Below are 55,617 nucleotides of genomic sequence, written 5' to 3' on the forward strand. Positions count from 1 at the left end.
GAAGGCCGACTTGATGACGTCGGAGGCGGCGAGATCGAGGTCGGCACTCGGCGTGACGATGATCGCGTTCTTGCCGCTGGTCTCGGCGAGCAGCGGCAGGTCCTCGCGCCATGAGCGGAAGAGCTCGGCGGTCTCGAAGGCGCCGGTGAGGATCACGCGGTCGACGGCGGGGTGCGAGACGAGCTGACGACCCAGCTCGCCCTCCTCGACGTCGACGAGTCGGAGCACCTCGCTCGGCACACCCGCCGCCCAGAGGGCTTCGGCGAGAACCGCACCACAACGCTTGGCCTGTCCGGCCGGCTTCAGGATCACGGAGGCTCCGGCGGCGAGGCCCGCGACGGTCGAACCCGTCGGGATCGCAACCGGGAAGTTCCACGGCGGAGTGACGACGACGAGGGTGGGCGCCGTGTAGACCGCGCCGTCGACGGCGTCGAGCTCCTCGGCGAGCGAGGCGTAGTAGTTCGCGAAGTCGATGGCCTCGGAGACCTCGACGTCGCCCTCGGCTATGGTCTTGCCGGTCTCGGAGGCAGCCACCTCGATGAACTGCGCCCGGCGTCGGCCCAACTCGACGGCGGCACGGCGGAGCACGGCCGCGCGCCCGGCTCCGCCGAGTGCTGCCCACGAGGGGGCGGCGGCGACCGCGGACTGCACGATGCCCTCGAGCACGGCGGAGTCGGTGACCCCGGCAGCGGTGATGGTTGCCACTCCGAGGGTGGAGTCGGGGACGGACTGCAGGATCCTGCGCCCCCAGTCTCGGTTGTCAGCCAGCGCCGGGTCGGTATCGGGTTCGTTCTCGAATCCGTCGGTGCGGGGTGCCAGCACGTCGGTCGGCCTGGACTGCACACGATGCGCCGCGGGAGTCTCGGGCGTCACCTCGGCCAGCGACGACAGGAAGCGCTGCTTCTCGCGGTCGAAGAGGGCGTCGCTGGTCGCGAGCTCGAAGACGGCCGACATGAAGTTGTCGTGCGACGCGTTCTCTTCGAGACGGCGGATGAGGTAGCTGATCGCGACGTCGAACTCGCGCGGGTGGACGACGGGTGTGTAGAGCAAAAGCCCGCCGACATCCTGCTTGATGAGCTCCGCCTGCCCCTCGGCCATTCCGAGCAGCATCTCGAACTCGACGCGGCCCTCGACCCCGCGCTGTTTCGACAGGAGGTGGGCGAAGGCGATGTCGAAGAGGTTGTGGCCGGCGACTCCGAGCCGGATGGCGCGAGTGCGCTCGGGTGTCATCGCCCAGGAGAGAACTCGTTTGTAGTTGGTGTCGCTGTCTTGCTTGGTGTCGTAGGTCGCGAGAGGCCAGTCGTGCACGGCCGAGTCGACGTGCTCCATCGCGAGGTTGGCCCCCTTGACCACGCGGACCTTGACCGTGGCGCCACCGGCGTCGACACGACGGGTGGCCCATTCGCTCAGGCGCTGCATGGCCCCGAGCGCATCGGGCAGGTAGGTCTGCAGCACGATTCCGGCCTCGAGGCTCTTCAACTGCGGCTGGTCGAGCACGCGCATGAAGACGGCGAGGGTGAGGTCGAGGTCGCGGTACTCCTCCATGTCGAGGTTGATGAATTTGGGCGTCCGCGACTTGGCCGCGATCTCGTACAGCGGAGTGAGCTTCGTGACGACGCGGTCGACGGTCTCGTCAAAGGCCCACATCGAGAGCTGACTGACGATCGAGGAGACCTTGATCGACACGTAGTCGACGTCAGGTCGCTCAAGCAGGGCGCGCGTGCCGGCCAGGCGGTGGTCTGCCTCGCCGTCGCCGAGGACGGCCTCGCCGAGGAGGTTGAGGTTGAGGCGGGTGCCGTCTTTCTTGAGAGCGGCGATCGCTCGCCCGAGCTGGACGGGCCGCGAGTCGGCGATGAGGTGGCCGACCATCGAGCGGAGGACGCGACGGGCGACTGGAACGACGATCTTCGGAAAGGTCGGAGCGAGGGCGCCGCCGACGCGCACGGCCGCACGCATGTACCAGGGCAGGAACGCCGGGACGCCCGCGGCGAGCGCCTTGAGGTTTCGCGCGGCCACCGAGAGGTCTTCGGGGCGGACGACCCGGTCGACGAAGCCGATCGTGAAGGCCAGGCCGGACTCGTCTTTGAGGACCTCGGCGAGAAGCTCGGCCGACTTGGTGCCGGGTGCGCTGCTCGACTCGTGCACCCAGCGGTGGGCCAGAGCGACGGCTTCAGCGCCGAGCTCGGGCGGAATAGCTGCGCTGACGGTAGAGGTGGGTGCGTTTGCCGGTGCGGGGCGCTCGGCCGAGTCAATGTTTGCCACGCGGCAAGAATAGGTCGCGCGATCACGGTGTCGCAAGGGTCGAAACGTGCTGTTTACAAATGCGCTGCTGGAGTGCTCGCGTGCGGGCGCGTGCAGACCGCCGGGCCGAGTCGGCGGGTGTCGTTAGGGGTGGGCGGGTACTGCAGCACCCGCCCACTCTCAAGAACACCCGCCGACCTCGGCCGGGCGCGATCTAGCCCTCGCTGAGCTCGTCCAGTTCTGCGAGCGGCACCGTCACGATCGTGGCGATCACGAGCCGCATCGCCTCGGCCACCCGGACGGCATCGCGGTCGTAGAGCCACTGCAACTGCAGGCCGTCCTGCACGGCCAGAACCACCCGGGCGGCCGTCTCGGCGGTGAATCCGGGGGCTAGGAGCCCACGGCGCTCGGCGACCGCGAGATACCGGCTCGTCGACTCGACGATCTGCTCGTAGAAGTCGGCGTAGTAGTCGTGCGCCGGATGCTCGGGGCTGGTCGACTCGGCGGAGGCCGTGTTGAAGAGCTGGATCACGCCGGGAACCTCGACGTTGTACTCCGCGAGATCGAGGAGTTCGCCGAGCCTCATACCGGACGCATCGCCGAAGTGTCTCCGCAGCCGTTCGTCGCGGCGTCGGAGCACGGCGAGGAGCAGGTCTTCCTTGGTCGCGAAATAATGCTGGAGCGACTGATGAGAGACGCCGCACTGGCGCGCGATCTCTCGAAGGGAGGCCCCGTGGAAGCCGCTCTGGCCGAACACGGGAAGAGCTGCGTCGAGAATCGCCTCGCGCTTGGCGACCCCCTTGGCGTAGCTGCCACGCCGGCCGGTCGTCGTCTCGGAGGTCACGACCCCGACGATACGGGACAGCGGCGCGCCTCGGGGGCTTGCGTGAGTAGGCTCGGCCCGTGAGCCTCGGGACCGACCCGGCGAGGTGCTTCCGGCCTCTCCGACCATGAACTGGTCGTTGCTCCGCGTCCCGGCGTTCCGGGCACTCTGGCTCGGTCGGCTGCTCTCGTGGGTGGGAGCCGGGCTGGGACCGGTCGCGCTCGTCTTCGCTGCCATCGACCTCGGTGCCGGCCCCACCGGGCTCGGGCTCGTCATCGCCAGCAGATCCGTGCCGAACGTCGCCCTGGTCCTCTTCGGCGGCGCGCTCGCCGACCGCCTTCCGAAATGGTCGGTCGCGGTGGCGGCGTCGGTTCTCTCGGCGGCGTCGCTCGCCACCGTGGCCCTGCTCCTCGCCACCGGGACGGCGACGCTGCCCCTGGTCGCGGCGGCCGCGGCACTCGGCGGCGCCGGATCGGCGTTCTTCGCCCCGGCGACGAACGCGGTGCTGAGAGACACGGTGCCCGAAGACGACGTCAGGGACGCGACCGTGCTGAACCGAGTGGGCATGAACCTCGGGCTCGTCGGAGGCACCGCACTCGGAGGGGGTGTGGTCGGAGCGTTCTCTCCGGAGATCGCGCTCGCCGTCGGATCCTTGGTGTTCACCGCCGCGATAGCGGCTTTCGCGGGCCTGCCCCGCGACACGATCGGCTCGGTGCGCGGTGGCTCGTTCGCCGCCGACCTCGGAGCGGGAATCCGGTTCGTCGCCAGGTCGCCGTGGCTCCGCGCCACGCTCGCGCTGTCGTTCGTCGCCCAGTTCGCCTTCGCCGGCGGCGTGCAGGTGATCGGTCCGTTCGCGGCCGACGACTCGTTCGGCAGGACGCTGTGGGGCTTCGCCGGGGCCGTGCAGACACTGGGGCTGATCGTCGGGGCGATTGTGGCGGGGCGCCTCCGTGGGCGGCTCCGACTGGCCACGGCGACGGTCGGGATCGCAGCGATGGCGCTGCCGCTCGGGGTGCTCGCGCTGATCCTGAGCGTGCGACCGATGGTGATCGACCCGTTGCACTGGTTCTTCTGGCTGAGCGTGGCGCTCTTCGCCGCGAGTGTCGGCCTCGAGATCTTCACGATCCCGCTCGACGTGACGATTCAGCTGCAGGTGCCGCGGAGCTACCTGGCCCGGGTCTACGCCGGCCTGACCCTTGCCTCACTCGCCGGCATGCCGCTCGGCGAACTGGCGGTGGGGCCGGCCGTCGACCGGTTCGGTGCTCCCCTGACGCTGAGCGCTCTCGGTGCGCTTGTGCTGGTCGCCGCCGGACTCGTCGCCGCGAGCCGAAGGGTCCGCGACCTCGACCGACCTACTTCTTCGTGAGCGCCGACTCTTTGTGGGCGGCCTCGGAGCCCGACTTCTCGGACTTCACGATGTAGTACGGCTCGTCGGAGGAGGCCTTGAACTTCTGGCCGTCGAACTCGAACTCTTTGACGCGCTTGTCGACCACCTCGCCGTGGGTCTCGCCCTGCGGGGTGTTCCAGGTGATCTTGTCGCCCTTGCTGAATGCCATGACTGCTCCTTCGACGGAGCTTCGACGGTACCCCTCAGACGTTGAAACCGCCGTTGCTCACGATCAGCTGGCCAGACACCCAGCCGCCCTCCGGACCCAGCAGAAATCGCACGATGTTGGCGACATCACCGGGGAGGCCGAGCCGCCCCGTCGGCTGCATGGCCGTCAGGGTCTCACGGACCTCGTCGCTCATCCAGCCGGTGTCGACCGGGCCCGGGTTCAGGGCGTTCGACGAGATGCCCAGGTGACCGAGCTCTCTCGCGGCCGCTATCACGATCCGGTCGAGGGCACCCTTGCTCGAGCCGTACGGCATGTTGTCGACGACGTGGTCGCTCGTCAGCGCGACGATACGGCCGCCACTCTCGGGAATCTGCTCGGCGAGACCCTTGATCAGCAACCAGGCGGCGCGGACGTTGACGTCGTAGTGCCGGTCGAACGCCTCGACCGTCGTGTCGAGAATGCCGGAGTCGACGCTTTCGGAGTGCGAGAGCACGAGGCCCGACACCGGGCCGAGTGCGTCGGCTGCCCTGGTGACGAGCTGGAGGGCGACGTCAGGATCCGACAGATCGGCTTCGAGTACGACCACACGCCGACCGAGGGCTTCGACGTCATCGACCAGACGCGCGAGGTCGTCCGGCCGCTCCCCCCACGTCATGCGCCGGTCGTACGGCGTCCAGGTGACGAGCGCGAGATCCCAGCCGTCCGCGGCGAGCGCCAGCGCGATGGCGGCGGCGATCCCCTCGCGACGGCCGACACCCGTGAGGAGGGCGGCCTTGGGCTGCGACGACTGGTCTTGCTGCGACGACGGTGTCATGCCGTCATCTTCCCACTGGCGATCAGGTGAGGTGATCGTCCACGATCGGCTAGTCCGACGGCCTCGACATCAGCAGATGCTGGACACTCACCGCCCGGGAGTAGAGGAAAGACCTAGTTGCGCTTGCCGCGGGTGCGGCCGGGAGCGGCACGGCGGGGCTGCCGGACGATGCCTTTGGCCCCCTTGGTCTTCGCGGCCTTCGCATCGCGCGCGGCCTTCGCGGCCTCCGCCGCTTTCGCCTTCGCCTTGGCGGTCGGGCGCTGGGCCGGCGCCTGCTCCTGGTCGCGCGAGCTGTTGGCCGTGCGGCCCCGGACGATGCCGATGAACGCCTCGACCTCGTCGGTCTGATCGCCGACCGGCCAGAGGAGAGCGATGGTGGTCTCGGGGAGGCCGACGACTCGACGGCCGACCACGCCCTTACGGGAGTAGAGACGCGCGAGCGACTGGGGCATCACGGCGACACCGGCGCCCGTCGCCACGACCTCCACCGCACCGGCGAGATCGAGGGCCGGGTCGAGGTCGAAGCGCGTTTGGCCCTCGAGCTCGTCGAGCGAGACGCTCGCGCCGTCGGCGAGCGCGTGCTCCTTCGGCAGCACGACGTAGGGGGTCTCGTCGTAGAGCGGAATCGTGTGCAGGCCGTCAGCCTCGACCGGAAGGCGAGCGAACACCATGTCGGCGGTGTCGTCACGAAGGTGAGCAGTCGGATCCTCGGTTTCTGACGGGATCAACGTCAGCGGATCGTCGGGAAAGCGCTCCTCCCAGATGCGGGTCCACTTGCCCAGGGTGACGCCGGGCACGAACGCGATACGGAGGGAGGACACAGGCCCGAGAGTAGCCGACACCCGGGGATTGATGCCGGACGGCTACCCTTACGCACATGAGCAACGAGATCAGCGATCAGCCGGACGCCCCCGACACGCGTCAGACCAAGAAGTCGCGCCCCGACCAGAACATGAAGGCCTTCACGGCCGCGAAGAAGCTCGGCATCTACCTGCCGGCCACCCCCCAGGAGTTCCAAGACAATCCGGTGACCCGGGAGCAGCTGGTCGAGCTGCAGTCGAACCCGCCCGAGTGGCTGGTCGACCTCCGCCAGAACGGCCCGCACCCCCGCCCCGAGGTGGCGCGCAAGCTCGGCATCACGATCTCGGGCCTCGCCCGTGCCGGCATCGACGACGCCCTGACCTCCGACGAGATCCAGGCCCTGCTCGTCGAGATGCCGCCGTGGCTCTCGTCCGAGCGCTACAACCTGGCCCTCGTGCGTGACGAAGAGATCCGCGTCAAGCAGCAGAACGCCGACAAGGCCGCGAAGCGGGCGGCTGCCGAGGAGGCCTGACCCGCCGCTAGCATGACGCCGTGAGTGAATTTGCGCTGGCCGTCGACATCGGCGGCACCAAGGTCGAGTCCGCGCTGGTCGATTCCGAGGGCGTCCTACTGCCCGGAAGTCGCGACCGGCGACCGACCGGCCACGGGTCGACCTCGGAAGAACTCGCGACCGCCGTTTCGGAGGTCGTCGCGCACGCCCTCGCCGCACTCCCGGCAGACGCGACAGTGCTCGGCATCGGGATCGGCAGCGCCGGCCCGGTCGACCTGCCCCACGGCACCGTCTCGCCCATCAACCTGCCCGCCTGGCGCGAGTTTCCGATTCGCGAGCTCGTCGCGGGCCTCGTCGCCTCGTCGCTGGGCGATGCCGTGCCGATCACGCTGCGGCTCGACGGGGTGAGCCTCGCCCTTGCCGAGCACTGGGTCGGCGCGACCCAGGGCGTCGACAACGCTCTCGCCATCACCGTCTCGACCGGGGTCGGCGGCGGCCTGATCGTGAACGGCCGCCTGCTGTCGGGTGGCACCGGCAACGCCGGCCACATCGGCCAGGTGCAGATCGCTACCCGCACGCCCGGCGAGACCAGCGAGTCGGTGACGCTCGAGGTGCTCGCCTCCGGGCCGCACACCGTCCGCTGGGCGCAGGAGCAGGGCTTCACCGGCGAGCGCGGCGAAGATCTCGCGGCCGGCTATGCCGCGGGCGATGCGGTCGCGGTGTCGGCGGTGCGCCGATCGGCGACAGCCCTCGGTGAGGCGATCACGGCGGTCACGACCCTGCTCGACCTCGACGTCGTCGCCATCGGCGGCGGATTCTCGCGGGTCAGCCCGGACTACCTCGACCTGGTGCGCGCGGTGATCGACGAGGCGGCGTACAACTCGTACGCGACGAGGATCCGGGTGGTCAAGTCGGGCCTCTCCGACGAAAGCCCGCTCATCGGTGCGGCGGCGCTCGTGCACCAGATGCATCTGCTCGGCTGATTCCGCTCACTGAGAACAGACGACGGGTGCGGGTCTAGGCTTAAGCAACACCAATGACGGCCGGCGGTTCTTCGTCCGGCCGTTTCGTCTGCCCGGAGGTACTTTCTTTGTCCACCACCGTTTCCGCTCTCGTCACGCCCACCGCGGGCGCCCCGTTCGAGCGCTCCACCATTCAGCTTCGCGATGTCGGCCCGAACGACGTCCAGATCGACATCGCCTTCGCCGGCATCTGCCACTCCGACATCCACCAGGCGCGCGAGGAGTGGGGCAAGGCCATCTTCCCCATGGTTCCCGGCCACGAGATCGCCGGAATCGTCACCTCCGTCGGCGACGCCGTCACCAAGCACAAGGTCGGCGACCGCGTCGGCATCGGCTGCTTCGTCGACTCCTGCCGCGAGTGCGAGAACTGCCTCGCCGGTGAAGAGCAGTTCTGCGTCAAGGGCAACGTTCCCACCTACAACGGCCGCCAGTACTCGGGCGAAGACACCTACGGCGGATACAGCAAGCAGATCGTCGCCGACGAGAACTACGTGCTCTCCATTCCCGAGGGCATCTCGCTCGACGAGGCCGCTCCCCTGCTCTGCGCCGGCATCACCACCTACTCGCCGCTGAAGCACTGGGGCGCCGGCCCCGGCAAGAAGGTCGCCGTCGTCGGAATGGGCGGGCTCGGCCACATGGCCGTCAAGATCGCTCACGCCCTGGGCGCCGAGGTCACCGTCATCAGCCAGACGCTCTCGAAGCAGGAAGACGGCCTCAAGCTCGGAGCCGACCACTACTACGCCTCGAGCGACCCGTCGACCTTCACCGACCTGCGCTCGTCGTTCGACCTGATCATCAACACGATCTCGGCCGACATGGACATCGACGCCTACGCTCGCACCCTCCGCCTCAACGGCACCATGGTGTTCGTGGGCCTGCCCGAGAACCCGCAGTCGTTCGGCGCCGGATCGCTGATCATGGGCCGTCGCAGCCTCGCCGGGTCGAACATCGGCGGCATCCGCGAGACCCAGGAGATGCTCGACTTCTGCGCCGAGCACCACATCGGCGCCGAGATCGAGGTGCTCGACGCCTCCGACACGACCACGATCGACGAGGCCTACGAGCGCGTCGTCGCCTCGAAGGTGCGCTACCGCTTCGTGATCGACACCGCGACGATCTAGTTCGCAGAACCCCGACGAAAGAACCCCCGGCCGATCGGCCGGGGGTTCTTTCGTGCTCGGTGCGAGCTACATCTTCGGTTCGAGCCGCTTCTGCCGAGCGAACTCGGCGGGCCGGTCGGGGCCGTTCCAGATCGTGACGATGCCCCAGGCGACCGCGGCGATCGGCACGGCGAGGACGGCGCCGATGATGCCGCCGACGATGGTGCCGGCGGTCAGCGCGATGAGCACGACCAGCGGGTGCAGTGACAGGGACCGCGCCATGACGACCGGCTGCAAAAAGTTGCCCTCGAGCTGGTTCACCACGATCACGATGATGACGACGATGATCGCCGGCACGAGACCGTTGGCCACGAGAGCGACCAGGGCGGCGAGGATCCCGGCGACCGTCGCGCCGACCAGAGGCACGAAGGCCGACAGGAACACGATCACCGACAGCGGGAGCGCGAGAGGCACCCCGAGGGCGAAGAGCCCGATGCCGATGCCGACGGAGTCGACGAGGGCCACGGTCGCCGTGCCGCGGATGTACCCGCCGAACGTCGACACCGTCTTCTCGCCGATGCGCTGCGCACGCTCGAACTGCTCGCCGGTGAACGGGCGCTCCATGAAGGCCCAGATCTTGGGGCCGTCTTTCATGAAGAAGAACAGCACAACCACGAAGAGGGCGAGGCCGGTGACGAAGCTGCCCGCGGCCGAGACGCCGGCGAACGCGCCGCTCGCGAACGAGGCGCTCTGCACGAAGTCGACGGCCGAGTCGAGCCCCTTCTGGATCTGGTCGTCGGTGATGTGGAAGGGGCCGTCTTTGGCGAAGTCCTGTAGCTGCCGAATACCGGCGGTGGCCTGCTTGGCGAGGTCGTCGACCTGATTCTGAACGGCGTTGACGATGAGCCACACCACAAGGCCGAGAATGACGATGATGGCGACCAGCGCGATCCAGGTCGCGAGGATCGACGGGACGCCGTGCCGCCTCATCAGCTCGAGCAACGGGTAGATCGCCGAGGCGACGATCAGGGCGAGTACGACCGGGATGACGACCAGGCTCAACTGGGTCATCGCGAAGACGAGGCCGGTGGCCACGATGATGACGAGGATGATCTGGAGGCACCGGGTCGCGAGCCGCCCGAAAGCGTCAGACCAGATGTTCCTCTGCGCCGACCAGGTGAGGGCCCGAACTTTGTCGGGAGCCTCCGTCATGGCTGGCGATGAGGTCTTGCGGCGGAAAAGGCCCACTGGTCTTCTGCTTTCGTCGTCGGTCACACCACCGTACCCGTCGGCCGTATTCTGGGCGCGTGCCAACGCGTCTCATTCTTGTTTCGGATACCCATGTGCCCCAGCGGGCGAAAGCGCTTCCCGACGAGGTCTGGGCCGAGATCGACCGCGCCGACGTCGTGGTGCACGCGGGCGACTGGAACCGCCTACCTCTACTGGACGAATTCGAGGATCGTGCGTCCACCCTGATCGCGGTCCGCGGCAACAACGACGGGCCCGAGTTCGACGACCGCCTGCCGCTCGTGGCGCGCACCGAGATCGAGGGAGTCCGCCTCGCCGTCGTGCACGAGACGGGGAGCAAAGTCGGACGCGAGACGCGACTCGACGCCCTCTTCGGAGACGCCGACCTCGTGATCTTCGGGCACAGCCACATTCCGTGGGATTCAACCTCGGACGGCGGGCTGCGGATCCTGAACCCGGGATCGCCGACCGATCGCCGCCGCCAGCCCTACCGCACCTATCTCACACTCGTGCTCGACGCCGGGGTGATCCGCGACGTGGAGCTGCGCAGACTTTCGACCGCCTGAGTGCTACTTCTTCTTCGTGGGTGTGGAGGTCTTCGTCGGAGTGGGCGAGGGTGTGGGCGACGGCGACGAGGTGGCCGTGTCGGTGTAGCTGTTGCCCGCCGCGGTCACCACGAAGTTGCTGAAGTCTTCGGGGGTGAAGGGCGAGATGTTCTGATACTGCTGCCCGTTGACGAGCACCGTCGGCGTCGACGTGATCTTTGGTACGGCGGTGCCGTCGAGCGGCCCGGCGAGCGCCCTTTGGGTGGCTGAGACAGCCCAGGAGGCGTACGTCTGATCGTTCACGCACTTCGAGATCTGGCTCGTGTTAGTGATTCCGCTGACGCCCTTGATCAACGAGATCAGCTGGGCGTTCGAGAGCCCAGTGGTCTGCTCGTCGGGTTGCCGGTCGAACATGGCCGTATTGAAGTCGAAGTAGGCGTCGGGCGAGTAGTTGGCGACGCAGGCTGCCGCAGCGGCAGCTCGCTGGGAGTACTTCGACCCCAGCGACATGTTCGTCAGGATGGCGATCGGGTGATATTCGACCGTCGCCGCGCCCGATTCGACCAGGCCCTTGATGTAGTCGTTGTTCGCCTTCTCGAACTCGCCGCACACGGGGCAGAGATAGTCGAGATAGATCGAGATGGTGACGGTATCGGCGGCAGGAGCGGTCGACGTGGGAGTCGACGTCGAGGTCGCGGACGACGACGACTGCGGAGTAGAAGAGCCGGAAGAGGACGACTGGGAAGTCGCCTCGCCGGACACGGCCTTGAAGCCCTTGCCGATCAGGATCCCGTCGCCGACCATGTTCGCCGGGGTCTTTCCGGCCTCGGGAACCGAACCGCGGATCGCGATGGTGGCACCGACCACGAGAGCGATGATGACGACGGCCACTCCGGCGATGATCGCCCACCGCCCACGACGAGCCCGCGCCTTCTGCTTGCGACGGGCGAGCTGCGCCTTCTGGCGAGCCGCCGTCCGTCGATGATTTCGGGCGGAAGAACTCTCGCCCCGGCGGTTTTCCGGCGTCTGGCCCGGTTCGTTGTCAGTCATGATCTCGGACCAGCGTAGAAGCTTTTCCGAACCAAAGTCCACGCGGGCGAATGCCCTCGAATTGTTCTACCCCCAAGCGGGGGGTGTACTGGACGGTTCGGAATGCCATAATGAGCGAGGCCGTCAGCGAGGATCGCCTCGACTGACTGTCATCCATTCACTACGGATCGTCCGGCACGTACCTGCCGGTGAAGGAGAAACATCATGGCGTCTGTGACGTTCAGCAAGGCAACCCGTCTCTACCCCGGTTCGACCCGGCCCGCGGTCGACGGCATCGACCTCGAGGTCGCCGACGGCGAATTCCTCGTGCTGGTCGGCCCTTCCGGTTGCGGCAAGTCGACCACCCTGCGCATGCTCGCCGGCCTCGAAGAGGTCAACTCGGGCGACATCCTCATCGGCGACCGCAACGTCACCGACGTTCCGCCGAAAGACCGCGACATCGCGATGGTGTTCCAGAACTACGCGCTCTACCCGCACATGACCGTCGCCGAGAACATGGGCTTCGCGCTCAAGATCGCCGGCGTCGGCAAAGAAGAGCGCGCCACCCGCGTGCTCGAAGCCGCCAAGCTGCTCGACCTCGAGCCCTACCTCAGCCGCAAGCCGAAGGCCCTCTCGGGTGGTCAGCGTCAGCGCGTCGCCATGGGCCGTGCGATCGTCCGCCAGCCCCAGGTGTTCCTCATGGACGAGCCGCTGTCGAACCTCGACGCCAAGCTCCGCGTCCAGACCCGCACGCAGATCGCCTCGCTCCAGCGCCGCCTCGGCGTCACCACGGTCTACGTCACGCACGACCAGACCGAGGCGCTCACCATGGGCGACCGCATCGCCGTGCTGAAAGACGGCGTGCTGCAGCAGGTCGGAACCCCCCGCGACCTGTACGAGAAGCCCGACAACGTGTTCGTCGCCGGTTTCATCGGCTCGCCCGCCATGAACCTCCTCCCCGCCGACGTCGTCGACGGCGGAGTGCAGTTCGGCTCGAGCGTCGCCTCGATCGAGCGCGACATCCTCTCGCAGGCCACCTCGAAGAGCGTCACCGTCGGAGTTCGCCCCGAAGACGTCGTCGTCAGCACCTCGGGCGAAGGCCTCAAGGTCGCGGTCGACGTCGTCGAAGAGCTCGGCGCCGACGGCTACCTCTACGGTCACGCCGACGTCAACGGCCAGCGCGCCGACATCGTCGCCCGCGTTGACGGCCGCACGCACGCCTCCGCCGGAGATACCGTGTTCATCACGCCGCAGGCGCACCACCTGCACGTCTTCGACACCGAGTCGGGCCTCCGCCTCGGCGACAAGGCCGTGGTGTCCGCTTAGTCACACCCCAGAGACGGCCCGCCCGTGCCACCCCGATCACGATCGAGGGGCCGGGCGGGCTGTTCTCGTGTAACGACTGCCCGGATCCTGCGCTCCCCTCCGAACGGAAACCCGTGACCTCCCTCAACATCACCTCGGCGACGGCCGACCCCGCCCTGCTCGACCTGCCGTGGAACCTGCCCCTCGACGTGTGGCCGGAAGACTCGATCGCCACGCTGCCGAAGGGGATCTCGCGGCACCTGGTGCGGTTCGCCTACCTCAGCGGATACGTGATCGCCATCAAAGAGACGTCGGGCGAGATGGCCCGGGGCGAATACGAGATGCTGCGAACACTGCAGCGCATGGACATCCCCTGCGTCGACCCGCTCGCCGTCATCACGAACCGCCACGACGACGACGGCAACGAGCTGAACCCGGTGCTGGTCACGCGCCACCTCAAGTTCTCGCTGCCGTACCGCGCCCTCTACTCGCAGCGACTGCGACCCGACACCGCCGCGCGACTCGTCGACGCGCTCGCCCTGCTGCTCGTGCGCCTGCACATCATCGGCTTCTACTGGGGTGACGTCTCGCTGTCGAACACACTGTTCCGGCGGGACGCTGGCGCCTTCGCCGCCTACCTCGTCGATGCTGAGACCGGCAAGCTCTACCCGGGCGGCCTCTCGAACGGCCAACGGGAGAACGACCTCGAAGTGGCCCGCGTCAACATCGCCGGCGAGCTCCTCGACCTCGAGGCTGGAGACCGCCTTGACGAAGACCTCGATGCCGTCGAGGTCTCGGCCGGGATCGTCGCGAAGTACCGCAGCCTCTGGAAAGAGTTGACGGGCACCGAGACCTTCTCCGATTCGGAGCGTTGGCGCATCAACGACCGCGTCGAACGCCTCAACGACCTCGGCTTCGACATCGAAGAACTCGCGATCAAGACGACCGAGGGCGGAACACAGGTCAAGATCCAGCCCAAGGTCGTCGACGCCGGCCACCACTCGCGGAGGCTCCTGCGACTCACGGGGCTCGACGCCCAAGAGAACCAGGCTCGTCGGCTGCTCAACGACCTCGACGCGTACCGGTCGAAGAACGACCGCTCGGAGCTCGACGAAGAGATGGTCGCGCACGAGTGGGCGGCCCGCGTGTTCGAGCCCGTGATCCGCTCGATCCCCCGCGACCTGCGTGGCCGACTCGAGCCCGCCGAGGTCTTTCACCAGCTGCTGGAGCACCGCTGGTATCAATCGCAGGCGGAGAACCGCGATGTGCCCATCGCCGAGGCGCTGACGTCGTACATCAACGAGGTGCTGCGGCACCGTCGCGACGAGCAGATGGTCATCGCGCCGCCGACCGGAGCGATCACTCTGCCCGTGGCCATCCAGGCCGACGAAGACGACGACGAGGACTGGCGCTCGAAGGTATGAAGCACTGCTTCACCGACGACAAGACCCGCACGGTCGGCGTAGACACCTCTCCTAGGGCGAGGGTCTGTGCCGATCGTGCGGGTCTGTGCCGATCGTGCGGGTGCAGGCGTGCGGCGGGGCTACTTCTGGTTCTTGCGCTCGGCGCGCAGCTTCGAGATCTCATACAGCGTCACGCTCGCGGCGATACCGGCGTTGAGGCTCTCGGTCGAGGCCGTGATCGGCACCGACACGATCGCGTCGCAGGTCTCGGTGACAATGCGCGAGAGACCCTTGCCCTCGCTGCCGACGACGATCACGAGCGGCTGGTCGGCGAGGTCGAGCCCCGGCAGCTGCACGTCGCCGCCACCGTCGAGGCCGAGCACGAAGACGCCACGGTCTTTGAAGGCCTTGAGCGTCTGGGTGAGGTTGGCGGCCATCGCGACCGGCACGCGCGACGCGGCACCGGCGGAGGTCTTCCACGCCGACGCGGTCACGCCGACGCTGCGACGCTGCGGGACGATGACGGCCTGGCCTCCGAACGCGGCGACGGAGCGGATGATCGCCCCGAGGTTGCGAGGGTCGGTGATGCCGTCGAGCGCGACGAAGAGCGGCTTCTGACCGCGGCGCTCGGCCTGGTCGAGGAGCTCCATCGGGTGCGCGTACTCGTACGGCGGCACCTTGAGCGCGAGCCCCTGGTGAACTGAGTCGGGGCCGGTGAGGCGGTCGAGCTCGGGGCGCATGACCTCGAGGACGGGGATCCCGCGGCGCGTGGCGAGGGTCAAGACCTCTTTGACGCGGTCGTCCATCTCGAGACGGGCGGCGATGTAGAGCGTCGTGGCGGGGATCCGGGCGCGGAGAGCCTCGAGCACCGAGTTGCGGCCGGTCACGATCTCGTTGTCGTCGGCCTGCTTCTTGCCGCGGGGCGGTGCCGTGCGATCGGGAGCCGTGCGGGCGGTGCGGATGGGGCGCTCGGCCGAGCTTCCGGCGCGACCCTTGGCGGCGACGAGTCGATCCTGGGCAGCCTTCCGCTTGCCGGCGGGGTGGTACGGACGATCCTCGGCGCGGGGCGTGGGCTTCTTGCCCTCGAGGGCCTGACGACCCTGCCCTCCCGAACCGACCTGCTTGCCCTTACCGCCCTGGCGGACCGCCCCGGGGCGACCCTTTCGTTCTCCTTGAGTGTTCTTCACTGTTCCAGGCTCCAATGCGATCCGGTCGGGCTGTCTTCGATGGTGATGCCCGCAGCGGCCAGGTCGGCTCGGATGCGGTCGGCGTTCGTGAAATCTTTGGAGGCGCGAGCGCTCTGACGCGCTTCGATCAGCTTCTCGACGAGAGTGCCGAGCGCCACCTGAGCGGCGCCGTCGCCACTGCCGCTCCACTCGGAGGCGAGCGGGTCGATGCCGAGCACGGTGACCATGGCCAGAACGTGCTGCCACTCGCGGGCGGCCGCGTCGAGGTCGTCGTCGTCGAGCGCGGCGTTGCCCCGGCGCACCGTGTCGTGCAGCACGGCGAGCGCCTGCGGCACGTTAAGGTCGTCGTCCATCGCCTCGGCGAAGGCCGTCGGCACGACGCGAGCGCCGACCCCGGCGAAGCGAGTGCCGGCAAGGCGACGACCGGCGCGGCCGAGGAACACCTCGATGCGGTCGAGAGCGGCTTCTGCCTCGTCGAGCGCACCCTCGTGGTAATCGATCGTCGAGCGGTAGTGCGCGGCACCGAGGAAGTACCGCACCACGATGGGGCGTGCCAGTGCAAGGAACTCCGAGGCGAAGATGGAGTTGCCGAGCGACTTCGACATCTTCTGACCCTCGACGTTGACGAGCCCGTTGTGCAGCCAATGCCGCGCGAAGCCGTCGCCGGCGGCCGTCGACTGGGCCAGCTCGTTCTCGTGGTGCGGAAAGCGGAGGTCGAGCCCGCCACCGTGGATGTCGAACTCGGGCCCGAGGTAGCGGCGCGACATCGCGGAGCACTCGATGTGCCACCCCGGTCGCCCGGAACCCCAGGGCGACACCCAGCTGGCCGACTCGGGCTCGCCCGCCTTGCTGCCCTTCCAGAGGGCGAAGTCTCGGGGGTCGCGCTTGCCGCGCGGGTCGGCGTCGGTGGCCGAGGCCATGTCGTCGAGCTTCTGGTTGGTCAGGGCGCCATACGTGGGCCAGGACGCCGTGTCGAAGTAGACGTCGCCCGACTCGTCGGGGGCCGGGTACGCGTGGCCCCGCTCGATGAGCCGACTGACGATCGTCTGCATCTCGGTCACACTCGCGGTGGCCCGTGGCTCGTAGGTCGGCGCAAGGATGCCGAGCGCGTTGTAGCCCGCGGTGAATTCGAGCTCGTACCGGTAGGCCCGCGCCCACCACTCCTCGGTCGCGTCGGACGCGAGGGCGAGGATCTTGTCGTCGATGTCGGTGACGTTCCGCACCAGGGTCACGTCGAGGCCGCGGTAAGCGAACCAGCGACGCCAGAGGTCGTAGACCAGCGCGGAGCGGAGGTGGCCGATGTGCGGCGACGACTGCACCGTCGGGCCACAGACGTAGAGACCGACTTTGCCGTCGACGAGCGGGACGAAGTCGACGACCGACTGCGTTCGGGAGTCGTAGAGGCGAATGGTCACCGCCACAGTTTAGGCGGGCGGTACCGCCGGGGTCTCCACAGGGGTCGACCGCACTGACACGAGAGCCGTCGCGATCACGGTGACGCCCTCGCCTCGGCCGGTGAAGCCGAGCCCGTCGGTGGTCGTGGCCGAGACCGAGACGGGAGCGCCCAGGATCCTGGTCAGTTGCGTCTCCATCTCGACCCGCCGTTTCGCGAGGCGGGGGCGATTGCCGATCACCTGCACGGCGACGTTCACGACGGTGGCGCCCACCGCGTCGAGGATCTCGCGCGTGCCCTCGAGGAAGACGACGCCCGACGCCCCGGCGTAGCGCGGATCGGCCGTGCCGAAGCGCGAGCCGATGTCGCCCTCTCCCGCGGCGGACAGCAGCGCGTCGACTATCGCGTGAGCGACCGCGTCGCCATCGCTGTGGCCGGCGAGACCGGGTTCGCCCGGCCAGTCGAGCGCACCCAGGCGAAGGGGCTGGTCGACGTCGAAGCCGTGCACGTCGATGCCGATGCCGACGCGCTGCACGTCGGCGGGGAGAGCGGGCCCGGGGGCGCTGGGCGCGACGAGGTCGGCCGCGAGCATCTCGGCCCGCTGGAGATCCCACGGCGTCGTGACCTTGAACGCCTCGGCGGCACCCGCGACAACGGTCACCTCGTGGCCCGCCGCGGCGAAGAGCGCGGCGTCGTCGGTGTATTCAATAGGCATTGCTTCAACGGGCACTGCTTCAACGGGCACTGCTTCGACGGGCGGGGCATCGACCGGCGAGGAGCCGGCCAGTGCGCCGGCATACGCGGCGTCGAGCTCGGCCCGCGGAAACCCCTGCGGCGTCTGAATCGCGACGAGCTCCGACCGGTCGACCGTGTCGACGACCGCGCCCGCCGCGTCGACCCGCTTGATCGTGTCGCTGACGGGCAGCCCAGGAACCATTCCGTGGCCGAGCGACTCGACGGCCGAGGCCACGAGATCGAACTGCGGGGAGGGCGTGAAGCAGCGAGCCGCGTCGTGCACGAGCACGGTGCGGGCGGTGTCAGCGACCCGGGCAAGCCCTCGGGCGACGGAGGATTGGCGAGTGCTGGATCCTGATGTCACTGTCACGAGGTGGGCCACGTGCCCCGCAGTCGCCTCAGCGATCGACCGCGCCTCGTCGACGAGGTCGGCGGGTACGACGAGCACGATCTGGAACGGGGCGGACGAGCCGAGGATCCCGCGCAGCGCCCACTCGAGAATCGTTCGACCGGCGACCTCCACGAAGGCCTTCGGCCGGCCCGCGCCCAGTCGCGTACCCGAACCCGCGGCGACGACGATCACCGCGCGGTTCGGCCGGTCTGCGCCCGCGCCTACGATGCGAGAACCTCGTCGAGCCGCGTCTGCGCCGCGGTCTCGTCGATGTGTTCGGCCAGAGCCAGCTCGGAGACGAGCACCTGACGCGCTTTCGCCAGCAGGCTCTTCTCGCCCGCGGAGAGACCCTTGTCGTGGTCACGGCGCCACAGGTCGCGCACGACCTCGGCCACCTTGCCAACATCGCCCGACGCGAGTTTCTCGACGTTCGCCTTGTACCGGCGCGACCAGTTGGTGGGCTCTTCGGTGAACGGCTCTCGAAGCACGTCGAAGACCTGTTCGACGCCCTCTCTGCCGATGACGTCGCGAACCCCGACGAGGTCGACGTTCTCGGCCGGCACCTCGATGACGAGGTCGCCCTGCGTGACCCGGAGCGTCAGATAGAGCTTCTCGGTGCCCTTGATCACTCGCGTCTTGACCGCCGTGATCTCGGCCGCTCCGTGGTGCGGATACACGACCGTTTCACCGACCTCGAAGTGCATGGGGGCTCCGTTTCTGGGGGCGCCAGATTACCACGGGGTCGGTCTCGGGCGAGCGGTCATGGAAACCTCGCCGACGCTCCTAGGCTAGGCTGAAAGGGCAAATCGTCACCTTTATGGAGGAACCTGTGAGAGCACGCACCACGGCAGCCGTCGTCATTGCCGGAGCCGTGATGGTCCTCACCGCGGGGTGCAACTTCATCAGCCCGCAGACGACCACCGAGATCTACGACGCGAGCGACGGAGTCAACACCACCGTCGGCGACATCGAGGTGCGTAACGCCATCGTCTTCACCGAGAACGGCGACGAGGCGAGCCTCAGCGTCGTGGTCATCAACAACGGTTCGTCCGCCGCCGACGTCAAGTTCCAGTACCAGGCGCTCGGGTCGACCGAAACCGCCGTGATTCCGGTGGCCGCGAACGGCGAGACCGACCGCGGCACGCAGGGCGGCCAGAAGCAGACGATCCTCAACGGCATCGGCAAGCAGCCGGGCTCGTTGCTCACCGTCTTCATTCAGTCGGGCACCGACACCGGCAAGAAGTTGAACGTTCCCGTGCTCGACGGCTCTCTCTCCCAGTACGCCACACTGCTTCCCTCGCCGAGCCCCTCGACCGGCACGATCGCGACGTCGGAGCCCCGCAGCACCGAGCCCACCGAGACCGAAACCACGCCGGCGGGCTAGAACAGCCCCCGCTTCGCACGAAGGCCCCGACCAGATGGTCGGGGCCTTCGTCGTTCACGTTCGGCGCAATTGCCGGGCCGGCCCGGACGATGGAGCTACGCCTCGCCGCGCGGGGCGATGGAGCTACGCCTCGATGCGATACCCAAGGCCGCGCACGGTGACGAGCGCCACCGGCTCCGACGGCACTTCCTCGATCTTCGAGCGGATGCGCTTGATGTGCACGTCGAGGGTCTTGGTGTCACCGAAGTAGTCGGAGCCCCAGACCCGGTCGATCAGCTGGCCGCGGGTGAGAACGCGACCCGCGTTCCGCATCAGCAGTTCGAGGAGCTCGAACTCCTTCAGCGGCATCGCGATGTCAGTGCCGCGAACGGTGACGACGTGCCGTTCGACGTCCATCGAGATCGCGCCGGCGGTGAGGAGCGAGTCGGAGAACTCCTCCAGGTCGACGCGGCGACGGAGAACGGCCCGAATGCGGGCGAGGAGCTCGCGGGTCGAGTACGGCTTCGTGACGTAGTCGTCGGCGCCGAGCTCGAGCCCGACCACGATGTCGACCTCGCTGTCTTTGGCGGTCAGCATCACGATCGGCACCTGCGAGCGGTTGCGCAGCTCACGGCAGACTTCCGTGCCGGAGAGACCGGGGAGCATGAGGTCGAGAAGCACGAGGTCGGCACCCTCGCGGTCGAACGCTGTGAGGGCCTTCTGCCCGTCGTCGGCCACGGTGACCTGGTAGCCCTCCCGCTCGAGGATGAAGGCGAGGGGCTCGGACAGGGACTCTTCGTCTTCGACGATAAGGATGTGGGTCATTATTCGTTCTCTCCTCGGACGGGAACCGTGGCCGTCGAGGCCTCGGGTAGAAGGATCGTGAAGGTGGAGCCGGAACCGAGCTGCGACCAGAGTCGAATGTCGCCGCCGTGATTCTGAACGATGTGCTTGACGATCGCGAGGCCGAGGCCCGTGCCGCCGGTGCGCCGTGATCGAGCCGGGTCGATCCGGTAGAAGCGCTCGAAGATGCGCTCCTTTTCACCGTCGGCGATGCCGTCGCCCTGGTCGGTGACAGCGATCTCTACGATGCCCCGGTCGGTGACGTTCGCGCCGATGCCGATGCGGGAGTCGTCGGGCGAGTAGTGCACCGCGTTCGCGACGAGATTGTGCACGGCGACGGCCAGCATCTCGCTGTCGCCGACGATGCTGGCGTGCTTGCCGCCGCGCGTGATGATCTCGATGCCGCGCGCCTCCGCCTCGACCCGGTTGCGCTCGACCGCGGCGTTGATGACGGAGCGCACGTCGACGAGCTCGGGTCCGCTCAGCGGGTCGGCCGACTGCAGGCGCGAGAGCTCGATGATGTCTTGCGTGAGGCGGCCGAGGCGAAGGGATTCGCGCATCAGGCTCTTGGCGAAGTGCCGCACCTGCTCGGGGTCGTCGGCGGCTGACTCCATGGCCTCGGCGAGCAGCCCGACCGCGCCGATGGGCGTCTTCAGCTCGTGGCTGATGTTCGCCACGAAGTCGCGCCGGACCTCTTCGAGGCGGTGCGTCTCGGTGTGATCCTCGGCGAGCACGACCACGTATCGCGTTCCGAGTCGCGAGGCGCGCACCAGCATGCGCAGGTCGGTCTCCTGCCGGAGGCTCCGAGCGAGAAGCAGCTGCCGGGTGACCGGGTGGTCTTCGTTGCGCGCCGTCTCGATGAGGTCGACGATCTCAGGGTGGACCACCTGATGCGCCTGCACCAGACCGTTGGCGATCGCCATCGCCGAGGCCTTCTGCACGTTGTTCGACGGGTCGACGACGAACCCGGCCGACTCGAGGGTGTCGAGCATCGCGCCGATCCCGTCGGGCAGAGACGCATCGCTCAGCGCCCGGGCTCGACGGCCCCGCTGCACGGAAGCCACCACGAGCAGGACGAGGCCCGCTCCGACGATGATGCCGAATGCCAGAGACAACGGCACCAGCCAGGGGGAGGACATGAACCTCAGGTTAGTGAACGTCTGGTGGACTGCTAGAACAGAGCCACATCCGTGCCGAGTACGTTGGAGAGTGTTCGCCTGGCCATCACCCGCCGTTAACCTCGACGGGAGAGGCTCGTCGAGACTGCGCGGGCGACGTTTCGCGTACCAGCACCATCACTGACACCGCGGCCGAGCCGCGACGAAAGGGTCGACCAAGACTATGCGCGAGGTATTCCAGCAGGAGCTCCAGGAGGTCCAGGAGCGGCTCGTCGAGATCTCGTCGCTCGTGGCGGTGTCGATCGACAACGCCACTCGCGCGTTCCACGACTCCAACGTCGGCCTCGCCGAGCAGGTCATCGCCGACGACGACCGCATCGACGCCCTCGCCATCAGCCTCGACGAGCTCGCGATCGACATCCTCGCTCGGCAGAACCCGGTCGCCCGAGACCTCCGCATCGTCGTGAGCGCACTCCGCATCTCGGCCTCCCTCGAGCGCATGGGCGACATGGCCGAGCACATCGCCCAGCTCGCCCGCTACCGGTTCCCCGAGAAGGTCGTGCCGAAGAGCCTCCGACCGACGTTCACTGAGCTCGGTGAACTCGACGTCGCGATCGCCCGCAAGCTCACGCAGCTGCTCACGACCGAAGACGTCAGCCTGGCCGAAGAGATCCGTAACGACGACGACCGCATCGACGAGCTACACCTGAGCGTGTTCGACAAGGTTCTCGGCGAAACCTGGAAGGGCGCTCCCGCCGACACTGTCGACGCCACGCTTGCCAGCCGCTACCACGAACGATTCGCCGACCATGCCGTGTCGATCGCCAAGAAGGTCCAGTACCTGGCGACCGGCGACTGGGTGGGCGTCGAAGCCTGATTCCGCGCGGCCACGAGGCCTGGTGAGACGCTGACGGCGTCTCTCCAGGCCTCTTTCCGTTGCGTCACGGTTTGTGTTCAACTCTTGACGACACTCGTTTGGGAGGCAATGATTCGTCCGTGTCACATCTCCAAGGTCCAACGACGGGCCCCCGCCAAACAGCCTCGAAGGGACAGCCCCCTTCGACGGGACGGGCGCCCGCGACGGGCCAGTCCGCGCCTACCGGGCAGAGCCCCGGGTCTCAAACCTCCCTTCGCAAGCGCAATCAGCAGCGCGTCGTTGAGGCGCTCGTCCGTGTCGGCGCCTCGACGCAGGCGGATCTCGCTCGCCGCACCGGCCTCTCGACGGCGACAATCTCGAACATCGTCAGCCTCATGGCCAAGAACGGCCTCGTCAGCCTGACGCCGACGACGAGTTCGGGCCGTCGCGCTGTCTCCGTGCAGCTCCTGACCCACAACGGCGCCGTCGCGGCCGGTATCGGCTTCGGTCGACGGCACCTCCGGGTCGTGCTCGTCTACCCCGACTACACGATCGCGGCGGAAGAGAACATCGTCTTGCCGCAGCAGTACGACCCCCGCGTCGGTTTCGACATGGCCCGTGACGTGCTGACCCGCCTGCTCAGCGAGAAGGGCATCCCCTGGGACGCCCTGAGCGGCGTGGGGGTCGGGATCCCCGGGTCGATCGACCGCCGCGATCTCATGCCGGTGATCGGAACGGTATGGGCCGAGTGGGCCTTCGTCGACGTCGTCGTCGAGCTCGAAGACCGCCTCGGCGTGCCGGTCGTGATCGACAACGACGCGAACCTCGGCAGCGTCTCGGAGACGATCTGGGGTCTGTACGGCGGGGCGCGAAACCTCGTCTATCTCAAGGTGGGCTCGGGCATCGGCGCCGGATTGATCCTGAACGGTCAGCCGTTCAACGGGGCGACCGGGGTGACCGGCGAGGTCGGTCACGTGCAGGTGGTGCCCGACGGCCAGGCGTGTCGCTGCGGCAACCGCGGCTGCCTCGAAGCGGAGGCCTCGATCCAGGCCATGCTCGACCGCCTGAGCACCGTCACTCCCATCCAGACGACCGAGCAGCTCGTCGCCGCCGTCCTCGCCGGCGACATGGCCGCGCTCCGCGTGATCGAGGATGCCGCGCGGCTCATCGGCCGGGTCGTCGGCGACCTCGCCAGCATCCTCAGCCCCGAGGTGATCGTGATCGGCGGGCCCCTCGCCGCCCTCGGCGACCTGCTCCTCGAACCGGTGTCTCGGTCGTTCGCACGGCATGTGCTCCCTCTCGTCAGGGACGCGACCGAAATCGTGGCGTCGACGCTGGACGATCGCGGCGAAGCGCTTGGAGCCGCCGCGCTCGTGTTCCATCAGGCGGCCGTCCGCGTGATCTGACCCCTCGGATCCTTCGTTCGACAAAAACTGAAGGATCCGCGGAAACTCAACGATCGCAGCGTGGTGACCGCGAAAGTGAGCGCTCTCATTGAGGCCGGTTCGTAAAGCCGTTACAAATTCGTTGCGTTAACCTTTTGACGCCAGCCAGCGATCGGCCTAATGTAATCCCGGGCCAGGTGCCCAACGGGCGACGAAGCTCCCCGACAACGATGTCTAGCAAATGGCGGTGCACAATGGTTGGTGAACCCACCATCCTCGAGATGCGCTCGATCACCAAGGAGTTCCCTGGTGTGAAGGCTCTCTCCGACGTGAACCTGACCGTGAAGGCCGGCGAGATCCACGCGATCTGCGGCGAAAACGGTGCAGGCAAGTCGACTCTCATGAAAGTCCTCTCGGGCGTCTACCCGTTCGGCACGTACACGGGCGATGTCGTCTTCGAGAACCAGGTCGTTCAGTTCTCGGGCATCAAGCAGTCCGAGGCCGCCGGCGTCGTGATCATCCACCAAGAGCTGGCCCTCATCCCCGAGCTCTCGATCACCGAGAACATCTTCCTCGGTAACGAGCCCGGCAAGCGCGGCGTGATCAACTGGATCGAAGCCCAGCGCATCGCCAAAGACCTGCTCGCCCGCGTCGGCCTCGCCGAAGACCCCGACACCAAGATCAAGTCGCTCGGTGTCGGCAAGCAGCAGCTCGTCGAGATCGCCAAGGCCCTGAACAAGAGCGTGAAGCTGCTCATCCTCGACGAGCCCACCGCCGCCCTGAACGAGGGTGAGTCGCAGCACCTGCTCGACCTCATCGTCGGGCTCAAGGGCAAGGGCGTCACCTCGATCATGATCAGCCACAAGCTGAACGAGATCGAGCAGGTCTCCGACACCATCACGATCCTTCGCGACGGCAAGACCATCGAAAGCCTCGACGTGAAGGCCGACGGCGTCAACGAAGACCGCATCATCCGCGGAATGGTCGGCCGCTCGCTCGAGAGCCGGTTCCCCGACCGCACGCCGAACATCGGCGAGAAGTTCTTCGAGGTGCGCAACTGGACCGTCCGCCACCCCCTCGACGCCGAACGCCTGGTCTGCAAGAACGAGAACTTCTACGTGCGCCGCGGTGAGATCGTCGGCTTCGCTGGCCTCATGGGCGCCGGTCGCACCGAGCTCGCCATGAGCGTCTTCGGCCACTCCTACGGCACCTACGTGTCGGGCGAGGTCTACAAAGAGGGTCACGAGATCCGCACCGACACGGTCAAGCGCGCCATCAAGAACGGCCTCGGCTACGTCTCGGAAGACCGCAAGGCTCTCGGACTCAACCTGCTCGACACCATCAAGCGCTCCACCGTCGCCGCCGGCCTGCCGAAGATCACTCACAACGGCGTCGTCTCGAGCGTCGAGGAGTACGAGGTCTCGGAGCGCTACCGCCGTAGCCTCCGCACCAAGGCGAACAACGTCGACCAGGGTGTGTCGAAGCTCTCCGGCGGCAACCAGCAGAAGGTCGTCCTCGCGAAGTGGATGTTCACCGACCCCGACATCCTCATCCTCGACGAGCCCACCCGCGGCATCGACGTGGGTGCGAAGTTCGAGATCTACGGGATCATCCAAGACCTGGCAGCCCAGGGCAAGGGTGTCATCCTCATCTCCTCCGAGCTCCCCGAGCTCCTCGGCCTCTCCGATCGGATCTACACGATCTTCGAGGGCTCCATCACCAACGAATTGACCGCAGCTGAGGCGAACCCCGAGTCGCTCATGGTCAGCATGACCTCGAAAAGGACCACGGTTCGATGACGAACATCAAGAAGAACATCGACAGCATCCTCGGCAACAAGGGGGGTGGAATCAGCCAGTACGGCATGATCATCGCGCTCATCGTGATCATCGTCGGGTTCCAGATCTGGACGGGCGGCACCACGCTCGATCCCGGAAACGTCATCAACGTCTTCCAGCAGTACTCCTACATCCTGATCCTCGCGATCGGCATGGTGATGGTGATCGTCGCCGGTCACATCGACCTCTCGGTCGGCTCGGTCGCCGCGTTCACCGGCATCATCGTCGCGCAGTCGATGGCCACCTGGCACTTCGCCTGGTGGGGCGCGATCCTCGTCGGCCTCGCCGTCGGCGCCCTCGTCGGCGCGTGGCAGGGCTTCTGGGTCGCCTACGTGAAGGTGCCCGCCTTCATCGTGACCCTCGCCGGTCAGCTGATCTTCCGCGGGGCGAACCAGATCATCGGCAACTCGACCGCTCTCCCCGTGCCCGAGGACTACCAGACCATCGGCGGCGGCTTCATCCCCGACTTCGGTCCGGGCACGGGCTACAGCAACGGCACTCTCCTGCTCGGTCTCGTCTCGATCATCGCGATCGTCGTCTTCGAGTTCCGCGGACGCACCAACCGCGTCAAGATGGGCGCCGAGCCGGCTCCCCTCTGGACGAGCATCGTCCGCATCGTCGTGCTCGCCGGCGTCACCGCCTTCGCCACCTACCTGTTCGCCTCCGGCCAGCCCAACACGAGCGTGCCGATCGTCGCCATCATCATGGGCGTGCTCGTGATCATCTACGGCTTCGTCACGAACACCACCACCTTCGGGCGCCACCTCTACGCGGTCGGCGGCAACTCGCACGCCGCTGTGCTCTCGGGCGTCAACTCGCGTCGCGTCAACTTCCTGGTCATGATGAACATGTCGGTTCTCGCCGCCGTCGCCGGAATGGTCTACGTCGGCTATGCGGGATCCTCGGGCCCCTCCGACGGAACGGGCTGGGAGCTCGACGCCATCGCCGCCGTCTTCGTCGGTGGTGCTGCGGTCGCCGGCGGTGTCGGAACCGTCATCGCCTCGATCATCGGTGCTCTCGTGCTCGCCTTCCTGGCGAACGGCCTCTCGCTCAAGGGCATCGACACGAACCTCGTCCAGATCATCCGCGGTCTCGTGCTGCTGCTCGCCGTCGCCTTCGACGTCTACAACAAGACGCAGGGCCGACCGTCGATCATCGGCTACCTGACCCGCGGGTTCGGTCGCAAGAAGAACGACGACGCGCAGAAGCCCGGCCCCGACGCCACGGCTCAGCCCAAGTCGATCGACGACGACTCGCCGGTTCTGCTTCCGTAACCCCTCAGCCCGCTCCATTCCCAGCCACAAATCCGGGATGCGCACCACTCATCCCACAGCACCGGGTGCATCCCGCACTCACATCCCCACAATGAAAGAAGCATTTCAATGAAGAAACAGCTCATCGCCGGCTTTGCCGTCGCAGCGCTCACCGTGGTCACGCTGACCTCCTGCTCCGGCAACACCGGCCGGAGCGACGCGGGCGCCAGCGGTTCCACCGCCACCATCCCCAAGGGCTCCACGATCGGCGTCTCGCTCCCCGCGAAGACCTCGCAGAACTGGGTCCTGGCCAAGGCCGCCTTCGAGGACTCCCTCGCCAAGGCCGGCTTCAAGGCCGACGTGCAGTACGCGGCCGCCACCAACACGGTTCCCGACCAGCAGAACCAGATCTCGGGCATGATCACCAAGGGCGACAAGGCCCTGATCATCGCCGCCCAGGACGGCGCCCAGCTCGGCACGCAGGTGAAGCAGGCCAAGGCCGCCGGAATCCCCGTCATCGCCTGGGACCGCAACATCACCGGCACCAAGAACGTCGACTACTACGTCGCGTTCAACAACTACAAGGTCGGTCAGCTTCAGGGAAAGGCTCTGCTCGACGGCCTCGAGGCCAAGGGCAGCGGTCCGTACAACATCGAGCTCTTCGCCGGTGCTTCGACCGACGCCAACGCACCCGTGTTCTTCAACGGTGCGATGAGCGTCCTGCAGCCGAAGATCGACGACGGCACCCTCAAGGTCGTCTCCGGTCAGACCTCGTTCAGCGCGGTGTCGACGGACGGCTGGCTCGCCCAGAACGCCCAGACCCGCATGAGCAACCTGCTGCAGAAGAACTACGGCTCGACCAAGCTCGACGGCGTCCTCTCGCCGAACGACACCCTGGCCCGCGCCATCATCCAGTCGGTGAAGTCGGCTGGTAAGCCCGGCATCATCGTCACCGGCCAGGACAGCGAGACCGCTTCGATCCCGCTGATCATGTCGGGCACGCAGTACTCGACCATCTACAAGAACACCGCCGAGGAGGCCCAGGCCGCTGTCGACCTGGTCACCACGCTGTCCGAGGGCAAGACCCCCAAGACGGTCATCGACAAGAAGAACAACTACAACGGCGTCATCACGGTTCCGGCCGTGGCGCTGACCCCCGTCCTCGTCACCAAGGACAACGCAGCCGAGGCATACAAAGACAACACGACCCTCGAGCCGCTCACCAAGTAGCAGCACTCGTCACCCACGAAACCCCCGCTCGAGCTTCGGCTCGGGCGGGGGTTTCGCCGTGTGCGGCTGCCCTACGGTGGTCGCTATGAAGACTCCGAAAGCGCGCGGCTGGCTGTTCCTCGTCATCGCCATCGTCTCGGAGGTGTCGGCGTCGCTCTCGTTGAAGGGCGCCCTCGACCACCCCGGGCTGTACGTCGTCGTGGCGATCGGCTACCTCGTCGCCTTCGCCGGACTCGCCCTCGTGCTCCGCACCGGCATGGCGCTCGGGGTCGCCTACGGCATCTGGGGCGCGAGCGGTGTCGCGCTGACCGCCGTGCTGTCGCTCGTGATCTTCGGCGAACCGCTGACTCTCGTCATGGGCATCGGCATCGTGGTCGTCATCGCCGGGGTGCTCTGCGTCGAGCTCGGCGCTCAGGCCGCCCACCGTGACGCGGCCGGCACCTCGACCACCACCGGACGGATCGCCCGATGATGTGGCTCTTTCTCGTCGCCGCGATCCTCTTCGAGGTCGCCGGCACCCTCTCGCTCCGCATGGCCGTCGACGACCGCCGCTGGTACATCCCCGTCGGCATCGGCTACATCGTGGCATTTACCTCGCTCTCGCTCGGCCTCGGCCAGGGCCTTCCGCTCGGCGTCGCCTACGGCATCTGGGCCGCCTCCGGTGTGGCCCTGACCGCCGTCGCCAGCAAGTTCCTCTTCAAGGAGCCGCTGACCTGGCTGATGGGCCTCGGGATCGTCTTGATCGTCGGCGGGGTGCTCTTGATCGAGGTCGGGTCGAGTCACTGAGCCGGGGCGAAGGATCCTGCACTCCCCGCTCCGGTCAGCGCCTGCCCGCAACCTGGAGCCAATGGATGACTACGCCTCTTCGAGCACGGCCTCGGCGCGCTCCGGGCTCCCCTCGGCGAGCCCGGCGTCGATCGCCCGACGCGACGCGAACAGCATCACGGCTCCGACGAGGAGCACGAGCACCTCGGTGACCGTCAGCGCCCAGATCACGCCGCCGAGCCCGAACCACAGGTTTCCGAGCAGCACGATCGGGATGAACAGGATTCCCTGCGCCATCGACATCGTGATTGCCGCCGTGGCGCGTCCGGTCGCTTGGAACAGCGACGTGATGAGGCCGGTGAACCCGTTGGCGATCATGGCGACGAGCTGCGCCGTCAGGATCACCGCGCCGATGGCGAGCACCGAACGGTCGGCGACGAAGGCGCCGAAGATGGCATCGCGGAAGAGGAACACCCCGACCGCAGCCACCACGGTGATCGAGCCGACCGTGAGGGCCGAGGCCCGCAGAGCGGCGGCGAGACGGGCCCGGTCGCCCTTGCCGAACGAGTAGGCCAGCAGCGGCAGAACGCCGAGCGTGACGCCCATCACGAGAAACTCGGGCACCTGCGCGATGCGGACGGCGACACCCATCGCGGCAAGGGGCCCGTCGCCATAGGCCGAGGCGAGGTTGTTCAGCACGAGCGAGGTGACGATGAGGAACGCCGACTGGAGCAGCTCCCCCACGCCGATGCCGAAGACCGGCTTCAGCACGGTCGGCGAGAGCGTGAACCAGCGCGGTGCCAGGCTGATGTGCTCGCTGTGCCGAGTCAGCCAGGTGATGAAGTAGACGATCGTGACGACGTTCGACAGGCCGATCGCGAGGGCGGCACCCGCCACACCCCAGTGCAGCACCAGGATGAAGAGCACGTCGAAGACGAGGTTGGCGACGGTCGAGGCGATGAGGCCGATCATGACCTGACGGGCCGCCCCCTCCGACCGGACGAGCTGCTCGAGGCAGAACGACACGGCGAGCACGGGCACGAAGGCGAGCATCACCCCGACGAAGGCGCTGGTCGGGGCGACGGCGGCACCGTGGGCGCCGAGCACGGTCACGAGGTTCGGCAGCAGGAGCAGACCCGCAGCCGCGAGCACGGCACCGACGATCGCGGCGCCCCAGACGGCGAACGACGCCACGTGCTTGATCTGAGCGGCTTCGGTCGGATCCTTCTCGCTCGCCCCGAGAAGCCTCGAGATGAGGGCACTGCCGCCGACGCCGAAGACGCCACCGACCGCCATGACGAGGCCGAGGATCGGCGCGCCCAGGGTGACGGCTGCGAGCAGCGCACTGTCGTGGAGCGAGCCGATGAAGCCGGCGTTGACCACGTTGTAGACGGCGCTGACGATCATGGCCGCGGCCATGGGAACGCAGAGGTGGAGGAGTGCACGCAGCATCGGCGCGGAAGCGAGGTACCAACGGTTGGTGCCGACCGTGTCGGCGGTGGTGGGAAGTGAGGTGCTCATAGCTGCTCCTTATTCCGGGCAGGCGAGCCTGTTCCGGGTGCTTTGGCGCGCGCCGAAGGACGCCGGCACGGCGAGGGGAGAATTCAGGATCCGCTCCCGCGGTCGGCGGGAACGGGGTCGATCGCGGCTAGTCGCGCGTGGGCCTCGGCAGCACTGCAGTGACCTTCGTCAGCAGCGAGTGGAGGGTGGCGCGCTCGGCCATGGAGAGGGGTGCGAGGATCGTCTCTTCGGTGGACGCCATCGCGACGTCGAAGCCGGCGATCAGCTCGGCGCCCTCGGCGGTGGCGTAGACGCGTTTGATGCGCGCGCTCTCGCCGTCGGCACGGCGCTCGATGAGACCGCGCTTCTCGAGCCCCTGCAGGAGGCTCGAGACGCTGGCCGCGCTGGTGCGAGTCATCGCGGCGATGTCGCGCTGGATGGAGCCCGGAAACTGCACCAGGAACCCGAGCGCAAAACTCTGCTCGTGAGTGAGCCCGCGTTCGCGCACCCATTCGAGGCCGGCCTGCTGCTGTGCCCAGCCGATCCACCGGAGCAGCTCGAGGCTGGTGGTGAGGTCGGGGCCGTTTTCGTTCATGATCAGAACCCTAACCATTAGATGTCGAACTGTCAATGATCGAACTGTGGACGAGGGGCGGCGGGCGGTCTGGCGGCAGGCCAGCGTGCGAGAGAATCGGTGCATGGCCCAGGTAGCGATCATCGTCAACGGAACCCCTGACCCCCGCAAGTCGGAGATCTCGTCAGCACTCGGGATCCTGCTCGGCTGCCCCGTGCTGAAGCCGGGCGCCGTACAGGAGACGCTGACGCAGGCGACGGGGCCTGTTGCGCCGCGCGAGGGTATTCGCCGGCTGGCCATCGAGACGGTGTGGCGCACGGCCGGGCTGATCGAGGCCGGCGTGGTCGTCGACGCCTTCTTCGAGCGGGCCGACGCTGATGCGGTCACCGGCGGCATCGACCTGGCCGGCTCACCCCGCGTCGTCGAGGTCTGGTGCGGCGCCCCCGGCGGCGAGCTCGGCCTCACCCCGTTCGTGCGGGTCGACGCCGTCGAGACCGTCGACATGGACGCCCTCGTGCAAGAGATCAGCGCCCTCTTCGTCTAGTCGCGAGGCGAGACGACGCTCGCCACAGCGGGCGACCGAGGCTTGTCCGAGGTCCGCTGCGGTGAGCGGCGTCTCACCCAACCAGTACAGTTCAGGATCCGAGCGCAGCGCGAACGAACCGGAGCGCCTCGGCCGGGTCGACGCCGAGATCCTTCACCCGCTCGGCGTAGACGCGCGCGGCCTGCTGGGCGGCCACCTCGGGGTCGGCGCCCTGCGCGCGTACCACTGTGCCGTTCCGCCCCCGCGTCTCGATGAGGCCCTCGGCCTCCAGTTCGCGATACGCGCGGGCGACGGTGTTCGGAGCGATGCCGAGGTCTTCGGCGAGACGCCGGACTGTCGGCAAACGGTGGCCGGCGGCGAGGACTCCCCCGCGCACCTGGCCCGCGAGCTGACCGCGGAGCTGCTCGAAGGGTGGTGTCGGAGAGCGGGGGTCGAGGGTGATCACGAGGGGCTGGATCCTGCGATTCTGAGGGCTTCTTCGGCCGGGGTGCGACGCCGCGAACCCGGCCACAGTTGCTCGAGATACCAGGTGCGGGTGTTGCGGAACACGATGCTGAAGAGGATCGACCCGAGCAGCAGCGCGATCATGACGACCACGTCAGCGGGGCCCAAATCGACGGGCCCGCCACCCGCTCCGATCACCGCCCAGTAACCGCCCAGGGCGAGCGCCTGGACGGGCGCGACCAGGAGGTCCATCAGCGCGGAGGCGGTGAGCGCGTCGTTCCAGACCAGCTCATCGGTCGACGCCACCGGATGACCTCTAGCTACGATTCGGCGAGAGAAGATCTCGAACAGAACGAGGCAGACAGCGCCGAGCGCCACGAGGAGGACTCCGGCGAGACCCGCCCCCGAGCGCGCCGAGAGGGCGATGGCCACAGCCGCCAGCACCAGGATGGCCCAAGCGAAAATGCGAGCGAGGACGATCACGTAGTCGCCGACTCCGACGGCCTCGGCGCGCGCGATCCGTGGACGGTCGGTTGCCGCGGTCTCGTCTCGGAACGAAGCCCAGACCGTGCCGAGCGACGAGCCGGTCACCGCCGTGATGAGCACCAGAAAGGCGATGACGACAGGGGGCCGGGTCGCGAAAGACTCGTAGAGCACCACGCCGACGCCGAGGCCGACGACGCCGCCGACGCTGCTGCCGAGAACACGTGCTGCCACACGCCGTCGAATGAGAGCGTCGAGGTCGGCGGGGATGCCCAGCTCGACCCGCTTCGCCAGTCGCTGCATCTGCCAGGTCTGGAATTCGCCGACCCTCGACAGGAGCGCAGTGCCGACGAGCACCACGGCGTACACCGCGAAGCTGACGTGAAAGTACAGATCCATACCCACCCCTTTTGTACCTACGACTGTAGCAATGTATCGCTACAAAGCAAGGGGTAGAACAGCAAACCCGCCCGGTCGGCGTAAACAGCAGCCCTAGGGCAGATGTTTATGCCGATCGGGCGGGTCTGACCCGATCAGGCGGGTCCGTGCCGATCGGGCGGGTCTGAGCCGGGCCTGAGGCCTACGCCTTGGTCGCGTCGAGCCCGTCGCTCTTGCCCTGGTTGGCAACGGCGGCGGCGCCGGCGGCAGCGGCCTCCGGGTCGAGATACGCCCCGGGCTTGGTCGGCGTGAAATCGTCGTCGAGCTCGTAGACCAGGGGGATGCCGGTGGGGATGTTCAGTTCGGCGATCTCGTCGTCGGAGATGCCGTCGAGGTGCTTGACCAGAGCGCGCAGAGAGTTGCCGTGCGCGGTGACGAGCACGGTCTTGCCGGCGGCGAGATCGACGGTGATGTCGCTCTCCCAGTAGGGAAGCATGCGCTCGATGACGAGCTTGAGCGACTCGGTGCGCGGGGCGTCGACGCCCAGGTCGACGTAGCGCTCGTCGTGCGCCTGCGACCACTTGCTGTCGTCGTCGAGCGGCGGCGGCGGCACGTCGAACGATCGGCGCCAGGTCTGGAACTGCTCGGGGCCGTACTCTTCGAGCGTCTCGGCCTTGTCTTTGCCCTGGAGCGCACCGTAGTGACGCTCGTTGAGACGCCACGAGCGCTTCACGTCGATCCACAGCCGGTCGGCCTCTTCGAGAGCGAGGTCGGCGGTCTGGATCGCGCGGGTGAGACGCGAGGTGTAGAGGATGTCGGGCTTGAGGCCGGAGTCGCGCAGCAGCTGCCCGGCGCGCTTCGCCTCGGCGGTGCCCTGCTCACTCAGGCGGACGTCGACCCACCCGGTGAAGAGGTTCTTCTGGTTCCACTCGCTGTTGCCGTGCCGGAGAAGGATGAGCGTCGAAGTCATGCTGACGATCCTATCGTCGCGTCGTTCCTAGGATGGTGGCATGCCCACAGGTCACGTCACGCGCGGAACCACGGGCACCAACCGCCTGCGCCGGGTCGATCGCTGGATCGCGAGTCTGCCCGCATTCCGCACCGCCGCGGATCCTCTGGTCGTCGATCTGGGCTACGGCGCCAGCGCGACGACACCGCTCGAACTGCACCACCGACTGGCTCGGGTGCGGCCGGAGGTCGAGGTCGTGGGCATCGAGATCGAGCCCGAACGGGTGGCGCTGGCATCCCTGTCGGCCAAGCCGGGGGTGTCGTTCCGGCTCGGCGGGTTTGAAGTGCCGCTGCCGGATGCAATGGAGCGGGCCGGTCGGCGGCCGGCGGTGATCCGGGCGCTGAACGTGCTGCGGCAGTATCCCGAGGAGGCGGTGGCCGGATCCTGGGATCTCATGGTTTCGCGCCTCGCCCCCGGCGGCGTCCTCGTCGAGGGCACCTGCAACGAAGTGGGCCGCGTCGCGAGCTGGGTCGACGTGACTTCGGACGGCCCGCAGACATTCACCGCGTCGCTGCGTCTCGCCTCGCTCGAGAGCCCACTGATCGTCGCCGAGCGGTTGCCGAAGGTGCTGATCCACCGCAACGTCGAGGGCGAGAGGATCCACGCGTTCCTCGAGGAGCTCGACCGCCACTGGCGCTACAACGCCGCCCTCGCCGTGTACTCGCCGGTGCAGCGCTGGGTCGCGACCGTCGAGGGGATGCGGTCGGCGGGCTGGCCGGTGCTGCACGGGCGCGCGCGGTGGAGGCTCGGCGAGATCTCGATGCCGTGGTCGGCGGTCGCCCCGACGTGACGCCGCTTCGCGAGCTTGGCGCCGCTTTGCGGGCCCGACGCCGCATTTCGGGCCCGACACCGTCGAAAGGCGGTATCAACACCGAAAACCGGTGTCAGAGCGCGGCGAGGCGCGAGCGCGCGTCGTCGTGCGGCAATCCCGTCGCCATGAGCAGGTCGATGACGAGCGGCCGCAGCATCAGCACGAGCACCGTCTCGGCCACGGGCGCACCGGGCAGGACGACCGCAGGATCCAGCCTCCGCCCCACCGCGACCAGCGCCTCCTGGGCAGCCGGCACCCGCTCCACCGCCTCCAGCGACTCCCCCAGCACGCTCGTCGCCAGTGCGATGCTCGCCACGAGGTCAGCCACCTCGGGCCGACGTCGGCCGTCGCCGATCGTGGTGTCGATGCGTCGGGTGACCACCCGGAGGTTGCGTACCGCGAGGTCGAGATAGCGCAGGATCCGCGCTTCCGCGGCTATGACGGGCACCTTGCGTCGCAGAAACGGCGAGATCCGCGAGATCGACGACGCCGTGTCGAGGGTCGCCGCCCAGTCGTCGAGGAGCGGCTGCGTCGTGCGGAGTCGGTCGAGGGCCGCATCGGCCTGCCGGACGTCGTCGTGCCGAAGTGCCCGCACGAGTGAGGCAAACGCGGGGTCGAGCTCGGCGAAGAGGCGACGGGCATCGGCCCGGGCGAGGCCGATCGGGTCCCGCGGAACGAGCGCTGTGATGAGGAGAGCAACGGCCCCGCCGACCAGCCCGTCGAGCGACCGGGTGAACGGCCCGCCCGCGGGATCGGGCAGGAGCATGACGAACATCGACTGCGTCGCCGCCGCGATGGCGAAGGCGCTGGTCGGCGACAGGAACCGGGCCACGGCGAGCGCGACGAAGAGCACGATGCCGTACTGCCAGAAGCCCTTGCCGAAGACCAGGAGCAGGAGCTCGCTGAGCGCGATGCCGATGACCACACCGACGGCGTTCTCGAGCACGCGGCGCGGCCTCGCGTCACGGGCGAAACCGAGAGACGAAATGGTGACGGTCACGGCCAGGATCGGCATCGGGTGACCGATGCCGAAGCGGGCGATCGAGTACGCAATCCCGGCCGCGAGCACGATCTGCACCATCGCCGGCAGCGAGGAGCGCACCCGCAACGCCGAGGCACGGACGTCGAAGCCCCCGGCCCGAGGGAGGGAGAACCGCACGGTCAGCGCCGGACGGCACCGAGCCGCGGCAGCCGAGGAACACCGGCAGCGGCGCCGGCGTCGGGGGGAACGATGGTCTGCTGTGCGGCGGCCACGACGGTGTCGTCGTCGCCGGCCAGAACGGTCAGCGGCGCGGTGACGTCGAGGCTGCGCTTGACGAGGGCTAGCGCGATCGGGCCGAGCTCGAAGTGGGTGCCCGACGAGGTGATCGAACCGACCTCGCGGTCACCCTCGCGCACGACGTCGCCGTGACCGGGCAGCACGTTGTCGGAGCCGTCGAGGTGCAGCATGACGAGACGTCTCGGCGGGTGGCCGAGATTGTGCACCTTCGCGACGGTCTCTTGCCCGCGGTAGCAGCCCTTGGCCAGGTGCACGGCCGAGCGGAGCCAATCGAGCTCGTGCGGGATGCTCCGCTCGTCGACCTCGGTCGCGAGGCGCGGACGCCAGGCGGCGACCCGGAGCGCCTCGAGCGCGAGGGCACCGGCGACGGGCATCTCGGATGCGGCGACGTCGGCAAGGGACTCGGCCGTGACGAGCGTCTCTCGGTAGCTCCAGTCGGCTGCCGGGTGGCCGGCCTCGGCGGCGTAACCGACGCCGCCGACGGCGACCTCGTGCCAGGGGTCGATCCAGACGAGGGGGATGCCGGCGGGGCCGGCTGCGGGAAGCGCGAGGTCGGCGAACGATCCGAGCACCGCGAAGTCGGCGCTTCGGTCAGCGACCTCGACGCGCAGCATGAAGCGCATCCGATCGAGCCACGCGGCAAAGCTCTCGGCCTCGGCCGCGTCGACGAGCAACCACGTGGTCTCGCCGTCGTCGAGCACACCGGCCGCGTGCTCCACCCGGCCCGAGGGATCGAGCAGCAGCGTCTCGGTCGAGCTGCCGGTTGCGAGGCCCTTGAGGCTCTGGCTGGTGAGCGAATCGAGCCACGATAGCCGGTCGGGCCCCGAGACCGTGACGAGACCTCTCGACGGCACCTGGACCACCGCGGATCCTGAAAGAAGTGCCCGCTGTTCGACGAGCGGGTTGCCGAAGTGCGCGGCGATGGCGGTGGAGTCGTCGGCCACGAAGCCCGGTCGTGCGGCGAACGGCGTCGCCGGAGCGCTACTCGACACGAGCGAGCTGACCCGACGCGTGCGTGCGCAGCTCGTTTCCGAGAGCCGCGACATCCCACGCCCAGAGGAGGTGGTTGTCGACGAGCCCGTACATGCGAGTGGCGGCCGAATACTCTTTGGCATTGCTGGAACGGACCACGGCGTCGGTCGAGAGATCGATTCGCGGACCCTTCACCCGGCCGAGGTAGAGCTCGTTCACACCGGTCGGGTGCACCAGGGCCACCTCGATGTTGAACCCGTCGTCGGGCGTGCGGAGCACTTCGACTGCCCTAGGCGTGGTGAACGGCTGGATTCCCACGCCCGGCAGCATTCCCGGGCCACGGTCTCCCTCTTCGGACGGGCGGTCGAGCCGCCAGTAGCCGGTCTCGCTGACGAGCGGTGTGTTCTCTTCGTCGAGCAGCCAGGAGTACGAGCTGTAGTTGAGGAACGGCAGGCCGTCGTGACTGAAGCTCACGCGCTGGCCGAACTCATGGGTGCGGCGCGACTCGGGGTCGTCGCCGGTCTTGTAGTCGACGACGCCGGTGCCCTCCCACACCCCGATGAGCCAGGAGAGGGGAACGAGCTCGGCGGGCAGGTCGACGGGAATTTCGATCAAGGGTCAGCGCTGACCTTTGAACAGCTTCACGAGCACCGTCACCGCGATGAACGCAATGCAGAGAGACGCGACGACGAGCAGACCGATGTAGAACATCTCGAGGGCAAGCAGAGAATCCATGCAGTCAGCCTACCCGCGAGGCCTGGTCAGAGGGAGAGGAGAGCGAGGATCCCGGTGGCGATACCCAGCACGACGAGACTTCCCGACAGGCTCAGCATCGTCCGGTCGACGAGCCCGTCTTTCTCGCGGGTGGCGAGCTGCAGGCAGAACGTCAACACGATGGTGAAACCCAGCACGAGCGGAAGCCAGACGAGATAGCCGTCACCGTCGACGGTCAGGCCGACGACTACGGCGCCCACGAGAGCGACGAACCACACGGGAATGGTCGTCGCGAGACGGAGGCGCACTCGGCGGTTGCTGGTTTCCACCCCTCCATCCTGGCCCACTGGCGCTGATGGGGGCACCCACTAGGGTGGTCCGGGGTCAACTTCTCTGTGAATTAGAATCACGAGAGAACATCAACTGGAGGTCGTGTGGCGCAGCTCTTGGTCCTGACTTCCTCCGGTACGCCCGAGGTTCTGCCCGCACTGGCCCTTCTCAGTCACCGTACCCGGCAGATCCCGGCAGAGCCCGCGCACCTCGTCAATGCCCCCTCGAGCGACCTCATCTTCGTCGATGCCCGCACCGATCTCGCCAGCGCGAAGTCGCTCTGCAAGATCCTGCGCACCACCGGCGTCACCGTGCCCATCGTGCTCGTCCTCACCGAGGGCGGCCTGACCGCCGTCAACTCCGAGTGGGGCGTCGACGACGTCATCCTCGAGTCGGCCGGCCCCGCCGAGGTCGACGCGCGAATCAGGCTGGTCACCGGCCGCCTCGCCCAAAGCCAGACCGGGTCGAAGATCCAGGCCTCCGGCGTCGTCATCGACGAGGCGAGCTACTCGGCGAAGGTGCACGGCAAGCCCCTCGACCTCACCTTCAAAGAATTCGAACTGCTCCGCTTCTTCGCGACGCATCCGTCACGCGTGTTCACGCGCGAGCAGCTGCTGAGCGAGGTCTGGGGTTACGACTACTTCGGCGGCACGCGCACGGTCGACGTGCACGTGCGGCGCCTCCGCGCAAAGCTCGGCGACCTCGAGTCGCTCATCGGTACCGTGCGCAACGTCGGCTACCGCTTCAACGTCTACGACGACGAGCAGCGAGATGCCCTCAGAAGCTGACGCCACCCCGGTCGGCCAGCCCGACCGCAGCGGGGCCGCCGCCGCCGCGATGCTCGCCCCGCTCACCGCCGAGGCCACCGCCGCCGACGGCTCGCCGCCGTTCTCCGACCAGGCTCTCGTCGAGGCCCGCTCGGGCGACGCGACCGTGCTCGGCGACGACGACGCCGCGGCCATCCTGCGCCCGGGCGAGGCCGAACTCGTCGTTCGCCCGGCCGTTCGCGGGGCCGGCCTCGGCACCGTCCTTCTGCGCGCGGTGATCGACGTCACCGAAGGGCCGCTCGCCGTGTGGGCCCACGGAGACCACCCGGCCGCCCGCCGACTGGCCGAGGGCTTCGGTTTCGTGCCGACGCGGCGCCTGCTGCAGCAGCGGGCCAGGGTCGATGCGGGGGCGTCGGATCCTGCGCTTCCTTCAGGCTTAGCTGTCCGGGCGTTCCGTCCCGGCATCGACGACGCCGCCTGGCTCGACCTCAACGCGCGCGCCTTCGCCTCGCATCCGGAGCAGGGGTCGCTCACGCAACTCGACCTCGACGCCCGTAAGGCCGACGACTGGTTCGATCCGGGCGACTTCCTGCTGCTGTGGAAAGACGACGAACTGCTCGCATTCGCCTGGTTGAAGGTGGAGGTGGGTACGGGCGATGATTCGGGCTCGGGGTCGGATTCGGGCTCGGGCTCGGGCTCGGGCGTTGATTCGGGCTCGGGCTCGTTCGGCGAGTTCTACGCCGTGGGCGTCTCCCCCGACCACCAGGGCGAGCACCTCGGCGGCGCGATCGTCGACGCCGGCCTGGCACGGCTCGCTCAGCGCGGCGTCGCGACGGCCACCCTCTACGTCGAGGGCGACAACGACGCGGCGCTCGGTCTTTACGCGACGCGGGGCTTCACCGATCACGCGATCGACGTGCAGTACACCCTGTCGCGCTGACCTGGCCCGCCTGCCCGTTCTGTTAGCCCGCGCGCTAGACGCGAATTTGAGAGCGATCCGTCGGCGCAGACGCCGAACGGCAGTAACGGGTGTGACTGCCTCGCCGGATCGCTCGCAAATTGACGAGGCACCGGGAGTCGCCTAACCGACGACTTCAGGATCCGAGCCGGTCGCAACGGGCGGAATGAATCCGCCGAGATACGGGAGCACCACCGCGAGCGCAAGCAGAGCAGCGACGGTCCAGATCAGGGCAAGAGCCCGCGGGCTCGTCTTCAATGCGGTGAGGCTGGCGGCAAATGCCGCGAGAAGGCCGCCACAGGGAATGACTATGCCTAGAGCGATTGTGCCGGCCAGGAACAAGGCCACCGTTCGTCCGTCGGTTCGGCGGGCGGGCTCCGGCGTAACGGTGCTAGTCATTTGTCCCCTTTCTCATCCCCTGCGGCTGTCAATTACTACATCACATACGAATACTCATCAGGTCGAGGCGGAGTTACCAACAGTTCACACGCCACGGCCCGCGCGAAGAGCCACGGGTGGCAGGATTGAGAGATGGATAGCGAACCCTACGTCGACGGCGCAGCCGTCTCGAACGACTTGATCGACGACTTCGACGAGATGGTCACCTTCGACGTCGACGCCACCCTGCCGACCGACCGGTTCCTCGACCGCGAGATCAGCTGGCTGTCGTTCAACCAGAGGGTTCTCGAGCTCGCCGAAGATCCCGACACCCCGCTGCTCGAGCGCGCCAACTTCCTCGCGATCTTCGCGAGCAACCTCGACGAGTTCTTCATGGTGCGGGTGGCCGGCCTCAAGCGCCGCATCGCGACTGGGCTCGCCGTGCCAACCAACATCGGCACCTCGCCCAAAGACGTCCTCGCGACGATCAACGCGCGCGCCTACGAGCTCCAAGCCCGCCACGCGCGCGCCTTCAGCGACTCGGTCAAGCCCGATCTCGACGCAGCGGGCATCCACGTCGAGATGTGGTCCGACCTCGACGCGACCGACCGCGAACGCATGCACGAGGTGTTCTCCAACCAGATCTTCCCGGTGCTGATGCCGCTGGCCGTCGACCCGGCCCACCCGTTCCCCTATATCTCCGGCCTGTCGCTCAACCTCGCTGTGCGAGTGCGCAACCCCAAGACCGAGAAGCAGGAGTTCGCGCGCCTCAAGGTGCCGCAGGTGCTCCCCCGTTTCGTACAGCTGCCCGACGACGGCAGCGGTCGCCTCCGTTTCATCCCGCTCGAAGACCTGATCGCGAACCACCTGCAAGACCTGTTCCCGGGCATGGAGGTCAACGAGCACCACGTCTTCCGCGTCACCCGCAACGAAGACGTCGAGATCGACGAAGACGAGTCGGAAAACCTCATCCAGGCGCTCGAGAAAGAGCTGCTGCGCCGCCGCTTCGGACCGCCGATCCGTCTCGAGATCACCGAAGACATGGATCCCGTCACGCTCGAGCTGCTCGTCCGCGAGCTCGACATCACCGACCAGGAGGTCTATCGCCTTCCGGCGCCGCTCGACCTCGCCGGCCTGTTCGAGATCGCCAAGATCACCAACCCCGAGCTGCACTACGCCAAGCACCTCCCGACCACGGCCGTGCAGCTTCTGCCGACCGAGCCGAACATGAAGCCCGACATCTTCGCGAGCATCTCGCGTCGTGACGTGCTCGTGCACCACCCCTACGAGTCGTTCGCGACAAGCGTGCAGGCGTTCCTCGAGCAGGCCGCCGCCGACCCGAACGTGCTGGCGATCAAACAGACCCTGTACCGCACGTCGGGTGACAGCCCCATCATCGAGGCCCTCATCGACGCGGCCGAGGCCGGCAAGCAGGTGCTCGCACTGGTCGAGATCAAGGCCCGCTTCGACGAGCAGAACAACATCACCTGGGCTCGCAAGCTCGAGAAGGCCGGCGTGCACGTCGTCTACGGCCTCGTCGGGCTGAAGACGCATTGCAAGCTCGCGCTGGTCATCCGCCAGGAGAAGGGCGGTCGCCTCCGCCACTACACGCACATCGGCACGGGCAACTACAACCCCAAGACCAGCCGCATCTACGAAGACATGGGTCTCTTCACCGCCGACGACCAGGTCGGAAAAGACGTCACCCGCCTCTTCAACGAGCTCTCGGGCTACGCAATCGAGAAGAAGTTCAAGCGCCTGCTCGTCGCGCCGCTCCACCTGCGCAAGGGCCTCATCAAGCGCATCGCCGTCGAGGCGGAGAACGCCGCCGCCGGCAAGCCCTCGGGCATCCGCATCAAGATCAACTCGATGGTCGACGAAGAGATCATCGACGCGCTCTACCACGCGAGCAACGCGGGGGTGCCGATCGACATCTGGGTGCGCGGCATCTGCTCGCTCAAGGCGGGTATCCCCGGCCTCAGCGAGAACATCCGCGTGCGCTCCATTCTGGGCCGCTACCTCGAGCACTCCCGCCTGTTCTCGTTCCACAACGAGGGCGACCCGCAGGTCTTCATCGGTAGCGCCGACATGATGCACCGCAACCTCGACCGCCGTGTCGAAGTGCTGGTCCGGCTCGTCCAAGACGATCACCTCGCCGAGATCGAGGCGCTCTTCAACCTGGCCATGTCGCCCGAGACATCGTCGTGGTACCTCACGCCCGAGGGCTCGTGGGAGCGCCACTCGCGCAGCGATTCGGGCGAACGTCTCGCCGACATGCAAGATGGCCTGATGAAGCAGATCAGCAAGAGAAGGCGTTCCACACGGTGACACCCAGGCGAGACACGCCCCTGCAGACGGCCGCGAAGCCGGCCGCCACCACGATCGTCGCCGCGGGCGCCGTGTGCTGGAGGCTCGTCGACGGAAAAGTCCGGGTGCTTCTGATCCACCGCGATTACCACCACGACGTGTCGCTGCCGAAGGGCAAGGTCGATTCCGGTGAGTCGACCCCCCAGACGGCTGTGCGCGAGATCCGCGAAGAGACCGGCTACTCCGTCGCCCTCGGCGCACCGCTCGGCACGGCCGAATACCTTCTGCCGGGCGGGCGCGACAAGGTCGTGCACTACTGGGCCGCTGAGATCGGTGATGCCGAGTTCGCTGCGGCCGGATCCTTCGTTCCGAACGACGAGGTGCAGAAGATCGAGTGGGTCCCCCTTGCCAAGGCTCGTGCGCAGCTCACCTACGAGCGTGACGCCGAGATCCTCGACCGCTTCGCCGATCGAGTCGCCGCCGACCAGGCGCGCACGTTCGCGATCGTGGCTCTGCGGCACGCCAAGACCGTGGCGCCCGGTGAGTGGTCGGGCGCCGATTCGACGAGGCCGCTGCTGCCAGTCGGCCGCAAACAGGCCAAGGCGATCGCACCGGGAATCGCCTCCTGGCGACCCGCACGCATCATCAGCAGCACCGCCGCCCGGTGCCTGGCCACGGTCGAGCCGCTGTCGGCGGCCTCGCACGTGGGTGTCCGCCAGACAGATGCCCTCAGCCAAGACGCGTTCGAGGCCGGCACCGCCGACGTCGCAGGCGTCGTCAAGAAGCGCTTGAAGAAGCGGGTCGACGCCGTCCTGTGCAGCCACGGGCCCGTCTTGCCCGAGATCATCCGACAGATCGCGTCCCAGGCGAACGGCGGCTACGCGCTCGACCTCCGCCGCTTCGGCTCGCTCAGCACCGGCGACTACACCGTGCTGCACCTGTCCCGTGCCGATGCGACGCTCGTCGCCATCGAGACGCACGGGTCAGGCCTGTAAGCGGGCAGGGGCTCAGGATCCGCCGCCAGGGCACCTGCACTCAGGGCTCATGTATTCAGGGCAACGGGCGCACAACTCAGGCGTGAGCGGCGCCCCGGATCCTGAACCGAGGACTTGTGGCGCTGCCAGCCCCCTAACGCAGGACTCGCCGAGCACTCCACCTGAACTCAGGAGGCGCAGCCTGGCGATCCGCTCTACTCCTCGGCCGACCAACCCCTCGGATCCCCGGCGCTTGTTCCCCGGCCGTTCACCTTCCGTTCACCAATACAGACGAACGTCGTTAACGCAGAAACGTAGCCTCGCTCGCGGGTCAGCACCGGCCCGTGACTCATTCGAGTCTCGCTCCCTCACGGGGGCACCCCCCTGCATCACGACTTAGTCCTCCCCGAAGGGAAATCTGTGAACATCAAGCGAGTTGGCAGCATCGCCGCCATCGCCATCGTCGGAGCAATTGCACTGTCTTCCTGTGCATCGAACGAGGGCGGTTCGGGCACTGGCTCGTCCGCCGGCTCGAGCGACCTCTCCGGCACCATCAACGGCATCGGCTCGTCTGCTCAGCAGGCCGCTGAGACCGCCTGGGCTTCCGCCTTCCAGCAGGCCAACGGCGACGCCAACGTCAACTACGACCCGCAGGGCTCCGGCGCCGGTCGCACCAGCTTCATCTCGGGTGCTGCTGACTTCGCCGGCTCCGACGCCGCTCTCTCGGACGACGAGCTGAAGTCGACCTTCGCCGGGTGCGCTGCCGACTCTAAGGCCATCGACCTCCCCGTCTACATCTCGCCGATCGCCATCGCGTACAACGTCGACGGCCTCACCGACCTCACCCTCGACGCCGACACCATCGCCGGCATCTTCAAGGGCACGATCACCAAGTGGAACGACGCGGCGATCACCAAGCTGAACCCCGACGCGAAGCTCCCCAGCGCCGCGATCACGGTCGTGCACCGCTCGGACGACTCCGGCACCACCTTCAACTTCTCGCAGTACCTCGCGAGCCAGGCCAAGTCGGTCTGGACCGAAGAGGCCTCGCAGACGTTCCCCTACTCCGTGGGTGACGCTGCCAAGGGTGGTTCCGGTGTGGCCGACGCCGCCAAGAACTCGAAGAACTCGATCACGTACCTCGACGACTCGGCTGTGGGCGACCTTTCCGTCGCGAAGCTGATGGTCGGCGGAACCGCCACCGAGCTCAGCGCCGACGGCGCCGCCGCGGTGGTCTCGAAGTCCCCGCTGGTCGAAGGCCGCGCTGACAACGACCTCGCGATCAACATCGACCGGACGCTGACCGACAAGGGCGACTGGCCTCTCGTGCTCGTGAGCTACATCATCGCCTGCGACACCTACAAGGACAGCGCCAAGGGCAACCTGGTCAAGGCCTACGCCACCTACGCAGCCAGCTCCGACGGTCAGAAGGCCGCCGCCGAGCAGGCCAAGTCGGCTGAGCTGACCAGCGACCTCGCCTCCAAGGTCGCGACGGCTGCCGCCACCATCAAGTAACACCAGCACGACCAGGATCCGGGTCGCGGACTCTTCCGCGGCCCGGATTCCTCTGCTTCACTAGCACCACCCAGTGCCCAGCTCCTCTATCCCGAACAGTCGTGCGGCCCACCGAGCCAGAGCAGGATCTCCTCTTCATGACCGCTACCGCGGAACGCCCCTCCAAGGCAGACACCCGACCCAAGTCCGTCGTTCGTCTCGGCGATCGCGTCTTCTCCACCGCAACGGTGCTTTCGGGGTCGTTGATCCTCGTCGTGCTCGTCGCGGTCGCCCTGTTCCTCATCGTGCAGAGCATCCCGGCGCTGACCGCCAAGCCCGGCGAGATCCCTCAGGGCGCGAAGAGCTTCTGGGACTACGTCGGCCCCCTCGTCTTCGGCACCATCTGGGCTGCCCTGCTGGCCCTCATCATCGCTACCCCGCTCGCGCTCGGCATCGCGCTCTTCATCTCGCACTACGCACCGCGCCGCATCAGCCAGCTGCTCGGCTACATCATCGACCTGCTGGCAGCCGTGCCCAGCGTCGTGTTCGGCCTCTGGGGCGTGCTCGTGCTCGCCCCCTTCATCCAGCCCTTCTACTCGACTCTCGTCGACAAGCTCGGCTGGATCCCCCTCTTCGCCGGGCCCGTCTCCGGCACCGGCAAGACGATCCTCACGGCGTCCATCGTGCTCGCCGTGATGATCCTGCCGATCATGACCGCGGTCATGCGCGAGATCTTCCTGCAGGCTCCTCGTCTCCACGAAGAGGCCGCTCTGGCCCTCGGCGCGACGCGCTTCGAGATGATCCAGATGGCGGTGCTTCCGTTCGCTCGCTCCGGCATGGTCTCCGCGGTCATGCTCGGCCTCGGTCGCGCCCTCGGTGAGACCCTCGCCATCGCGATCGTGCTGTCGCCGGCCGCGGTCGTGAACATCTTCCTTCTGACGAGTCAGAACCCGAACACGATCGCCGCCAACATCGCGCTCCAGTTCAACGAGGCGCAGGGAGTCGGTCTGAACACCCTCATTGCGTCGGGCCTGATCCTCTTCGTCATCACACTGCTGGTCAACATGGCGGCCCGGTTCGTCGTCAACCGCCGCAAAGACTTCTCGGGAGCCAACTGATGTCGGTCGCCGTCCGCAATACGTCCACTCGCACCAACACGCTGACCGCCGGCAAGCTGCCGAAGGGTGCCCCGTGGGGCTTGCTCATCGTCAGTTGGGCGATCTTCGTGGTCATCTTCCTGTTGCTTGAGGCATCGGGCACCACCAGCGATTTCAACATCGTCGGCGCCCTCTTCTTCGGCACCATCCTCTTCGACATCCTCATCGTCGTGATCTCGATGGTCGTCGAGGGGGGCCGCAAGGCGAAGGACCGCCTCGTCACCTCGCTGGTCGCCACGGCCTTCATCGTGACCCTGCTCCCCCTGATCTCGCTCATCTACACAGTCTTGTCACGCGGGCTCGCCCGCTTCGACTCCGCTTACTTCAGTGAGTCGATGCGCAACGTGATCGGCGACGGCGGCGGCGCCCTGCACGCGATCGTCGGAACCCTCGAGATCACGGCCATCGCGACACTGATCAGCGTCCCGATCGGCCTGCTCACCTCGATCTACCTGGTCGAGTACGGCCGGGGTCGTCTGGCTCGATCGATCACGTTCTTCGTCGACGTGATGACGGGCATCCCCTCCATCGTCGCCGGCCTGTTCGCCTTCGCGCTCTTCTCCCTCCTTCTCGGTCCGGCGTACCGTGCCGGTATCGTCGGCTCGATCGCGCTCAGCGTGCTCATGATCCCGGTCGTGGTCCGCTCCAGCGAAGAAATCCTGAAGATCGTGCCGAACGAGCTGCGCGAGGCGAGCTTCGCTCTCGGTGTGCCGAAGTGGCTGACGATCGTCAAGGTCATCCTGCCGACGTCGATCGCCGGTCTCACGACGGGTGTGATGCTGGCGATCTCGCGCGTCATCGGCGAGACCGCGCCCCTGCTCATCACGACCGGCTTCACGACGAGCATGAACTACGACCTGCTCCAAGACCGCATGATGACCCTGCCGGTGTTCGTCTACACCCAGTACGCCAACCAGGGGCCAAATGCCACACCGTTCGTGGAGCGTGCCTGGACCGGCGCCCTCGTACTGATCCTGATCGTCATGGCCCTGAACCTGTTGGCCCGCCTCATCGGCCGCTTCTTCGCCCCCAAGCTCAGCCGCTAGCTGCGGCATCGCCTCAGCCCGGCTCTCCCCCGCTCCGTCCCGAAAAGGAACCTCAGTGTCCAAGCGCATCGAAGTCAAAGACCTCAACGTCTACTACAGCAAGTTCCGCGCTGTCGAAGACGTCAACATCACGATCGAACCGCGCACCGTGACCGCGTTCATCGGCCCCTCCGGCTGTGGCAAGTCGACGTTCCTCCGCACGCTCAACCGCATGCACGAGGTGATCCCCGGCGCCTACGTGGAGGGCGAGGTGCTCATCGACGGCAACGACCTCTACGGCCCCGGCGTCGACCCGGTGCTCGTGCGCCGCCAGGTCGGCATGGTGTTCCAGCGCCCCAACCCGTTCCCCACGATGTCGATTCGTGACAACGTGCTCGCCGGCGTGAAGCTCAACAACCGCCGCATGTCGAAGACCGACTCCGACGAGCTCGTCGAGAAGTCGCTCCAGGGCGCGAACCTCTGGAACGAGGTCAAAGACCGACTCGACAAGCCAGGATCCGGGTTGTCCGGCGGACAGCAGCAGCGTCTCTGCATCGCACGCGCCGTCGCGGTGTCTCCTGACGTGATCCTCATGGACGAGCCCTGCTCGGCCCTCGACCCCATCTCGACGCTCGCGATCGAAGACCTCATCGAGGAGCTCAAGCAGGAGTACACGATCGTGATCGTGACCCACAACATGCAGCAGGCGTCGCGTGTCAGCGACAAGACGGCGTTCTTCAACATCGCGGGCACGGGCAAGCCCGGCAAGCTCATCGAGTTCAACGACACCGCGACGATGTTCTCGAACCCGTCGGTGCAGGCGACCGAAGACTACGTGTCGGGCCGCTTCGGTTGATCCCCCAGCGCTAACCCGCAGAAATGGCTCAGGCCCCGGTCGAAAGACCGGGGCCTGAGCCATTTGTGATTCGCGGGGCGCTAGGCGCTCTGCAGCGCGGCGACCGGAGTCGTGGTCGGCTGCTTCGAGCCGCCCGCCGGCTCCACCGTGATGCCGACGGTGTCGCCCGCCTGCATGTCGCCCTGCAGCACCTGGGTGACCGAGTTCGAGGTGACCGAGACGGTGCCGGCTGACTTAATGTCGGAACCCTTGATGTACCAGAGCTGGTAGGTCTTGTCGCTCGGCAGGGAGGTCAGGCCGGTGAGCATGACGGCCGAGCGCTGAAGGCCGTTCGACCAGTACAGCGTCGCCTTGCCGCCCGACGAGATGTCGGTCGCAGCGTGCTGCACGTCGTTGGCGGTGAGGATCTGCTGGAGGTCGGCACCACCGGCGAGGTTAGAACCGGTCTGCGACGTCGTCGGCCCGAGCTGGTTGGACAGCCCGACCCCGCCGAAGACGAGACCCACCGCGGCGGCAGCCCCGATGAGCAGAACGCCGGGGCGCATGAACCAGCGCTGCCGGGCGAGCGGGATGGGCTCGAGGAGCTTGCCACCACTCTCGGCCTCGGTCGAGGTCGTGGCGGGAGCCGGATCCTGCACTGCGGGGGTCTCGAGGCGCGGAAGCTGAGGCGTCGACTCGATGAAGTCGAGGATGCTGGCACGCAGACCGGCAGAGGGGGTGACGGGCGTCGCCGCACGACCGAGCAGCAGAGCGGTGTCGTTCAACTCGGCTACCTCCTGTCTGAGTTCAGGTGACTCGCTGAGGCGAGCTTCAAAGGTGTTGCGCTCTTCGTCGGTGATCGCGTTCAATGCGTAGGCACCGGAGAGAGCGTCGATGTCGGGGTTCGAGGGGCCGGAGCCGTTGCGGTTGTCGCTCATGACGCCACTCCTAATTCGTCGCGAAGGCGGATCATGCCGTCTCGTAAGCGGGTTTTGACTGTACCGATGGGCACGTGAAGCATTTGAGAGACCTCGTTGTGCGTGTACCCGCCGTAATAGGCGAGCTGCACGGCCTGTCTCTGCAGTTCGGTGAGGCGACCGAGCGCTCGCTCGACCCGCTCGTGCTCGATGCGGATCTCGACCTGCTCGGTGACCGAGTCGTACGAGGTCTCGTAGTCGCGGATGCCGATCTTGGTGTCGCGGTCACGACTCGACTGGCTGGCACGCACCCGGTCGACCGCACGGCGGTGAGCCATGGTGAGCATCCAGCTGGAGGCGCTGCCCTTGGCCGGATCGAAGCGGGTCGCCGTCTGCCAGATCTCGAGGAAGACCTCTTGCGTGACCTCCTCGGACTGCGAGTGGTCTTTCAGGAGCCTTTTGATCAGGCCGAGCACACGGGCTCCGGTCTGGTCGTAGAGCTCGGCGAAAGCCGCGCGATCGCCGTCGGCAACACGCCCGAGGAGTTCGTCGGGGGTGGGTTCGGCGCCGATGTCGCGCCCGGGTGTTTCCATGTCGCGGCTCACAAGCTCCAGCATGTCAGGTCGCACCTCCGTCCGCACTGGTAGGGAAGTCGGCGCTGTTACCGGGGTGGCCCTCTCGCACGGACCGTCTGGGATGGCAAAAGCCCGGCAGTGCGAGAGAGCCGCCGCGGTGGGCCGGTCAGTCGTGACCGACCCGGCGATCGAGGGTGATCGGCGGGTTTTCTCTCTTGCACTGTGTTCGGCGCGGCCGTCCGAGCGGATTGGAGGATTCTTCAGGCAGCAGGTCGAGGAGCTCAGGATCCGGCCCGACGCCGCTCGACACGGCGTCTCCGGTGCCCTTCTCCAGCGCTGGTGCCCTTAACGAAGAAGCGCCGGGCCGCAGAAACGCCTCTCGGCGCGAGGCCGCTCGGAGCGGCTAAATTTGGAGCCCGGGGTTTACTGCGGCCCGGCGTCGTCCACTGTACAGGCGGCACGGTCGGTCTCGCTCGGCGTCCGCAGAGAGCGAACGGCGGCGGTCACTGTGACACCGTCATTCGATGCAGGCACCGTTTTTGGCCGGTGTCGCCGCCGCAAAGCGGTGTTATTCTCGCCGCCGCGGTCTCGGGGACGGTCACCCTGCGTGTCGGTGGCGGGGCGTACTCTGGGCCCAATGTCAGAGCGTCACTTTCACCGCCCCGCCCAGTTCGCCGGCCACGAGTTCGAGGCCTTCCAGGGCGGCGACGACCCCGCAGTCATGCATCGCGTCGCCCACGAGTCGGCCGGCGCGCTACTCGCCCGTGTCCGAAACGACCCGAGCCCCGAGATCCTCGACCGACTTGTGGCGTTCACCGACTCCAACGGCATCGATGCCCTCGCCGAGTTGTGGGCCGGCGCGACCGCGCACAGCCTGCCCGGTGCGCTCTGGCGCATCTATCTGCTCCGAGCGGTCATTCGGCAGAGCCCTGACGACATCACGTACCTGTTCGAGCGGGGCGCTGCCATCTCGTCGACGATCGACCCCGTGGTCGCGGGCGCCCCCACTCCCGCGACGCCGGAAGAGATTCTCGAGCTGGCCGACCGGATCCTTCGGGGTGTCTTCGACGGCGACTTCGCCCTCGCCCTCGACCGCGGCGCGGCGTTCGCCCGGCTGGCCTCGGCCGGTGCCACCGCCGTGGCCGACGATCTCGACGTGCTCGAGCCGGAACGATCGAGCGAATTCACGCGGCGCGGCCTGCGGCTGACCGAGCTCGCGACCGACCTGGCGGCGTGCGCCGGGCGGTGGCGCGACGGCAGCCTCGACTGAGTTGCGCTGCGGGTGCGGCTTCCGGTGGGCGTGGGCCGAAACGACCTCGCGCTGTTGCTACAATCGGTAGCTGCACGGGCCTCTAGCTCAGTCGGTAGAGCATCGGACTTTTAATCCGTTGGTCGTGGGTTCGAGCCCCACGGGGCCCACCGCTACAAGGATCCGGGGACGTTTAGTCCCCGGACTCCGGGTTTACTCCGAACATTCGATGGAGTTGCGCTGCACTCGCATCGCTGCCTGTCGTCCTGGACATGTACACGTCCTGCGTCATCGACGGCCGCTTATGCCCGAGGTACTCAGCGATCGCTCGGGCGCTGAGGCCTCCGACGTCAAGGGCCGTAGCCACGGTTTTTCGGAACGCATGCGAGGTGAGACCCGGGTATCCGAGCCGGTCGCGGTTCAATCGCCAGTCCGCTTCCGTGTTGCTCGTGTCCCGCAGGTTTCCAAGCATGGATGGGAACACGAGATCCCCACGGTTCCTTGCTCGAGCGCGAAGTAATGCCACCACCTCGGTACTCACGGTGATTGTGCGGCTCGAGCTGGCCGTCTTGCCGTGCTCCTGCAACACCAGGCCTTGACCCTTAGCGCGACTCACACTGGCCGCAAACGTCACTGCCGCTTTGTCGAGATTGACGTGACTCCACCGCAGTGCCAACGCCTCACCGATCCGGCACCCGGTGAACAGCATGAACTCGAACAGGTCGCTGATATCGAGCCGCTGTAGCTCGGGGTCCGCCCGGATTGCCGCGCGAAAGCTTGCCACCTGATCTAGGGGAATCGCCGACGCTGCCCGCGACGGACCCTTAGCGATTCCCTCTACCGCGGAAACGGGATTCGACTTGAGCGCATCATTTCTGACGGCCATGGCAAACATGCCACTTAGTACCGATCTGCACCCCTTGGCGGCACCTGGCCCATTCTCTTTTGTAACCGTTGTTATGAACCGCTGAACCCTGGCGGGCGTCGCTTCGGATACCTGCAAGTCACCCAACCGAGGTCGGATGATCTTGTCGATTTGGTGCCGGTAGGTATCGATCGTTCTTATGGTCTTGCCAGCCTCAAGCTTGCTGGCCAGGAACGTGTCTGCCAACGCAGAGACGGTCATTGCAGCCTTGACATCCGCATAGGAGTCGCCGGGGACATCGATGCTTGTCAACGCCTGCTTAAGAGCTGCGACGGCTTTTGTCGACGTCTTACCCTCTCGGATCCTTTCGACCTGCCGGCGCTTTCCGTCCTGAAACCGGTACAGCGTTCGCGCACGCCATTTTCCCGCCTCGAGTTCTTGGGTGTGTATGACCCCGTACGTGCCAAGCGCTGTCCTTGGCCTAGGCATCTGCGATAACACCAGCCCACACTCGAGTTCTGTCGTCGTGTGACCTTCCGGCGATCGCTTCCGAAAGCGCAGCGCTGATTTTAGGCAAACGAGAGCCCCGGCTGGCCATTGAACGACGCAGCTCCCGAAGATTTAATAACCGTTGATTGGCGACGGCTAGGCGAACAAATCCCATTTCGCCGCCTTGCCCGTCACCGAGCAAGCCGTCGCGGAACTCAACCCATTCGCCCGTTTTGATGAATGACTCAAGGTCCGCAGGGCGCTCCAGGAGCCGCCTCTCCAGGATGTCAAACCAGTCAGTTGAGTAGCGGTGTGCGAAGAGGTCCATTACCGGGTCCACGCTCCGAGCGACATCGTCACTCTCTTCGTCACCCAGCCAAGCCATGTCAAACCCATCTTCGGTCCATCGGGCCCCAATAAAACTCAGAGCATCCAATGGTTCCGCTGTCACATCCGGGTAGAGCGGGTAGGGGTCGTTTGCCTCAAGCGGCAGGAGCAGCATGGCCGGCGCAATGGACAATGCCCTCCCAAGCGTCAGGAGCTCAGAGGGGCTGATCGCCTGCCGCTTGTTGCCAAACATGCCGTTCATTGTCGAGACAGTTACCGGCCAGCCAAGTTGATCGAGACGTCGGCATAGTTCCTCAACCGTCCATCCGACACGCTTCCGATAGAAGTCCACGCGCCGCATCACGGCGGACGTATTTGCCTTCTCGAACGCCGTCCACTCGGCTTTAGAAGCTGAAGGCTCCCACTTCTCAGTACTCATAAATTGAGTGTCGCAGATAAAGAGTTGACAAGCAAAGCGAGAGGTTGCACACTGGAGCCAGCCACTCAAATAGGGGGTGGCAGCAATCAGATTTTGATTAGGAGGTCGACGTGAATACAACCACTCTTCGCATCGGAAGTCAGTACCTTGACGTGGGCGCTATCGCGGAGCAGCTCGGGGTGAGCGTCGCAACGATTTACCGGTGGCGTAGCGAGAAACGCGACATGCCTCGTGCATTCAAGGCCGGTGGCAAGGTTCGTTGGACGCAAGACAGCGTTGATGAATGGGTTCAGTCCCAGATGCTGAAAGAGGCCGTGTAGTGAGCGAGTGCGGGTACAGCGGATCAGTGAAGGAACACCGCCTCCACCACGGCCTCGACCGAACCCCAACTGCGAATAAGTCCACCATGGGTGCCCGAACGCTGTCTTACATCGAGGACGGCCAACTCCACGCCATCCCCGCGATCCTTGACCGCATCCACGCCGCCATCGACTCCCTCGCTACGGAGGCAGCAGGGAGGTCGGATGCCTAAACCCGACCTTCCCACCGCTGCCGTGCATCACGAAACGGCAACCGTTGAAGAGGCGACGATCGAGGGCCTCATCCGGTATGCCCATCGCGTTCTTCACGGGGCAGGTCACGTTCTCAGTCCGTCGAAAGTGAGCAAGACGGCTAGGAAAGCATTCCGCGAGGTCGGACCCACGATGGCTCGTTCCCTAATTGACAACTGGGCCCGGGAGCTCTCGCTTAGCGCGGAGTTCAACTCCGACGTCACTCTCAAACTCACTTACGGCGACCGCACTGGCGATACCGCGGCACGAAACGTCGACTACACCAGAGCAAAGAAAAAGGCCCCTGCTTCAACAGGGGCCAAGCCAAACGAAACCGCTAAGTAAACGAAAGGCAAGAACATGACTATCATCCCAGCCCCCATCGACGCTGGCAATGCCCCCGTTCGGGTCAAGACGAACAACCGTGACGAATCGCAGTTCGAGGGCATGCGTCACTACGACTGCGAAGCCGAGGCGTGCAGCTCGTACGGCAGCGGGCACGTGCTCGAGTGGGATGAGCCCATGCGGCACACGGCCTATGAAGCCAAAGGTGAGAACTGGGGCATCGCAGTCCAGTGGTGGCCCCGAGAAGAGAAGTGGACCGTTTCCGGCGAGTACCGAGACCCCGACTGTGGTCACCTGAACCGTCACGAATCGGGTCGATTCGTCAAGGCCCTGAACCTGGCCCACGACCTCGCAGACCTGCTGAACAGCATCCAGGCGGAGGACGCCTGAGCCTCATGCAGGACAATCCGATGGCCCATGACCAGCAGGTTGTGGGCCACCGGCCTGTCCCGAACCATTACCCGCCTCGTATCCGCCTGACGATGGGCGCGGAACGCTACCTCGAGCAGCTCGGCCAAGACCTCATCACCGGGGGAGTGGAACTCCACCAACTCCCGCCTGCGCTCCTGCAGTTCTTTGTCTTTGCCTTCGAGCAAGGGCGCGCTTCCGCACCAACGCAGCAGCAGGTAGACGAGGCGAACGCCGAAGCCGACCGGCTGTACGCCGAAGTGTGCAGACGCATCCCGCCAAAGAGCGGCTGGCAATCGTTCGTCGAGCTTTCACGCATCCGAGGCGAGACAGAACGCGCCGAGCGAGCAGACCAACGTGCGGCCTACATTGCCGCCTCTATCGAGGCCAGCAATACCTAGCACCACAGCAACGACTTACCCATGTCCAAACGGTGATCAGAACCGAAGGAACCCCATGACCCACCCCAAGCCTGCAGGACGCCCGCGCCAGGGCCTCACTGCGGCAGCGGCTGACCACATTGACTTCGCGGGTATGAGCGCCACCCCGGCACCCGCAAGCCTCACAGCGGTCGAGAAAACCGCCAGCACCCCCACCCGAACGATGATTCTCACCCCGATGGCAACGGTGACACCCGAGCGGCAGGCTTTCCTTTGGACCGGGCGCATCCCGATGGGAACCGCAACGATCTTCGCCGGCCGCGGGGGCGAAGGCAAATCCACGTTTTCGCTCTGGTTGGCCTCTCAAGTGACCCGGGGATCTCTCGAGGGCGAATTCGCTGCCCGGCCGTCGAGTGTGCTGCTCGTGGGCCATGAAGACGACCTAGCCACGGTCGTCGCCCCTCGTCTCATAGCGGCGGGTGCGGACATGAGCCAGGTGTTTTCGCTGACTATCAAGACAGTGGTGGAGGGCATGGAACTCAGCGAAGTTCCATCGATCGCGGAAGACCTTGTCCGTATTCGTCAGGCAGTGATCCAGTCCGGGGCGAAGCTCATCATCGTGGATCCGCTCACATCGATGATGGACGGGGCGAACCTCGACAAGACCTCCGAAGTGCGAAAGGCCCTCAACCCGTTTACCGCCCTAGCCGGCGAGCTGAACGTGGCGATTGTGGCGCTCATGCATTTTCGGAAAGGGACCGGCGATACCCGCGACTTGCTCAGCGGTTCGCACGCATTCAGAGACACCGCCCGCAGCGTCATTCTCTTTGTGACCGACGAAGACACCGGGCAGCGCGTCGCAAGCGTCGACAAGTCGAACTACAGCGAAAGCCGTGGCGACTCGTTCTCGTTCAACCTGGTATCCACAGACGTGCCCCTAGCTGGCGGCGACGTCGCCTCTGTGGCCCGAGTGGACTACTTGGGCGAGTCCACCATTAGCGTCTCTGACATCGTGAATAAAGCCGAAGACGTCGATCTAGGCGAGGAAATCGGCAGTGTTGTTCGCTACATCAACGATCGCTTAGAGGCCGTCACGCCTGCCGACATTGCGACGGCGCTGGGCCTCGACCCGAAGGCAGTTCGAACCTACGTATCGAGGGCAGCGAAGCGGGGTCTTATCGAGAAGACCGGCTACGGCACCTACCAGCGAAGTGCAACAGCTCCGTCAGTCCGTGCACTTGTTGCACCTGTTGCACCCGTTGCTCTTAACCCCCTAAGTGCAACAAGGGCAACAACTGCAACAGCGCAGCAGGAGACACCGGCTGTTGCTCTCTGCTCTGCCTGCCACCTACCGATGAGCGCAGCACTCGCCGGCCATCAGACT

59 protein-coding genes and 1 tRNA gene (2 of these 60 running past the window's edge) are annotated in these 55,617 nt (G+C 66.9%); 33 read left to right on the forward strand and 27 right to left on the reverse strand.

Annotation, left to right across the window (positions count from 1 at the left end; all coding sequences use genetic code 11):
* Together VH571_RS10020 and VH571_RS10025 are read right to left on the reverse strand one after the other, a co-directional pair.
* A protein-coding gene (locus VH571_RS10020) for a proline dehydrogenase family protein (RefSeq protein ID WP_423264432.1) crosses the window boundary here: on the reverse strand, window positions 1-2,262 show its 5' portion. It extends 1,215 nt beyond the left edge of the window; the window shows 2,262 of its 3,477 coding nt (coding positions 1-2,262); its start codon is at window positions 2,260-2,262; its stop codon lies off the left edge, out of view.
* Window positions 2,263-2,455: 193 nt separating this feature from the next.
* On the reverse strand, window positions 2,456-3,085 hold the full coding sequence (locus VH571_RS10025) for a TetR/AcrR family transcriptional regulator (RefSeq protein WP_423264433.1): 630 nt from the start codon (window positions 3,083-3,085) through the stop codon (window positions 2,456-2,458).
* Between the two features lie 106 nt (window positions 3,086-3,191).
* Between VH571_RS10025 and VH571_RS10030 the strand changes: the two genes are divergently transcribed.
* Entirely contained in the window at window positions 3,192-4,430 is a 1,239-nt protein-coding gene (locus tag VH571_RS10030) for an MFS transporter (RefSeq protein WP_423264435.1), read from the forward strand.
* On the opposite strand, the gene VH571_RS10035 is transcribed toward VH571_RS10030, so the two are convergent.
* From VH571_RS10035 to VH571_RS10045, 3 genes are all read right to left on the reverse strand, one after another.
* Window positions 4,417-4,620, reverse strand: coding sequence for a DUF2945 domain-containing protein (locus tag VH571_RS10035; protein WP_055965335.1), 204 nt, complete (start codon window positions 4,618-4,620; stop codon window positions 4,417-4,419). The genes VH571_RS10030 and VH571_RS10035 overlap by 14 nt on opposite strands.
* A 34-nt stretch (window positions 4,621-4,654) precedes the next feature.
* Window positions 4,655-5,434 carry an SDR family oxidoreductase gene (locus tag VH571_RS10040; RefSeq protein ID WP_423264437.1) on the reverse strand — a complete coding sequence of 260 codons (780 nt, stop codon included), beginning with the start codon at window positions 5,432-5,434 and terminating at the stop codon, window positions 4,655-4,657.
* A gap of 113 nt (window positions 5,435-5,547) precedes the next feature.
* Window positions 5,548-6,255, reverse strand: a complete 708-nt coding sequence (locus VH571_RS10045) for a LysR family substrate-binding domain-containing protein (RefSeq protein ID WP_423264438.1) — start codon at window positions 6,253-6,255, stop codon at window positions 5,548-5,550.
* 131 nt (window positions 6,256-6,386) lie between these two features.
* Here VH571_RS10045 and VH571_RS10050 point away from each other — a divergent pair, with 131 nt between their 5' ends.
* The 3 genes from VH571_RS10050 (at window position 6,387) to VH571_RS10060 (ending at window position 8,889) form a co-directional block, all read left to right on the forward strand.
* Entirely contained in the window at window positions 6,387-6,767 is a 381-nt protein-coding gene (locus VH571_RS10050) for a DUF5997 family protein (protein ID WP_055965508.1), read from the forward strand.
* A 20-nt stretch (window positions 6,768-6,787) separates the two neighbouring features.
* A complete protein-coding gene (locus VH571_RS10055; RefSeq protein WP_123945070.1) occupies window positions 6,788-7,729 on the forward strand; it encodes an ROK family protein in 942 nt (313 codons plus the stop codon).
* 107 nt (window positions 7,730-7,836) lie between these two features.
* Window positions 7,837-8,889 carry an NAD(P)-dependent alcohol dehydrogenase gene (locus tag VH571_RS10060; protein ID WP_055965327.1) on the forward strand — a complete coding sequence of 351 codons (1,053 nt, stop codon included), beginning with the start codon at window positions 7,837-7,839 and terminating at the stop codon, window positions 8,887-8,889.
* A 66-nt stretch (window positions 8,890-8,955) separates the two neighbouring features.
* Here the strand turns inward: VH571_RS10060 and VH571_RS10065 are convergent, their stop codons facing one another.
* Window positions 8,956-10,116 (reverse strand): AI-2E family transporter, encoded by a 1,161-nt coding sequence (locus VH571_RS10065; protein WP_423264439.1) that lies wholly within the window; start codon window positions 10,114-10,116, stop codon window positions 8,956-8,958.
* A gap of 59 nt (window positions 10,117-10,175) precedes the next feature.
* Between VH571_RS10065 and VH571_RS10070 the strand changes: the two genes are divergently transcribed.
* The gene (locus VH571_RS10070; protein WP_423264441.1) at window positions 10,176-10,682 is read left to right on the forward strand and encodes a metallophosphoesterase family protein; all 507 of its coding nucleotides are present in this window, start codon (window positions 10,176-10,178) and stop codon (window positions 10,680-10,682) included.
* 3 nt (window positions 10,683-10,685) lie between these two features.
* On the opposite strand, the gene VH571_RS10075 is transcribed toward VH571_RS10070, so the two are convergent.
* A complete protein-coding gene (locus VH571_RS10075; RefSeq protein ID WP_423264442.1) occupies window positions 10,686-11,711 on the reverse strand; it encodes a DsbA family protein in 1,026 nt (341 codons plus the stop codon).
* 204 nt (window positions 11,712-11,915) lie between these two features.
* On the opposite strand from VH571_RS10075, the gene VH571_RS10080 reads away from it, so the two are divergent.
* Both VH571_RS10080 and VH571_RS10085 read left to right on the forward strand, forming a co-directional pair.
* Window positions 11,916-13,016, forward strand: coding sequence for an ABC transporter ATP-binding protein (locus tag VH571_RS10080; protein WP_055965316.1), 1,101 nt, complete (start codon window positions 11,916-11,918; stop codon window positions 13,014-13,016).
* A gap of 113 nt (window positions 13,017-13,129) precedes the next feature.
* Entirely contained in the window at window positions 13,130-14,419 is a 1,290-nt protein-coding gene (locus tag VH571_RS10085) for a DUF4032 domain-containing protein (RefSeq protein ID WP_123945078.1), read from the forward strand.
* 119 nt (window positions 14,420-14,538) lie between these two features.
* Here the strand turns inward: VH571_RS10085 and rlmB are convergent, their stop codons facing one another.
* From rlmB to VH571_RS10105, 4 genes are read right to left on the reverse strand one after another with little or no spacing between them, the layout of a single operon-like run.
* Complete coding sequence (rlmB, locus tag VH571_RS10090; RefSeq protein WP_055965310.1) at window positions 14,539-15,585, reverse strand: 23S rRNA (guanosine(2251)-2'-O)-methyltransferase RlmB; 1,047 nt, start codon at window positions 15,583-15,585, stop codon at window positions 14,539-14,541.
* Entirely contained in the window at window positions 15,582-17,000 is a 1,419-nt protein-coding gene (gene cysS / locus VH571_RS10095; RefSeq protein ID WP_423264443.1) for a cysteine--tRNA ligase, read from the reverse strand. Before cysS ends, rlmB begins: the two co-directional genes overlap by 4 nt.
* Window positions 17,001-17,009: 9 nt before the next feature.
* Window positions 17,010-18,332 (reverse strand): 2-C-methyl-D-erythritol 2,4-cyclodiphosphate synthase, encoded by a 1,323-nt coding sequence (gene ispF / locus VH571_RS10100; protein ID WP_423264495.1) that lies wholly within the window; start codon window positions 18,330-18,332, stop codon window positions 17,010-17,012.
* Complete coding sequence (locus tag VH571_RS10105; protein ID WP_123945086.1) at window positions 18,326-18,808, reverse strand: CarD family transcriptional regulator; 483 nt, start codon at window positions 18,806-18,808, stop codon at window positions 18,326-18,328. Before VH571_RS10105 ends, ispF begins: the two co-directional genes overlap by 7 nt.
* Before the next feature lie 125 nt (window positions 18,809-18,933).
* On the opposite strand from VH571_RS10105, the gene VH571_RS10110 reads away from it, so the two are divergent.
* Window positions 18,934-19,488, forward strand: coding sequence for a hypothetical protein (locus VH571_RS10110; RefSeq protein ID WP_423264444.1), 555 nt, complete (start codon window positions 18,934-18,936; stop codon window positions 19,486-19,488).
* 123 nt (window positions 19,489-19,611) lie between these two features.
* Here VH571_RS10110 and VH571_RS10115 read toward each other — a convergent pair whose 3' ends face one another.
* Window positions 19,612-20,292, reverse strand: coding sequence for a response regulator transcription factor (locus tag VH571_RS10115; RefSeq protein ID WP_055965295.1), 681 nt, complete (start codon window positions 20,290-20,292; stop codon window positions 19,612-19,614).
* Entirely contained in the window at window positions 20,292-21,449 is a 1,158-nt protein-coding gene (locus tag VH571_RS10120; protein WP_423264445.1) for a sensor histidine kinase, read from the reverse strand. Before VH571_RS10120 ends, VH571_RS10115 begins: the two co-directional genes overlap by 1 nt.
* 202 nt (window positions 21,450-21,651) lie before the next feature.
* On the opposite strand from VH571_RS10120, the gene phoU reads away from it, so the two are divergent.
* From phoU to VH571_RS10155, 7 genes are all read left to right on the forward strand, one after another.
* Window positions 21,652-22,305, forward strand: a complete 654-nt coding sequence (gene phoU, locus VH571_RS10125; RefSeq protein ID WP_055965290.1) for a phosphate signaling complex protein PhoU — start codon at window positions 21,652-21,654, stop codon at window positions 22,303-22,305.
* A gap of 119 nt (window positions 22,306-22,424) precedes the next feature.
* Complete coding sequence (locus VH571_RS10130) at window positions 22,425-23,690, forward strand: ROK family transcriptional regulator (RefSeq protein WP_084816353.1); 1,266 nt, start codon at window positions 22,425-22,427, stop codon at window positions 23,688-23,690.
* A gap of 233 nt (window positions 23,691-23,923) precedes the next feature.
* A complete protein-coding gene (gene mmsA / locus VH571_RS10135; RefSeq protein WP_228514182.1) occupies window positions 23,924-25,468 on the forward strand; it encodes a multiple monosaccharide ABC transporter ATP-binding protein in 1,545 nt (514 codons plus the stop codon).
* Window positions 25,465-26,781, forward strand: a complete 1,317-nt coding sequence (gene mmsB, locus VH571_RS10140) for a multiple monosaccharide ABC transporter permease (protein ID WP_084816352.1) — start codon at window positions 25,465-25,467, stop codon at window positions 26,779-26,781. The genes mmsA and mmsB overlap by 4 nt, the downstream gene beginning before the upstream one ends.
* 108 nt (window positions 26,782-26,889) lie before the next feature.
* Window positions 26,890-27,990, forward strand: a complete 1,101-nt coding sequence (locus VH571_RS10145; RefSeq protein ID WP_423264446.1) for a substrate-binding domain-containing protein — start codon at window positions 26,890-26,892, stop codon at window positions 27,988-27,990.
* A gap of 85 nt (window positions 27,991-28,075) precedes the next feature.
* Window positions 28,076-28,462: a DMT family transporter gene (locus VH571_RS10150; protein WP_423264447.1), complete on the forward strand. Its 387-nt coding sequence runs from the start codon at window positions 28,076-28,078 to the stop codon at window positions 28,460-28,462.
* On the forward strand, window positions 28,459-28,776 hold the full coding sequence (locus VH571_RS10155; RefSeq protein WP_423264448.1) for a DMT family transporter: 318 nt from the start codon (window positions 28,459-28,461) through the stop codon (window positions 28,774-28,776). The genes VH571_RS10150 and VH571_RS10155 overlap by 4 nt, the downstream gene beginning before the upstream one ends.
* Window positions 28,777-28,845: 69 nt before the next feature.
* On the opposite strand, the gene VH571_RS10160 is transcribed toward VH571_RS10155, so the two are convergent.
* Window positions 28,846-30,276 (reverse strand): MATE family efflux transporter, encoded by a 1,431-nt coding sequence (locus VH571_RS10160; protein WP_423264449.1) that lies wholly within the window; start codon window positions 30,274-30,276, stop codon window positions 28,846-28,848.
* A gap of 127 nt (window positions 30,277-30,403) precedes the next feature.
* Entirely contained in the window at window positions 30,404-30,850 is a 447-nt protein-coding gene (locus tag VH571_RS10165; RefSeq protein ID WP_423264450.1) for a MarR family winged helix-turn-helix transcriptional regulator, read from the reverse strand.
* A gap of 103 nt (window positions 30,851-30,953) precedes the next feature.
* Here VH571_RS10165 and VH571_RS10170 point away from each other — a divergent pair, with 103 nt between their 5' ends.
* Window positions 30,954-31,373: a hypothetical protein gene (locus VH571_RS10170; RefSeq protein ID WP_423264451.1), complete on the forward strand. Its 420-nt coding sequence runs from the start codon at window positions 30,954-30,956 to the stop codon at window positions 31,371-31,373.
* A gap of 91 nt (window positions 31,374-31,464) precedes the next feature.
* On the opposite strand, the gene VH571_RS10175 is transcribed toward VH571_RS10170, so the two are convergent.
* The 3 genes from VH571_RS10175 to VH571_RS10185 all read right to left on the reverse strand — a co-directional run bounded on the left by VH571_RS10175 (window position 31,465) and on the right by VH571_RS10185 (window position 33,648).
* Window positions 31,465-31,818: a GntR family transcriptional regulator gene (locus tag VH571_RS10175; protein WP_055965265.1), complete on the reverse strand. Its 354-nt coding sequence runs from the start codon at window positions 31,816-31,818 to the stop codon at window positions 31,465-31,467.
* Complete coding sequence (locus VH571_RS10180; protein ID WP_423264452.1) at window positions 31,815-32,699, reverse strand: hypothetical protein; 885 nt, start codon at window positions 32,697-32,699, stop codon at window positions 31,815-31,817. The genes VH571_RS10175 and VH571_RS10180 overlap by 4 nt, the downstream gene beginning before the upstream one ends.
* A 181-nt stretch (window positions 32,700-32,880) precedes the next feature.
* Window positions 32,881-33,648: a phosphoglyceromutase gene (locus VH571_RS10185; RefSeq protein ID WP_055965259.1), complete on the reverse strand. Its 768-nt coding sequence runs from the start codon at window positions 33,646-33,648 to the stop codon at window positions 32,881-32,883.
* 40 nt (window positions 33,649-33,688) lie between these two features.
* On the opposite strand from VH571_RS10185, the gene VH571_RS10190 reads away from it, so the two are divergent.
* Window positions 33,689-34,477 carry a class I SAM-dependent methyltransferase gene (locus tag VH571_RS10190; protein ID WP_423264453.1) on the forward strand — a complete coding sequence of 263 codons (789 nt, stop codon included), beginning with the start codon at window positions 33,689-33,691 and terminating at the stop codon, window positions 34,475-34,477.
* A 94-nt stretch (window positions 34,478-34,571) separates the two neighbouring features.
* On the opposite strand, the gene VH571_RS10195 is transcribed toward VH571_RS10190, so the two are convergent.
* The 4 genes from VH571_RS10195 to VH571_RS10210 form a co-directional block, all read right to left on the reverse strand.
* Window positions 34,572-35,657, reverse strand: a complete 1,086-nt coding sequence (locus VH571_RS10195; RefSeq protein ID WP_423264454.1) for an FUSC family protein — start codon at window positions 35,655-35,657, stop codon at window positions 34,572-34,574.
* Window positions 35,658-35,659: 2 nt separating this feature from the next.
* Entirely contained in the window at window positions 35,660-36,769 is a 1,110-nt protein-coding gene (locus VH571_RS10200) for a YgfZ/GcvT domain-containing protein (RefSeq protein WP_423264455.1), read from the reverse strand.
* Window positions 36,759-37,364, reverse strand: a complete 606-nt coding sequence (locus VH571_RS10205) for an FABP family protein (RefSeq protein ID WP_055965250.1) — start codon at window positions 37,362-37,364, stop codon at window positions 36,759-36,761. The genes VH571_RS10200 and VH571_RS10205 overlap by 11 nt, the downstream gene beginning before the upstream one ends.
* A 146-nt stretch (window positions 37,365-37,510) precedes the next feature.
* Window positions 37,511-37,792 carry a hypothetical protein gene (locus VH571_RS10210; protein WP_423264456.1) on the reverse strand — a complete coding sequence of 94 codons (282 nt, stop codon included), beginning with the start codon at window positions 37,790-37,792 and terminating at the stop codon, window positions 37,511-37,513.
* A gap of 105 nt (window positions 37,793-37,897) precedes the next feature.
* On the opposite strand from VH571_RS10210, the gene VH571_RS10215 reads away from it, so the two are divergent.
* Together VH571_RS10215 and mshD are read left to right on the forward strand one after the other, a co-directional pair.
* Window positions 37,898-38,581: a winged helix-turn-helix domain-containing protein gene (locus tag VH571_RS10215; RefSeq protein ID WP_055965244.1), complete on the forward strand. Its 684-nt coding sequence runs from the start codon at window positions 37,898-37,900 to the stop codon at window positions 38,579-38,581.
* Window positions 38,565-39,500 (forward strand): mycothiol synthase, encoded by a 936-nt coding sequence (gene mshD, locus VH571_RS10220; protein ID WP_423264457.1) that lies wholly within the window; start codon window positions 38,565-38,567, stop codon window positions 39,498-39,500. The genes VH571_RS10215 and mshD overlap by 17 nt, the downstream gene beginning before the upstream one ends.
* A 141-nt stretch (window positions 39,501-39,641) precedes the next feature.
* On the opposite strand, the gene VH571_RS10225 is transcribed toward mshD, so the two are convergent.
* Window positions 39,642-39,917 (reverse strand): hypothetical protein, encoded by a 276-nt coding sequence (locus VH571_RS10225; protein ID WP_423264459.1) that lies wholly within the window; start codon window positions 39,915-39,917, stop codon window positions 39,642-39,644.
* A 132-nt stretch (window positions 39,918-40,049) separates the two neighbouring features.
* Here VH571_RS10225 and VH571_RS10230 point away from each other — a divergent pair, with 132 nt between their 5' ends.
* The 6 genes from VH571_RS10230 to pstB all read left to right on the forward strand — a co-directional run bounded on the left by VH571_RS10230 (window position 40,050) and on the right by pstB (window position 47,709).
* Window positions 40,050-42,224 carry an RNA degradosome polyphosphate kinase gene (locus tag VH571_RS10230; protein ID WP_423264460.1) on the forward strand — a complete coding sequence of 725 codons (2,175 nt, stop codon included), beginning with the start codon at window positions 40,050-40,052 and terminating at the stop codon, window positions 42,222-42,224.
* Window positions 42,221-43,198, forward strand: coding sequence for an NUDIX hydrolase (locus VH571_RS10235; protein WP_423264462.1), 978 nt, complete (start codon window positions 42,221-42,223; stop codon window positions 43,196-43,198). Before VH571_RS10230 ends, VH571_RS10235 begins: the two co-directional genes overlap by 4 nt.
* A gap of 399 nt (window positions 43,199-43,597) precedes the next feature.
* On the forward strand, window positions 43,598-44,692 hold the full coding sequence (gene pstS / locus VH571_RS10240) for a phosphate ABC transporter substrate-binding protein PstS (RefSeq protein WP_423264463.1): 1,095 nt from the start codon (window positions 43,598-43,600) through the stop codon (window positions 44,690-44,692).
* A 137-nt stretch (window positions 44,693-44,829) separates the two neighbouring features.
* Window positions 44,830-45,789, forward strand: coding sequence for a phosphate ABC transporter permease subunit PstC (pstC, locus tag VH571_RS10245; protein WP_194603058.1), 960 nt, complete (start codon window positions 44,830-44,832; stop codon window positions 45,787-45,789).
* Entirely contained in the window at window positions 45,789-46,874 is a 1,086-nt protein-coding gene (pstA, locus tag VH571_RS10250) for a phosphate ABC transporter permease PstA (protein ID WP_423264464.1), read from the forward strand. Before pstC ends, pstA begins: the two co-directional genes overlap by 1 nt.
* A 55-nt stretch (window positions 46,875-46,929) precedes the next feature.
* Window positions 46,930-47,709 carry a phosphate ABC transporter ATP-binding protein PstB gene (gene pstB / locus VH571_RS10255; protein ID WP_055965229.1) on the forward strand — a complete coding sequence of 260 codons (780 nt, stop codon included), beginning with the start codon at window positions 46,930-46,932 and terminating at the stop codon, window positions 47,707-47,709.
* A gap of 80 nt (window positions 47,710-47,789) precedes the next feature.
* On the opposite strand, the gene VH571_RS10260 is transcribed toward pstB, so the two are convergent.
* Together VH571_RS10260 and VH571_RS10265 are read right to left on the reverse strand one after the other, a co-directional pair.
* Entirely contained in the window at window positions 47,790-48,626 is an 837-nt protein-coding gene (locus VH571_RS10260; RefSeq protein ID WP_423264465.1) for an anti-sigma factor, read from the reverse strand.
* The gene (locus VH571_RS10265) at window positions 48,623-49,198 is read right to left on the reverse strand and encodes a sigma-70 family RNA polymerase sigma factor (RefSeq protein ID WP_228514211.1); all 576 of its coding nucleotides are present in this window, start codon (window positions 49,196-49,198) and stop codon (window positions 48,623-48,625) included. The genes VH571_RS10260 and VH571_RS10265 overlap by 4 nt, the downstream gene beginning before the upstream one ends.
* Window positions 49,199-49,817: 619 nt before the next feature.
* Between VH571_RS10265 and VH571_RS10270 the strand changes: the two genes are divergently transcribed.
* Window positions 49,818-50,450: a hypothetical protein gene (locus VH571_RS10270; protein WP_055965220.1), complete on the forward strand. Its 633-nt coding sequence runs from the start codon at window positions 49,818-49,820 to the stop codon at window positions 50,448-50,450.
* Between the two features lie 76 nt (window positions 50,451-50,526).
* Window positions 50,527-50,599 (forward strand) — tRNA-Lys (locus tag VH571_RS10275).
* A 23-nt stretch (window positions 50,600-50,622) separates the two neighbouring features.
* Here the strand turns inward: VH571_RS10275 and VH571_RS10280 are convergent.
* Both VH571_RS10280 and VH571_RS10285 read right to left on the reverse strand, forming a co-directional pair.
* On the reverse strand, window positions 50,623-51,795 hold the full coding sequence (locus VH571_RS10280; RefSeq protein WP_423264466.1) for a site-specific integrase: 1,173 nt from the start codon (window positions 51,793-51,795) through the stop codon (window positions 50,623-50,625).
* On the reverse strand, window positions 51,776-52,549 hold the full coding sequence (locus tag VH571_RS10285; RefSeq protein ID WP_423264467.1) for a hypothetical protein: 774 nt from the start codon (window positions 52,547-52,549) through the stop codon (window positions 51,776-51,778). Before VH571_RS10285 ends, VH571_RS10280 begins: the two co-directional genes overlap by 20 nt.
* Before the next feature lie 110 nt (window positions 52,550-52,659).
* Between VH571_RS10285 and VH571_RS10290 the strand changes: the two genes are divergently transcribed.
* The 6 genes from VH571_RS10290 to VH571_RS10315 all read left to right on the forward strand — a co-directional run.
* On the forward strand, window positions 52,660-52,869 hold the full coding sequence (locus VH571_RS10290; RefSeq protein WP_423264469.1) for a helix-turn-helix transcriptional regulator: 210 nt from the start codon (window positions 52,660-52,662) through the stop codon (window positions 52,867-52,869).
* Between the two features lie 86 nt (window positions 52,870-52,955).
* Window positions 52,956-53,081 (forward strand): hypothetical protein, encoded by a 126-nt coding sequence (locus VH571_RS10295; RefSeq protein ID WP_423264470.1) that lies wholly within the window; start codon window positions 52,956-52,958, stop codon window positions 53,079-53,081.
* On the forward strand, window positions 53,074-53,445 hold the full coding sequence (locus tag VH571_RS10300) for a hypothetical protein (RefSeq protein ID WP_423264471.1): 372 nt from the start codon (window positions 53,074-53,076) through the stop codon (window positions 53,443-53,445). Before VH571_RS10295 ends, VH571_RS10300 begins: the two co-directional genes overlap by 8 nt.
* Window positions 53,446-53,460: 15 nt before the next feature.
* Window positions 53,461-53,835 carry a hypothetical protein gene (locus VH571_RS10305; RefSeq protein WP_423264472.1) on the forward strand — a complete coding sequence of 125 codons (375 nt, stop codon included), beginning with the start codon at window positions 53,461-53,463 and terminating at the stop codon, window positions 53,833-53,835.
* Window positions 53,836-53,855: 20 nt separating this feature from the next.
* Window positions 53,856-54,254, forward strand: coding sequence for a hypothetical protein (locus VH571_RS10310; protein ID WP_423264473.1), 399 nt, complete (start codon window positions 53,856-53,858; stop codon window positions 54,252-54,254).
* 55 nt (window positions 54,255-54,309) lie between these two features.
* Window positions 54,310-55,617, forward strand: the 5' portion of a protein-coding gene (locus VH571_RS10315; RefSeq protein ID WP_423264474.1) for an AAA family ATPase. 30 nt of this gene lie beyond the right edge of the window; only the first 1,308 of its 1,338 coding nucleotides appear in the window; its start codon is at window positions 54,310-54,312; the stop codon falls past the right edge of the window.

Source organism: Frondihabitans sp. 4ASC-45 (assembly GCF_049472575.1).
GTDB lineage: Bacteria > Actinomycetota > Actinomycetes > Actinomycetales > Microbacteriaceae > Frondihabitans.

Coding starts and splice junctions, on each gene's coding strand:
- VH571_RS10030 (WP_423264435.1), top strand. CDS start 3,192: ATGAACTGGTCGTTGCTCCGCGTCCCGGCGTTCCGGGCACTCTGGCTC.
- VH571_RS10035 (WP_055965335.1), bottom strand. CDS start 4,620: ATGGCATTCAGCAAGGGCGACAAGATCACCTGGAACACCCCGCAGGGC.
- VH571_RS10040 (WP_423264437.1), bottom strand. CDS start 5,434: ATGACACCGTCGTCGCAGCAAGACCAGTCGTCGCAGCCCAAGGCCGCC.
- VH571_RS10050 (WP_055965508.1), top strand. CDS start 6,387: ATGAAGGCCTTCACGGCCGCGAAGAAGCTCGGCATCTACCTGCCGGCC.
- VH571_RS10075 (WP_423264442.1), bottom strand. CDS start 11,711: ATGACTGACAACGAACCGGGCCAGACGCCGGAAAACCGCCGGGGCGAG.
- VH571_RS10080 (WP_055965316.1), top strand. CDS start 11,916: ATGGCGTCTGTGACGTTCAGCAAGGCAACCCGTCTCTACCCCGGTTCG.
- VH571_RS10105 (WP_123945086.1), bottom strand. CDS start 18,808: ATGCACTTCGAGGTCGGTGAAACGGTCGTGTATCCGCACCACGGAGCG.
- VH571_RS10115 (WP_055965295.1), bottom strand. CDS start 20,292: ATGACCCACATCCTTATCGTCGAAGACGAAGAGTCCCTGTCCGAGCCC.
- VH571_RS10120 (WP_423264445.1), bottom strand. CDS start 21,449: ATGTCCTCCCCCTGGCTGGTGCCGTTGTCTCTGGCATTCGGCATCATC.
- phoU (WP_055965290.1), top strand. CDS start 21,652: ATGCGCGAGGTATTCCAGCAGGAGCTCCAGGAGGTCCAGGAGCGGCTC.
- mmsA (WP_228514182.1), top strand. CDS start 23,924: ATGGTTGGTGAACCCACCATCCTCGAGATGCGCTCGATCACCAAGGAG.
- mmsB (WP_084816352.1), top strand. CDS start 25,465: ATGACGAACATCAAGAAGAACATCGACAGCATCCTCGGCAACAAGGGG.
- VH571_RS10145 (WP_423264446.1), top strand. CDS start 26,890: ATGAAGAAACAGCTCATCGCCGGCTTTGCCGTCGCAGCGCTCACCGTG.
- VH571_RS10150 (WP_423264447.1), top strand. CDS start 28,076: ATGAAGACTCCGAAAGCGCGCGGCTGGCTGTTCCTCGTCATCGCCATC.
- VH571_RS10155 (WP_423264448.1), top strand. CDS start 28,459: ATGATGTGGCTCTTTCTCGTCGCCGCGATCCTCTTCGAGGTCGCCGGC.
- VH571_RS10160 (WP_423264449.1), bottom strand. CDS start 30,276: ATGAGCACCTCACTTCCCACCACCGCCGACACGGTCGGCACCAACCGT.
- VH571_RS10165 (WP_423264450.1), bottom strand. CDS start 30,850: ATGAACGAAAACGGCCCCGACCTCACCACCAGCCTCGAGCTGCTCCGG.
- VH571_RS10170 (WP_423264451.1), top strand. CDS start 30,954: ATGGCCCAGGTAGCGATCATCGTCAACGGAACCCCTGACCCCCGCAAG.
- VH571_RS10180 (WP_423264452.1), bottom strand. CDS start 32,699: ATGGATCTGTACTTTCACGTCAGCTTCGCGGTGTACGCCGTGGTGCTC.
- VH571_RS10185 (WP_055965259.1), bottom strand. CDS start 33,648: ATGACTTCGACGCTCATCCTTCTCCGGCACGGCAACAGCGAGTGGAAC.
- VH571_RS10190 (WP_423264453.1), top strand. CDS start 33,689: ATGCCCACAGGTCACGTCACGCGCGGAACCACGGGCACCAACCGCCTG.
- mshD (WP_423264457.1), top strand. CDS start 38,565: ATGCCCTCAGAAGCTGACGCCACCCCGGTCGGCCAGCCCGACCGCAGC.
- VH571_RS10225 (WP_423264459.1), bottom strand. CDS start 39,917: ATGACTAGCACCGTTACGCCGGAGCCCGCCCGCCGAACCGACGGACGA.
- VH571_RS10230 (WP_423264460.1), top strand. CDS start 40,050: ATGGATAGCGAACCCTACGTCGACGGCGCAGCCGTCTCGAACGACTTG.
- pstC (WP_194603058.1), top strand. CDS start 44,830: ATGACCGCTACCGCGGAACGCCCCTCCAAGGCAGACACCCGACCCAAG.
- pstA (WP_423264464.1), top strand. CDS start 45,789: ATGTCGGTCGCCGTCCGCAATACGTCCACTCGCACCAACACGCTGACC.
- VH571_RS10260 (WP_423264465.1), bottom strand. CDS start 48,626: ATGAGCGACAACCGCAACGGCTCCGGCCCCTCGAACCCCGACATCGAC.
- VH571_RS10265 (WP_228514211.1), bottom strand. CDS start 49,198: ATGGAAACACCCGGGCGCGACATCGGCGCCGAACCCACCCCCGACGAA.
- VH571_RS10270 (WP_055965220.1), top strand. CDS start 49,818: ATGTCAGAGCGTCACTTTCACCGCCCCGCCCAGTTCGCCGGCCACGAG.
- VH571_RS10285 (WP_423264467.1), bottom strand. CDS start 52,549: ATGAGTACTGAGAAGTGGGAGCCTTCAGCTTCTAAAGCCGAGTGGACG.
- VH571_RS10295 (WP_423264470.1), top strand. CDS start 52,956: ATGGGTGCCCGAACGCTGTCTTACATCGAGGACGGCCAACTCCACGCC.
- VH571_RS10300 (WP_423264471.1), top strand. CDS start 53,074: ATGCCTAAACCCGACCTTCCCACCGCTGCCGTGCATCACGAAACGGCA.
- VH571_RS10305 (WP_423264472.1), top strand. CDS start 53,461: ATGACTATCATCCCAGCCCCCATCGACGCTGGCAATGCCCCCGTTCGG.
- VH571_RS10310 (WP_423264473.1), top strand. CDS start 53,856: ATGGCCCATGACCAGCAGGTTGTGGGCCACCGGCCTGTCCCGAACCAT.